Source organism: Blautia sp. AF32-4BH (genome assembly GCF_003460565.1).
In the GTDB taxonomy this organism is placed as follows: Bacteria; Bacillota; Clostridia; order Lachnospirales; family Lachnospiraceae; genus Fusicatenibacter; species Fusicatenibacter saccharivorans.
This window is the reverse complement of the sequence record NZ_QTVL01000001.1, coordinates 56,996-114,666: the sequence shown is the minus strand read 5'-3', so window position 1 is coordinate 114,666 and position 57,671 is coordinate 56,996. Positions and strand designations below refer to the sequence as shown.

Annotated in this window: 50 protein-coding genes, 1 other RNA gene and 1 pseudogene (2 of these 52 running past the window's edge); 3 read left to right on the top strand and 49 right to left on the bottom strand. The window is 48.9% G+C overall.

Features of this window, described 5'->3' with window-relative positions; translation table 11 throughout:
- From DWZ44_RS00580 to DWZ44_RS00475, 22 genes and pseudogenes are all read right to left on the bottom strand, one after another.
- Positions 1 to 446, bottom strand: partial view of an ABC transporter substrate-binding protein gene (locus tag DWZ44_RS00580; RefSeq protein ID WP_117804026.1) — the beginning only. 907 nt of this gene lie to the left of the window's left edge; 446 of the gene's 1,353 nt are visible here — the first part of the coding sequence; its start codon is at positions 444 to 446; its stop codon lies off the left edge, out of view.
- 389 nt (positions 447 to 835) lie between these two features.
- A pseudogene (locus DWZ44_RS19420) lies at positions 836 to 1,142 on the bottom strand (DUF188 domain-containing protein); the annotation flags it as partial.
- 13 nt (positions 1,143 to 1,155) lie between these two features.
- The gene (locus DWZ44_RS00570; RefSeq protein WP_117804025.1) at positions 1,156 to 2,595 is read right to left on the bottom strand and encodes an ATP-binding protein; all 1,440 of its coding nucleotides are present in this window, start codon (positions 2,593 to 2,595) and stop codon (positions 1,156 to 1,158) included.
- A 745-nt stretch (positions 2,596 to 3,340) separates the two neighbouring features.
- Positions 3,341 to 3,698, bottom strand: a transfer-messenger RNA (tmRNA) gene (gene ssrA / locus DWZ44_RS00565).
- A gap of 128 nt (positions 3,699 to 3,826) precedes the next feature.
- On the bottom strand, positions 3,827 to 4,297 hold the full coding sequence (smpB, locus tag DWZ44_RS00560; protein WP_022463315.1) for an SsrA-binding protein SmpB: 471 nt from the start codon (positions 4,295 to 4,297) through the stop codon (positions 3,827 to 3,829).
- A gap of 19 nt (positions 4,298 to 4,316) precedes the next feature.
- On the bottom strand, positions 4,317 to 6,146 hold the full coding sequence (gene rnr / locus DWZ44_RS00555; protein WP_243001829.1) for a ribonuclease R: 1,830 nt from the start codon (positions 6,144 to 6,146) through the stop codon (positions 4,317 to 4,319).
- Between the two features lie 223 nt (positions 6,147 to 6,369).
- On the bottom strand, positions 6,370 to 6,606 hold the full coding sequence (secG, locus tag DWZ44_RS00550) for a preprotein translocase subunit SecG (RefSeq protein WP_055226503.1): 237 nt from the start codon (positions 6,604 to 6,606) through the stop codon (positions 6,370 to 6,372).
- Between the two features lie 86 nt (positions 6,607 to 6,692).
- On the bottom strand, positions 6,693 to 8,036 hold the full coding sequence (gene eno / locus DWZ44_RS00545; protein WP_022463318.1) for a phosphopyruvate hydratase: 1,344 nt from the start codon (positions 8,034 to 8,036) through the stop codon (positions 6,693 to 6,695).
- A 56-nt stretch (positions 8,037 to 8,092) separates the two neighbouring features.
- Entirely contained in the window at positions 8,093 to 8,326 is a 234-nt protein-coding gene (locus tag DWZ44_RS00540; protein ID WP_117509087.1) for a hypothetical protein, read from the bottom strand.
- A 270-nt stretch (positions 8,327 to 8,596) separates the two neighbouring features.
- Positions 8,597 to 10,138: a 2,3-bisphosphoglycerate-independent phosphoglycerate mutase gene (gpmI, locus tag DWZ44_RS00535; RefSeq protein WP_022463319.1), complete on the bottom strand. Its 1,542-nt coding sequence runs from the start codon at positions 10,136 to 10,138 to the stop codon at positions 8,597 to 8,599.
- Positions 10,139 to 10,319: 181 nt separating this feature from the next.
- Positions 10,320 to 11,609: a homoserine dehydrogenase gene (locus DWZ44_RS00530; protein ID WP_117509088.1), complete on the bottom strand. Its 1,290-nt coding sequence runs from the start codon at positions 11,607 to 11,609 to the stop codon at positions 10,320 to 10,322.
- Positions 11,610 to 11,624: 15 nt separating this feature from the next.
- Positions 11,625 to 12,008 carry a RidA family protein gene (locus tag DWZ44_RS00525; protein ID WP_055218381.1) on the bottom strand — a complete coding sequence of 128 codons (384 nt, stop codon included), beginning with the start codon at positions 12,006 to 12,008 and terminating at the stop codon, positions 11,625 to 11,627.
- Positions 12,009 to 12,355: 347 nt separating this feature from the next.
- The gene (locus DWZ44_RS00520; RefSeq protein WP_117509089.1) at positions 12,356 to 13,864 is read right to left on the bottom strand and encodes an ATP-binding protein; all 1,509 of its coding nucleotides are present in this window, start codon (positions 13,862 to 13,864) and stop codon (positions 12,356 to 12,358) included.
- An 84-nt stretch (positions 13,865 to 13,948) separates the two neighbouring features.
- Positions 13,949 to 15,229 (bottom strand): type I restriction endonuclease subunit R, EcoR124 family, encoded by a 1,281-nt coding sequence (locus DWZ44_RS00515; RefSeq protein WP_416822260.1) that lies wholly within the window; start codon positions 15,227 to 15,229, stop codon positions 13,949 to 13,951.
- 247 nt (positions 15,230 to 15,476) lie between these two features.
- Complete coding sequence (tpiA, locus tag DWZ44_RS00510; RefSeq protein ID WP_022463322.1) at positions 15,477 to 16,229, bottom strand: triose-phosphate isomerase; 753 nt, start codon at positions 16,227 to 16,229, stop codon at positions 15,477 to 15,479.
- Positions 16,230 to 16,310: 81 nt separating this feature from the next.
- On the bottom strand, positions 16,311 to 17,504 hold the full coding sequence (locus tag DWZ44_RS00505; RefSeq protein ID WP_022463323.1) for a phosphoglycerate kinase: 1,194 nt from the start codon (positions 17,502 to 17,504) through the stop codon (positions 16,311 to 16,313).
- 214 nt (positions 17,505 to 17,718) lie between these two features.
- The gene (gene gap / locus DWZ44_RS00500) at positions 17,719 to 18,732 is read right to left on the bottom strand and encodes a type I glyceraldehyde-3-phosphate dehydrogenase (RefSeq protein ID WP_022463324.1); all 1,014 of its coding nucleotides are present in this window, start codon (positions 18,730 to 18,732) and stop codon (positions 17,719 to 17,721) included.
- Between the two features lie 264 nt (positions 18,733 to 18,996).
- On the bottom strand, positions 18,997 to 19,797 hold the full coding sequence (locus tag DWZ44_RS00495) for a histidinol-phosphatase HisJ family protein (protein ID WP_117760395.1): 801 nt from the start codon (positions 19,795 to 19,797) through the stop codon (positions 18,997 to 18,999).
- On the bottom strand, positions 19,794 to 20,888 hold the full coding sequence (gene mnmA, locus DWZ44_RS00490; protein ID WP_055218213.1) for a tRNA 2-thiouridine(34) synthase MnmA: 1,095 nt from the start codon (positions 20,886 to 20,888) through the stop codon (positions 19,794 to 19,796). Before mnmA ends, DWZ44_RS00495 begins: the two co-directional genes overlap by 4 nt.
- Before the next feature lie 2 nt (positions 20,889 to 20,890).
- Positions 20,891 to 21,328, bottom strand: coding sequence for a Fe-S cluster assembly scaffold protein NifU (gene nifU / locus DWZ44_RS00485; protein WP_022463327.1), 438 nt, complete (start codon positions 21,326 to 21,328; stop codon positions 20,891 to 20,893).
- A 107-nt stretch (positions 21,329 to 21,435) separates the two neighbouring features.
- Positions 21,436 to 22,617, bottom strand: coding sequence for a cysteine desulfurase NifS (gene nifS / locus DWZ44_RS00480; RefSeq protein WP_022463328.1), 1,182 nt, complete (start codon positions 22,615 to 22,617; stop codon positions 21,436 to 21,438).
- A 6-nt stretch (positions 22,618 to 22,623) separates the two neighbouring features.
- A complete protein-coding gene (locus tag DWZ44_RS00475) occupies positions 22,624 to 23,079 on the bottom strand; it encodes an RrF2 family transcriptional regulator (RefSeq protein ID WP_022463329.1) in 456 nt (151 codons plus the stop codon).
- A 158-nt stretch (positions 23,080 to 23,237) separates the two neighbouring features.
- On the opposite strand from DWZ44_RS00475, the gene DWZ44_RS00470 reads away from it, so the two are divergent.
- Both DWZ44_RS00470 and DWZ44_RS00465 read left to right on the top strand, forming a co-directional pair.
- Positions 23,238 to 24,599, top strand: a complete 1,362-nt coding sequence (locus tag DWZ44_RS00470) for a polysaccharide biosynthesis protein (RefSeq protein WP_055218215.1) — start codon at positions 23,238 to 23,240, stop codon at positions 24,597 to 24,599.
- A 167-nt stretch (positions 24,600 to 24,766) separates the two neighbouring features.
- Positions 24,767 to 25,801 carry a 3-deoxy-7-phosphoheptulonate synthase gene (locus DWZ44_RS00465; RefSeq protein ID WP_117804024.1) on the top strand — a complete coding sequence of 345 codons (1,035 nt, stop codon included), beginning with the start codon at positions 24,767 to 24,769 and terminating at the stop codon, positions 25,799 to 25,801.
- A gap of 98 nt (positions 25,802 to 25,899) precedes the next feature.
- Here the strand turns inward: DWZ44_RS00465 and xerD are convergent, their stop codons facing one another.
- The 3 genes from xerD to DWZ44_RS00450 form a co-directional block, all read right to left on the bottom strand.
- The gene (gene xerD, locus DWZ44_RS00460; protein ID WP_117800857.1) at positions 25,900 to 26,781 is read right to left on the bottom strand and encodes a site-specific tyrosine recombinase XerD; all 882 of its coding nucleotides are present in this window, start codon (positions 26,779 to 26,781) and stop codon (positions 25,900 to 25,902) included.
- A 111-nt stretch (positions 26,782 to 26,892) separates the two neighbouring features.
- Complete coding sequence (locus DWZ44_RS00455) at positions 26,893 to 27,468, bottom strand: stage II sporulation protein M (protein WP_055218220.1); 576 nt, start codon at positions 27,466 to 27,468, stop codon at positions 26,893 to 26,895.
- A 214-nt stretch (positions 27,469 to 27,682) separates the two neighbouring features.
- Positions 27,683 to 30,265: a glycoside hydrolase family 3 protein gene (locus DWZ44_RS00450; protein ID WP_055218222.1), complete on the bottom strand. Its 2,583-nt coding sequence runs from the start codon at positions 30,263 to 30,265 to the stop codon at positions 27,683 to 27,685.
- A 187-nt stretch (positions 30,266 to 30,452) separates the two neighbouring features.
- Here DWZ44_RS00450 and DWZ44_RS00445 point away from each other — a divergent pair, with 187 nt between their 5' ends.
- Positions 30,453 to 31,283 (top strand): helix-turn-helix transcriptional regulator, encoded by an 831-nt coding sequence (locus tag DWZ44_RS00445; RefSeq protein ID WP_117760398.1) that lies wholly within the window; start codon positions 30,453 to 30,455, stop codon positions 31,281 to 31,283.
- Positions 31,284 to 31,395: 112 nt separating this feature from the next.
- Here the strand turns inward: DWZ44_RS00445 and rny are convergent, their stop codons facing one another.
- The 24 genes from rny to DWZ44_RS00325 form a co-directional block, all read right to left on the bottom strand.
- Positions 31,396 to 32,961: a ribonuclease Y gene (gene rny, locus DWZ44_RS00440; protein ID WP_022463336.1), complete on the bottom strand. Its 1,566-nt coding sequence runs from the start codon at positions 32,959 to 32,961 to the stop codon at positions 31,396 to 31,398.
- Positions 32,962 to 33,109: 148 nt separating this feature from the next.
- Entirely contained in the window at positions 33,110 to 33,736 is a 627-nt protein-coding gene (locus DWZ44_RS00435) for a regulatory protein RecX (RefSeq protein ID WP_117760399.1), read from the bottom strand.
- The gene (gene recA / locus DWZ44_RS00430) at positions 33,737 to 34,804 is read right to left on the bottom strand and encodes a recombinase RecA (protein WP_022463338.1); all 1,068 of its coding nucleotides are present in this window, start codon (positions 34,802 to 34,804) and stop codon (positions 33,737 to 33,739) included. It lies immediately after the preceding gene.
- A 273-nt stretch (positions 34,805 to 35,077) separates the two neighbouring features.
- Complete coding sequence (gene glgA / locus DWZ44_RS00425) at positions 35,078 to 36,520, bottom strand: glycogen synthase GlgA (protein ID WP_117760400.1); 1,443 nt, start codon at positions 36,518 to 36,520, stop codon at positions 35,078 to 35,080.
- Positions 36,521 to 36,712: 192 nt separating this feature from the next.
- Positions 36,713 to 37,513 carry a sporulation transcription factor Spo0A gene (spo0A, locus tag DWZ44_RS00420; protein WP_055218233.1) on the bottom strand — a complete coding sequence of 267 codons (801 nt, stop codon included), beginning with the start codon at positions 37,511 to 37,513 and terminating at the stop codon, positions 36,713 to 36,715.
- A gap of 206 nt (positions 37,514 to 37,719) precedes the next feature.
- Positions 37,720 to 38,940: a SpoIVB peptidase gene (spoIVB, locus tag DWZ44_RS00415; RefSeq protein WP_158554956.1), complete on the bottom strand. Its 1,221-nt coding sequence runs from the start codon at positions 38,938 to 38,940 to the stop codon at positions 37,720 to 37,722.
- Positions 38,941 to 39,105: 165 nt separating this feature from the next.
- Entirely contained in the window at positions 39,106 to 40,797 is a 1,692-nt protein-coding gene (recN, locus tag DWZ44_RS00410) for a DNA repair protein RecN (protein ID WP_117804023.1), read from the bottom strand.
- 64 nt (positions 40,798 to 40,861) lie between these two features.
- Positions 40,862 to 41,338 carry an arginine repressor gene (argR, locus tag DWZ44_RS00405; protein ID WP_022463344.1) on the bottom strand — a complete coding sequence of 159 codons (477 nt, stop codon included), beginning with the start codon at positions 41,336 to 41,338 and terminating at the stop codon, positions 40,862 to 40,864.
- Between the two features lie 29 nt (positions 41,339 to 41,367).
- Positions 41,368 to 42,225, bottom strand: a complete 858-nt coding sequence (locus DWZ44_RS00400; RefSeq protein ID WP_117804022.1) for an NAD(+)/NADH kinase — start codon at positions 42,223 to 42,225, stop codon at positions 41,368 to 41,370.
- A gap of 19 nt (positions 42,226 to 42,244) precedes the next feature.
- On the bottom strand, positions 42,245 to 43,054 hold the full coding sequence (locus tag DWZ44_RS00395) for a TlyA family RNA methyltransferase (RefSeq protein WP_117804021.1): 810 nt from the start codon (positions 43,052 to 43,054) through the stop codon (positions 42,245 to 42,247).
- On the bottom strand, positions 43,051 to 44,928 hold the full coding sequence (gene dxs / locus DWZ44_RS00390) for a 1-deoxy-D-xylulose-5-phosphate synthase (protein ID WP_117804020.1): 1,878 nt from the start codon (positions 44,926 to 44,928) through the stop codon (positions 43,051 to 43,053). The genes DWZ44_RS00395 and dxs overlap by 4 nt, the downstream gene beginning before the upstream one ends.
- Before the next feature lie 11 nt (positions 44,929 to 44,939).
- Complete coding sequence (locus DWZ44_RS00385) at positions 44,940 to 45,854, bottom strand: polyprenyl synthetase family protein (RefSeq protein WP_330411313.1); 915 nt, start codon at positions 45,852 to 45,854, stop codon at positions 44,940 to 44,942.
- Positions 45,832 to 46,077, bottom strand: coding sequence for an exodeoxyribonuclease VII small subunit (xseB, locus tag DWZ44_RS00380; RefSeq protein WP_226906307.1), 246 nt, complete (start codon positions 46,075 to 46,077; stop codon positions 45,832 to 45,834). The genes DWZ44_RS00385 and xseB overlap by 23 nt, the downstream gene beginning before the upstream one ends.
- Positions 46,078 to 46,099: 22 nt before the next feature.
- Positions 46,100 to 47,326 carry an exodeoxyribonuclease VII large subunit gene (gene xseA, locus DWZ44_RS00375; RefSeq protein WP_117509110.1) on the bottom strand — a complete coding sequence of 409 codons (1,227 nt, stop codon included), beginning with the start codon at positions 47,324 to 47,326 and terminating at the stop codon, positions 46,100 to 46,102.
- A complete protein-coding gene (nusB, locus tag DWZ44_RS00370; protein WP_022463351.1) occupies positions 47,316 to 47,753 on the bottom strand; it encodes a transcription antitermination factor NusB in 438 nt (145 codons plus the stop codon). The genes xseA and nusB overlap by 11 nt, the downstream gene beginning before the upstream one ends.
- Before the next feature lie 127 nt (positions 47,754 to 47,880).
- Positions 47,881 to 48,273, bottom strand: a complete 393-nt coding sequence (locus DWZ44_RS00365; RefSeq protein WP_022463352.1) for an Asp23/Gls24 family envelope stress response protein — start codon at positions 48,271 to 48,273, stop codon at positions 47,881 to 47,883.
- 70 nt (positions 48,274 to 48,343) lie between these two features.
- Positions 48,344 to 49,216: an L-serine ammonia-lyase, iron-sulfur-dependent, subunit alpha gene (sdaAA, locus tag DWZ44_RS00360; RefSeq protein ID WP_055228454.1), complete on the bottom strand. Its 873-nt coding sequence runs from the start codon at positions 49,214 to 49,216 to the stop codon at positions 48,344 to 48,346.
- Positions 49,206 to 49,889, bottom strand: coding sequence for an L-serine ammonia-lyase, iron-sulfur-dependent subunit beta (sdaAB, locus tag DWZ44_RS00355; protein WP_117804018.1), 684 nt, complete (start codon positions 49,887 to 49,889; stop codon positions 49,206 to 49,208). The genes sdaAA and sdaAB overlap by 11 nt, the downstream gene beginning before the upstream one ends.
- 38 nt (positions 49,890 to 49,927) lie before the next feature.
- Positions 49,928 to 51,520, bottom strand: coding sequence for a peptide chain release factor 3 (locus DWZ44_RS00350; RefSeq protein ID WP_117804017.1), 1,593 nt, complete (start codon positions 51,518 to 51,520; stop codon positions 49,928 to 49,930).
- Between the two features lie 107 nt (positions 51,521 to 51,627).
- A complete protein-coding gene (locus DWZ44_RS00345; RefSeq protein ID WP_022462531.1) occupies positions 51,628 to 52,146 on the bottom strand; it encodes a DUF4364 family protein in 519 nt (172 codons plus the stop codon).
- Positions 52,143 to 53,090, bottom strand: a complete 948-nt coding sequence (locus tag DWZ44_RS00340; protein ID WP_117804016.1) for a TIGR01212 family radical SAM protein — start codon at positions 53,088 to 53,090, stop codon at positions 52,143 to 52,145. The genes DWZ44_RS00345 and DWZ44_RS00340 overlap by 4 nt, the downstream gene beginning before the upstream one ends.
- A gap of 14 nt (positions 53,091 to 53,104) precedes the next feature.
- Positions 53,105 to 54,427 (bottom strand): replication-associated recombination protein A, encoded by a 1,323-nt coding sequence (locus DWZ44_RS00335; protein WP_022462529.1) that lies wholly within the window; start codon positions 54,425 to 54,427, stop codon positions 53,105 to 53,107.
- A 113-nt stretch (positions 54,428 to 54,540) separates the two neighbouring features.
- Positions 54,541 to 55,233: a polysaccharide deacetylase family protein gene (locus DWZ44_RS00330; RefSeq protein ID WP_117804015.1), complete on the bottom strand. Its 693-nt coding sequence runs from the start codon at positions 55,231 to 55,233 to the stop codon at positions 54,541 to 54,543.
- A 98-nt stretch (positions 55,234 to 55,331) separates the two neighbouring features.
- Positions 55,332 to 57,671, bottom strand: the 3' portion of a protein-coding gene (locus DWZ44_RS00325; RefSeq protein WP_117804014.1) for a DUF2298 domain-containing protein. The gene runs 24 nt beyond the window's last position; the window shows 2,340 of its 2,364 coding nt (coding positions 25-2,364); its start codon lies beyond the right edge, outside the window — the gene reads right to left on this strand; it ends in the stop codon at positions 55,332 to 55,334.

Genomic DNA, 57,671 nt, shown 5'->3' with positions numbered 1-57,671 from the left:
AAATTAGGATCTGCATCAATATACTGATTTAAGTCCTCGAAATAGCCGCTGCCTTTCGTCTTAATTTCCGATGGTAAATACGTTGCATCATAAATATCCGCCCGTTGATCCGATGCAAGTTCTGTAAGCAAGGTATTTAAGCCTTCATTATACTGTTCATCCGTAACATCATTGTCAAAAACAACCTTTGTTTCAATTTTTACGCCTGGATGCTCCTTCATAAATAAATCAATCATATGCTGGGTCTGCGGCTCAATAAATAAGGTTCCATATGTAAGCGTTCCTTCCAAATCAGCTCCCTCTTCATAGACAGAAATATCATTTCTCACATCTTTTTCATCTTGGGACCCACTTTGTGTGCTTCCACAGGCGCCAATCGCTGCTGCACATAGCATTCCAATTACCACGCAGGATACCTTTTTACCATATTTTCCGAGTTTTTTCATAGGCACTTTTCCTTTCAATTTTTCTCACCGCTTATATTTCTATATTTTATTATATACCCTCCGTTTCATTTGACAATATGCTTATTTTTACTATATTTTCAGAATTATTTTTATTAGTTTTGCACATAAAAATGCCCTGACACTTTTTCCTTTTTGAAAAATAGCATCCGGGCATATCTCCTAATATTATCAAATCACTTTATTTCACTCTCTGATAATTTTATCTTCTAAACTCTTTTCCTTCTTTCTCCTGTATCATCCCTAACATTTTTTCAAAAGACTGTTCAAATCCCTCAGTATCCGCCTTTTTTTCGCTTCTTTGTCCTTCTGACACGATGATGCGGGTATTTTTTCACTTCGTTGTTTAAATAACGCTCCATGAGCATCTAATCGATATTCTTATTCGTGTACCATTTACCAGAATGATGAATCGCATAAGAACCTCTTCCCAACGCTATCGCCGTCACACCATAATCCTGCGATACGACAATATCGCCTTTATGACAGACACGGATCAGTTCATAATCCACAGCATCTGCTCCATCACCAACCACGACTATTTCGCTATAATCCGATATCAAATATCAAATCATGATTGGTATCGCACAACAGTGTTACCGGAACACAATGCTCTTTTGCAATTTTCTCAACCGTCTCAATTACCGGACAGGCATCTGCATCGACCAATTTTTGCATTCTTCTGTTTCTCCTACTTTGTGATTACCCAATTCGATTTTCTGTTTGTTCCATTTTGTACCAACACACCATTTTGCTGTAAAGAAACAAATATTCGTGAAACAGTTCTTTTGGACACACCGATCTGTTCCGCATAATACGCCTGGGTTGCAAATGGGTTCTTTTCTATAGCCTGTAACAGTTTTTCTATCTGAACCTGTTCCTTCGTTCGTGATATTTTAACGCCATCAATGCCATTTTTTGTTTTCTTGGCGTTGATTCTGGCGTTATTTGTATCGTTTTGTCCTCGATAGATATTGATACGCAAGTCAACTTCTCCACCGATAAACTCCGGTTCCTGTAGTCCAGCAGATTTTACCTTGTCTATAATTCTCGGAATCCCGCTTCCCCAATGTTCAATCAGATTCATATACGAAAAGGCATGTGCAAGGGCTTCATTCCTGATTTTGGAATAGCCTTCTTTCATACGCTCCAACGTTTGTCCCATCGGCAATTTCCCCGGCGATGTGATTTCCAGTCGGTTGTCATACACCGCAACCTGTATTGTACCATGATCCAGATAGCTGCGATGCACCACCGCGTTGATAATCAACTCACGAATTGCATCCGGCGGGATTTCATAAATATCCTGACGGTAAATGCCGACAAGCGTAGCTCCCAGATGAATATTTCGCAGAACAAACTGAAATGCTTCCTCTATTTGTTCCCACAAAGGACCCGTATATTCCCTTCGATCAACAAAAACCGCTTTCGTTGTTCCCTTAAACACACCGCACTGAATGGCAACATGAAGCCCTCCACAGCCCGTTAAGATAGCATAAGCGTTAGAAGGGTAGTCTTTTCCATCACGTTCAATCAAAATACCCCATGATCGAAGCTGCTGCTTTCCAACGTCTTTTACCGATGCTTTCTGCTCCTCATTATGGGCATTTTTGACTGCCTGCTCCTTCATCGCTTTACAAAGCGTATCAATTTCTTCTTCTGTAACACTCAGTCCAGTACATAACGCCTGATCAAAATAACGATTGCTTCCCTCAAGCATCAGCTCTTTGATCATATACTCGTCAGCAAGCCGGGTTGTTCCAGCAACACGGACATATACGCCTCTCTCTCGTCCAAGCGCTTTAATGTAATATGGCCGCTGTCTGCCTTCAGAAATTTCTGCCACAATAACCGTCTTGCCATCAACTGTCTGCAGCGTAATATCTGGAATAATTGCCGGTTCACAGCTATCCGAGACGGCATTGGCAATCGCATCCATCTTTTTGAATACATCTTCCTTGTCAAAGCCAACCACTTCTCGGGTTTTATCCGCAATTCCAAAAATAATTTTTCCTCCGGTTCCATTTGCAAAGGCAACCACAGACTTCATATATTTGATGCTCTTTTCCGGCAGGTTCTCTTTGAATTCTACGTTTTTGGATTCTCCTGCAAGAATTTCTTCTATGGTCATAAATACACCTCGCTATCCGTGTTTATTTTAATAAATCAATGCTTAAAGTTCTCTTTATATCTGTTACCTTAACATATAATTCTCATTCAAGCAATGCAGTACTTTTAAAAATCGTAATTCATTTTTTCAAGTCTGTCAATTCTATTATTTTCCTTTTCTCGCGCATGATCAGATTCAATCATAGGGCGAAAAGTACAGAATCTATTAGTCCCTTACCAACTCAAAACATCCTTAAGCATTTGTTTTACCGCTTCAAAAGTTAACCTGCTGGATATTTTTTTATATTGTGAACAGAAATCTTTGTTATAAGGAGCCACCGTTTTTAAATAGTGCATATGCACTATTTTCTTACCGAAGATGACGATCTTGATGAGGATGAATTCGAAGAAGGCTTTTACATTGACTTCTTTTAATCTATCGTCTGTTTGCCATGCCCGCCTTTGTGCGGGCTCTTTTTATCAAGAGTTCGACGGAAGTCGAACTTTCCTATTGTACAAAAAAGCAGGCACATCAAGTATCTCTACTTCATGTTCCTGCAGCACTTTGAAACGGTCTCTTTTACGTTCTTAACAGTGCGAATAAAGATAAAGTTTGACAAAATTTCGAATTTTTCCTTTCTTTTTTGACCAAAATTCATGCGGTTTTAAACGGTCTGAAACGGTCTAAAGCGGCATTTTTGCCCTGTTTTTTCCATCAAAAATGTACAAAAAAACCGCTAAAACACTGGATTTTAGCGGTTTTTCAGGTATGGACCTGAGGGGAATCGAACCCCTGTCCGAAAGCCTATTCATTCAGGCATCTCCCATTACAGTCATTCTATTAAAGGTTCCCCCGTCGGCACGCCGGATGACAGGCTTGCCGCTTCGGTAGCTTCATAAAATCTTCCATCTCCGCAAAGCTTTGGAAACGAAGTGCCCCGCATCTGTTTGATGCCAGGAGAATAGCCGCGGGAAACTATTCAGCTGACAACGCCGCACTTAGGCAGCGTACGCTACGTAATTATCGTCTGCGTTTAAATTTAGGTTCCAGGTTGATGACGCGGTCCCGGAGTCCACGAATGGCTTCCCAAACTTCAAAACCCCCGTCGAAACCAGTACAAGCCCGTGCTGGCTCTACAGACGCTTTTCTTTGATACGGGGACGCAAACAGATCGTCCCGGTGCAGTGAAAACTCTCTTTCAACTGCCGTATATTGTATTATAGTCTTTCCCCATACTTTTTGTCAAGGATTTTTAATACAGATTTTTAACTTTGAAATCTCTCTCCGCCTCACGTCTCTGATCCTTCTTTGCGATATCCTGCCGTTTATCATACAGTTTTTTACCGCGTGCCAGACCGATCTCGACTTTTACGAGGCTGCCTTTAAAATACACCTGCAGCGGAACGAGCGTGTAGCCTTTTTCCTTGATCTGCGCCTCAAGTTTGCGGATCTCATAGTCGTGCAGCAGCAGTTTCCGGATGCGCAGCGGGTCTTTATTGAATATGTTGCCCTTCTCGTACGGACTGATGTGCATGCCGTAGATGAATACCTCATCACGCTCAATGCGGATGAAGGACTCCTTGATGCTGCATTTTCCCATGCGGAGGGATTTTACCTCGGTACCGGCAAGGGAGATGCCGGCCTCGTATTTATCCTCGATAAAATAGTCATGATATGCCTTTTTATTGTTGGCAATCATTCGATTTCCTTTTTGTTTTGCCATAACTTTTTCCTCCAGGGATTTATTCTGTCTCGGTTTCTTTTTCTACATACGTAAAATCGATTGTCCGGTTGGCAGGCTCGGCGTTTCGTACACGGACACGCACCGGCTCACCAAGGCGGAATACTCTTCCGTGCTGCTCTCCGACCAGACGGTAATTTTCTTCATCAAAATTATAATAATCGTCTTTCAGTGTCATGATGTGAACGAGTCCCTCAACGGTATTTGGCAGCTCCACATAGAAGCCCCATCCGGTCACGCCGGAAATGACGCCGTCGTACTCTTCGCCGACATGCTCCAGCATATATTCGGCTTTCTTCAGCTTCACAGCCTCTCTTTCTGCCTCTGCAGCACGCTGCTCCATCGCACTCGACTGCTCCGCCACATGCTGCAAAATGGACGAATATTTGCCGATTCTGCCGCCCTTGTCGAGACGTCCCCGCAGATCATCCTTGATAATGCGGTGGATCTGCAGATCCGGGTAACGGCGGATTGGTGAGGTAAAATGGCAGTAATATGACGCTGCCAGTCCGAAGTGGCCGCTGCATTCCGGGGTATAAATGGCTCTTGCCATCGACCGGAGCAGCAGGCGGCTGATCAGCGGCTCTTCCGGGGTTCCCTCGATGCTGGTGAGAATCTTCTGCACCTCACCCGGCGTAATCTCATGGGAACGCTTTTCGACTTTGATGCCCTGTTCACGGATCAGCGTCAGCGTTGCCTCCATGCGGTCTCCGTCCGGCTTGTCATGCGTCCGGTATAAGAACGGGATTTCGCGTGTGCAGTATTCCTCTGCCACGGTCTCGTTCGCCATCAGCATGAAGTCCTCGATCATCCGTGTTGCCACGTTCGACGGATACGGGCGGATCTCCACCGGCGTCCCTTCTGCATCAAGAATTACTTTGCTCTCCGGGAATTCAAAATCAATTGCTCCGCGTTCTTTCCGACAGCTCCGGATCAGTGCAGACAGTTCCTGCATCTGGCGGAACATCGGAACCAGCTCATGATATTCCTCCAGCAGCTCCGGATGTGCTTCCGGCTCGGTCAGGATTGCATTGACGGCGGTGTAGGTCATGCGGCGGTCCACGCGGATCACCGTCTCAGCGATCTGATGGCCGATCACACGGCCTTTCTCGTTGATCGTCATAATACAGGAGAGTGCCAGGCGCTCCTGTCCTTCATTCAGGGAACAGATGCCGTTTGACAGACGCTTCGGCAGCATCGGAATGACGCGGTCCGGCAGATAGACACTGGTGCCGCGCTTTAACGCCTCACGGTCGAGGGCGGAATTTTCCTGCACATAGTTGCTGACATCAGCGATATGAACGCCAAGCGTCCACGTATCGCCCGCTTTTGTGACGGATACGGCGTCATCGAGGTCTTTGGCATCCTCGCCGTCGATTGTCACCATCTGCCAGCTTTTCAGATCGAGGCGGCCATTGTAATCGTTTGGAATTACTTCCTCCGGGCATTTTTCTGCCTGTGTGATCACGCGTGCCGGGAACTCCTCCGGGATCTGGTAAACGTCCACGACTGCCTGGATATCGACAGTCTGGATACGCGGCTTCTTCTCTGTGTCGCCGTCCTTTCCATTCTTTCTACGGAATCGGTCATCGCGTCCTCTTCTGCCCTGCTCTCCGGCGCGGCGGTCTCTTTTTTCCCGTTTTTCCGTCGTTGTGGATGCACCGCGGCTCTTCTGGTAACGGCCGTCGGAGATCACATCGATTTTTCCTTCTTTTACCAGGATTTCCATAACCTCCGCAAGCTCCGACCGTTTTGCTTTCGGCACCTGCAGCAGCATGGCAATGTCTTTCAGACGCATCGGCTCATAGTTTTTCGAGCTTACGAGATCCATGAGCAGCGTCTTGCGGTTTTTCAGCAGTTTCGAACTTCTGGAACGCGGATGGCCCGCATGACCGCCATGGTTCCCGCTGTTCTGTCCTGCATGGGACGCCGCACTGCCCTGCGGATATTTCCTCCGATCTTTTTTCTTCTTATTATCTTTCATCTATTATCTCCTCTTTGTAGAAAAAGACACCCTTACGCCTTCTCGTGGGAATAAGGATGTCTTTACTTTGCTAAAAATTCATGTTTAATACAACCGACAGTACAATAAACAGAACTGCCATGATTTTTGTTGCACGGATCAGAGTTCCTTCTGCAGAACGGCTTTTGTTTCTTCCCCAGTAAGTGTCTGAGATACCTGCGATAGCACCGAGACCCTGCTGTTTTCCTTCCTGCATCAATACAACAACGGTTAAAGCAATACAATCAATGACATAAATGACTGTCAAAATCGTTCTTAAAATTTCCACAATTACACCTCCTACGGCCAACTTATATTATTTTACCATAGCGGAAGAACGATTTCAACTGTTATTTGCCTATTTTACGCCGTTTTTCACCATTCTCTTACGCCGGTTCCCTTTTGCGGGAACGGATTCCGGTATTTCGCTTCCTCACCGAGGCGTTCCTCGATGCGGAGAAGCTCATTGTATTTCGCATTCCGCTCCGACCGGCACGGTGCTCCGGTTTTGATCTGGCCGGCGCCTGTCGCGACGGCAAGGTCTGCCAGAAAATCATCCTCTGTCTCTCCGGACCGGTGGGAAATGACGGCGCGGTACCCTGCTCTCTGCGCCATCTCCACCGCATCCAGCGCCTCAGAGAGCGTTCCGATCTGGTTTACCTTGATCAGAACCGCATTTGCCGTGCCAAGTGCAATGCCGCAGGAAAGCCTTCTTACATTCGTCACAAACAGATCATCCCCGACCAGCTGTACTCTGTTCCCGAGCGCTTCCGTCATCTGTTTCCAGCCTTCGAAATCGTCCTCGCACAGCCCGTCTTCGATGGATACGATCGGGTATTTTTCGATCAGTTCCTCATAGTAGGCAACCATTTCTGCGGTATCCCGAAATACTGTCTTTCCGCACTGACGGGATTCCCCGGGAAAGTAGTAGACGTTCCTGCTCTCCTCGTAGAGCTCGCTTGCCGCCGCATCGATCGCGATCATCACGTCGTTTCCGGGCGCATAGCCGGCTTTCTGGACCGCATTGACAATGAGCTGCAGTGCTTCATCGGAATCCTTTAAATCCGGCGCAAAGCCGCCCTCATCGCCGACAGAAGTCGAGTATCCCTTCTCCTTCAGGAGCTGCTTCAGCGTATGGTAAATCTCCGCGCACATGGAAAGACCCTCCCGAAATGAGGGAGCGCCGCACGGCATAATCATAAATTCCTGCAGATCGACGGTGTTGTCGGCATGACGGCCGCCGTTTAAAATATTCATCATCGGCACGGGCATACGGCTTGTGTGGCAGCCGCCCAGGTACTGGTACAGCGGCAGATGAAGCGCATTTGCCGCCGCGCGCGCTACAGCAAGTGAGACACCGAGAATGGCGTTTGCCCCGAGGTTTTCTTTCGTTTCGGTTCCGTCTGCCTGGCACAGGATATGGTCAATCCGCTCCTGCTCGAGCGCATTCTCGCCGACAACGGCATCGGCCAGCACGGTATTGACCGCTTCTACAGCCTTTCTCACGCCCTGCCCCAGATAGCGCACTTCCTGATCTCTTTTTTCCAGTGCCTCAAATTTTCCTGTCGATGCCCCGGACGGCACCTGGGCACGCCCCATATGGCCTTCCAGCCCGAGAATCCCCTCCCCGACGGCCACTTCCACCTCTACGGTCGGATTTCCGCGCGAATCCAGAATTTCTCTTCCTGTCACGCTTCGAATTGGTAAATATCGAAACATAGTTTTCCCTCCTGTTTTGCTGCAAAGTGAACAGTAACCAAGTTTCTTCTCTGCGTTCACAGTATGACCGTGCTATGGGAAAAATATGTTGCTCTCTCTGTCGAAACCTCTTTTTTCCAGTCCTTATTCTTTTCAAACATAAAAAACGCAATATGAAAGCCATCCGATTTTTCCATTTTCGGATGGCTTTCATAAGTTAGAACTGTGCATTGGACTGAATCCTTTCTTTTTTTGTTCTTTTGTTCTTTTGTTTCACTTTGGGGTACTTCGTTACGTTTTCTTGGGTCCATACCTTCGCTTTCTTAGTTTATGGGGTAATTCGTTATGTTCTCGGTGGTCCGTCCTCTCTTTCTGTTTTTTTCTTCCGTTTTCTTTTGTTGACTTTACTATATCAGTTTTCTCACCGTTTGTCAACACTTTATTTTGATTTTTTATCTGTTTTTCATTTTTATTCTGTCTCTTATTGCGTAATTATTTTTATTTTCAGATTATTATGATAAAATATCCCTGCCGCACCCGTTTCAAAACGAATCCGGCAGGGACATTTTCACGATTTCTCTTTATTTCTTAATCAGCAGGGATTTTCCTGTCATTTCTTTTGGCTGCTCCATTCCCATCAGCTCGATCAGGGTCGGTGCGATGTCTGCCAGGCATCCGCCCTCTCTTAACGTGTAGGATGGGTCTGCATTAACCAGAATGAACGGAACCGGATTGGTGGTATGAGCGGTGTATGGCTCGCCGGTCTCATAGTCTACAAGCTGCTCTGCATTTCCGTGGTCCGCACAGATAAACATCTGGCCGTCAACCTCTTTTAATGCATCAACTGCTTTGCCTACGCACTCATCAACAGCCTCAACTGCCTGGATTGCTGCGCTCTCAACGCCGGTATGGCCAACCATATCCGGATTTGCAAAGTTGATGATGATGACATCGTATTTCTGGGAACGGATGGCATCCGTCAGCTTGTCGCATACTTCGTAAGCACTCATCTCCGGCTTCAGGTCATAAGTAGCAACCTTCGGGGATTTCACAAGGATTCTGTCCTCACCTTTATTTGGCTCCTCAACGCCGCCATTGAAGAAGAAGGTTACATGTGCATATTTCTCGGTCTCGGCGATACGAGCCTGCGTCATGTTATGTGCTGCCAGATACTCACCGAAGGTATTGGTGATCTCTTCTTTTTTGAATGCAACGGATTTGTTCGGGATGGTCTCATCGTATTCCGTGAAGCATACGTAGGTCAGATCCAGACGTTTTTCTCTCTCAAATCCGGTGAACTCATCTGCACAGAATGCTCTTGTCAGCTCTCTTGCACGGTCCGGGCGGAAGTTGAAGAAAATCACAGAATCTTTATCCTGAATCGTTGCAACCGGTTTTCCGTCTTTTTTCAGAACGGTCGGCAGAACGAACTCATCGGTTTTTTCAGCATCATAAGAAGCCTGAACAGCCTCTGCCGCATCGGTTCCTTCTACGCCTTCCCCTTTTGTCAGAGCTTTGTAAGCCAGCTCGACACGATCCCAGCGGTTATCACGGTCCATTGCATAGTAACGGCCGGAGATCACGCCGATTTCGCCGACACCGATCTCATCCATTTTTGCCTGCAGCTGCTCAACATAGGATTTTCCGGATGCCGGAGGAGTGTCACGGCCATCCAGGAAGCAGTGTACATAAACTTTCTCGAGACCCTTACGTTTTGCCAGCTCCAGAAGTCCGAATACGTGGGTGATGTGGCTGTGAACACCGCCGTCAGAAAGAAGTCCGAACAGGTGCAGTGCGGAATTATTTGCTTTTGCATTTTCAACAGCCTTTACCAGCTCTTCATTCTCGAAGAAATCACCGTCCTGGATTGCTTTCGTGATTCTGGTCAGCTCCTGATATACAACGCGGCCTGCGCCCATGTTCAGATGGCCTACCTCAGAGTTACCCATCTGTCCGTCCGGAAGACCTACAGCAAGTCCGCTGGCCTGTCCTTTTACGTACGGGCACTGGCTCATCAGCTGGTCCATAATCGGAGTTTTTGCTTCGCAGACAGCGTTATGCTCGCATTTGTCATTCAGTCCATATCCGTCAAGAATCATTAATACGGTTGGTTTTTTACTCATTGTGAATTCCCTTCTTTGATTTAATTTTGGGGTAACAATCCAGATCCCCATCTCGATTCCGCTTACGCTGCATCTCGATGTTGCTTTTCGCCATATGAAACTCCAGAAAAAGCGCTCCTTCATGCAAGCATGATTCGCGATTTTTCTTCCATTTCGCATGGATCTGAATTGTTACATTTTGTTAGTATACCCGGATTGTCGAAGAAATCTCCTGGATCATCGACATTCCGCCTAAAATCTGCATGGCATCCTCAAAATGGCGCTCTTTGACCTCGTCCGTAATGACGACGATCTCGGCGTATTTTCCATTGACACGTTTCTGAAGCATCTGTGCAATCGAAACCTTGTTGTTTCCAAAGACAGAAGCTACCGATGCCAGCGTTCCATACCGATTTTCAATCTGCATGCGTACAAAATATTTCGACTTAATTTCGCCGACACGCTTGATCGGGCATTCCCGGTAGCATGTGCAGCCGATTCTGCCGCAGCAGTTCCATAAAATATTGCGCACGACATCGAAAATATCACCCACAACAGCACTCGCAGTCGGAAGCTCTCCGGCACCTCGTCCGTAAAACATCGTATCCTGTACGGCATCGCCTGTCAGGAATACGGCATTGTAGGAATCATTGACAGTCGCAAGCGGATGATTGCTGTCGATCAGCATCGGATGAACGCGAGCTTCGATTCCTTCCGGGGTATCTTTTGCCACGCCGAGCAGCTTGATCGTGCATCCCATCTCTTTTGCGTACTGGATATCGGTCGCCGTGATTTTGGTAATGCCTTCGGTGTAAACATCTTCAAATGTCACTCTGGAATTGAACGCTGCTGAAGCAAGAATTGCCACTTTCCGGCCGGCATCAAGACCTTCCACATCTGCGGTCGGGTCTGCTTCCGCATAACCCATGTCCTGCGCCAGACGGAGTGCATCGCCAAACTCCATGCCTTCCTGCGACATTTTTGTCAGAATAAAATTTGTGGTACCGTTGAAAATACCCATCAGCTCTGTGATATGATTGGCTGCAAGGCACTGTTTCACCGGACGGATAATCGGAATTCCTCCCGCCACGGATGCCTCGTAGAGAAAATCCTTTCCGTTTCTCTTTGCTGCCGCAAGGATTTTTTTACCCTCAGATGCCACCAGGTCTTTGTTTGCCGTTACAACATTCTTTCCTGCATCCAGGCAGGCAAGAATGTAATTCATAGCCGGCTGTTTTCCACCCATAACCTCAACAACAATCTCAATCTCCGGGTCATTGGCAATGTCCTCAAAGTTCATGGTAACGATCGACGGATCATCAACCTTTGCAGCTGCTTTTTCCACATTGCGCACGAGAATTTTTTTCAGCTCCACACGCGCTCCCAGCTTCGGAAGCATTTCCTCCTGCTGGCTTTTCAGCACTTTGTACACACCGGTACCGACGGTGCCAAGACCCAGCATTCCGATTTTAATTACTCTTTCCTCTGCCATACTCATCTCTCCCTCTTATTTCAGGGATACGATGCATTCAATTTCTACTTTTGCTGCTTTTGGAAGAGCGGCAACTGCTACACAGGAACGAGCCGGTTTGGACTCGCCAAAGAAAGCACCGTATACTTCATTTACCTTGGCAAAATCGTTCATATCGGTCAGGAAAATGGTTGTTTTCATCACTTTCGTGCGGTCAGTTCCTGCTGCTGTCATGATTGCGTCCAGATTCTTTAAAGAGAGGGTTGCCTGCTCTTCTACGGTTTCCGGGATCACGCTGCCATGCTCTACATCAAAGCCAAGCTGTCCGGAAATAAATAAAAGGCCGTTGTCTGCGACTGCCTGTACATAAGGTCCGATTGCTGCCGGTGCTTTTTCTGTATTAATGATTTCTCTTGCCATAATCATATTCTCCTTTATGCTTTCTTTCGCGTCGTCTGATTTGCCGCGTTTTTTCCCTCTATCATGCGGTTTTTCCGACACTTTTGTCGTTCCCATCATATCACATGTGGGAGATGTCCGCAAGTGCGAAAAAGCCGCTCCCGGACACAAGAAAAGTTCAGAATCGTTCATTTCACATATCCAAATTCTATTAATTCATGTATGAACGCACTCCGTCTAGGATATCTTTTGTGATATGTCGACATAACAGCAATCACTTGTTTCTTTGATAACTGTTCTGTAAGTTCGTCTGATTTTCTTAAAAAAGCCGGTAAATTCATTTGCCTTTTCCAATCAAATCATCAATCCTATTTCATTTTATCCGTCAATATCCATTTTCCTTTTCGATTAGACCCCTCACGGATAACTTTACCTTCATGCTGCATTTTTGTAAGCATACGCTTAATCGTTGCCGTAGAAACTGCAAGCGCTTTTGCTAATTCTTTCTGAGTCAGTTCCGGATTTTTATAAATCATTTCTGACAATTGAATTTCAAGGTCATCTTTGGGATCATGATTGGGGTCATTGGGATCTCGATCGAGGTCAACAGGCTCATGATTGAGATTATCGGGCTCACGATTGAGATCATTTGACCCATGATTGAGGTCATGATCTCGATTTTTGACCTCAATGACCTCATTCTGGCCGCGATAAAGATTGATGCGGAAAGCTACTTCCATATCAATAAATTCCGGTTCACGCAATCCGTATTCCTGCATAGCCTGCATAAGTTTCGGAATACCACTTCCCCATGCTTCCACAAGGTTCATATAGGCAAAAGCATTGGCAAGCGAACGATTTCGGATTTTTGAAAATCCTTCCTTCATCAACTCAATCGTTACGCCAGGAAGCAGTCCACCAGGAGATGTGATCTCCAAGCGATCATCATAAATTGCCACCTGAATATTAGAATTCTGAATGTAACTGCAATTCATAACTGCATTAACGATCAACTCACGGATACTATCCGGCGGCAGTTCATAAATATCCTGTCGATATACTCCTTCCAGCCGACATCCCATACGAATATTTCTAAGGACAAACTGCACCGCTTCCTCTACTTGCTTCCAAAGCGGTCCTTCATAATTACGTCGATCCAAAAAGACAGCTCGCGTCGTTCCCTTAAACACAGCGCACTGTATCATGGAACGGAGTCCACCTTGTCCCGTTAAATAAATATACGCATTTGTCGGATAGATTTTTTCATTCTCATCTTTTTTCAAAATTCCCCAACTGAGCAAAACATTTTTCGTTACATCTTTAACTGCTGATCGCTGAAGATTGGATTTGCAGTTGGCAATAGCAACTTCCTTCATTTGTTCACAGAGACTTTTAATATCTTCATCGGTCACTTCTATATCTCTGCGGATTATTGAATCAAAAGAGCGGGCATCGCATTCATAATATAATTCTCTTGACATATCACGGTCAGCAGGGCGTGTTGTTCCAGAAACTCGAATATATACGCCATTCTCCAGCCCCTCTGCCTTAATATAATATGGTTTCCGACGTCCCGTCCTGATTTCTGCAACAATTACAGGTTTATCATTTATATTTTGCAAATAAACATCCGGGATAATTGTAGGTTCACAACTGTCAGAAATAGCATTCGTAATCGCATCAATCTCCCGAAAAACTTTATCCTCCGGAATGCCAACAACTTCTCTTGTTTTATCGTCAATACCAAATATAATCCTCCCACCTTTTCCGTTAGCGAAAGCAACAACCGTTTTCATATATTTCATGCTCTTGTCTGGACGTTGTACTTTGAATTCAACGTTCTTGGATTCTCCAGCAAGGATTTCTTCTATTGTCATCCGATCACCTCCATGATTAAGTTTTGTCCATGATGACTCTATTATTTTGCTTTTTGCTTCCAATGTGGTTCCATTCATTTATGACTATTTTCCGTATGGTGCTTCAGATTCTGCCGCCATCAACACTGTTTCCTGATCGCTCAGATCGTATGTCACGGCTTTATGCTCTGGCTCATTAAAGGAATACGAACCACCGATACCGAAATATTTTTCAAAAAACGTTTTCAGTTTTTCAATGACTCTCTGTTTTTTCTTGGCTCTTCCGCCACCACCAAAACGAGAAATTGGCGGCATGATTTTATCTATATCCGTTCCCGCTGTTTTGATCTCTCCGTCCCGAAACGCATTCTCTATGAACTTTCGTGTGTCTTTCGGCTTCAATTTTTCTTCCACAATAATTACATTAAGATCATAATCACGCTGTTCCACAACAAATTCATGCCACTCATCCATAACATCGTCCACATCATTGATTCCTGCAATAAAGGTTTCAATAAGCTGTTTCTTGCTGCGCAGCTCCGGGCTGGCATCAATCGCTTTATTGATGGTTATCAGCACTTCCTTATCTTCACAGTGGGTATCATGATACTTCTTTACAAGCATCAGAATATAATCAATGTTGATTTCTACCTGCCGGATCAATTCAATTTCAAACACCACATCATCTGTAATATCCGTACTTTCCCGGCGTTTCCGTTTCCACTCGTCACGCAAATCCTGATAACGTCCAATGTAGTCTTGCAAATTGCGCTCAGAAATCAGCTCATTCCCCTTAAATTCGTCAAAGGAAAGCAGAAGGTTTCTCATACGAAGAATAGCACCAAACAAAGCAATAAAATCCTTCTGGTTCTGCTCTCCGACAATCTGCGGTTCTGACAGCGGAAACTTATGATTCAATTCCTCCATCAGATCCACATACCCTGGCATTGGCTTACCATCTACGGATTCATATCCGTAATAGTAATCCTTAAAGCTCTGCAGCAAAACAATGCCCCCGGCATTCTTATCCCCAAACAAGGAAATGGCACTATCTACTCGCTTCTGCAGATTTCTGAAACATACAATATTTCCAAAGGTCTTGATAGAATTCAGAATACGGTTTGTACGGGAAAACGCCTGTATCAGTCCGTGCATTTTCAGATTTTTATCCACCCACAGCGTATTCATAGTCGTCGCATCAAAACCGGTAAGAAACATATTGACTACGATCAGAATGTCCAATTCCTTATTCTTCATGCGAAGCGACACATCTTTATAATAATTCTGGAATTTATCACTTGAGGTATCGTAGTTCGTATGGAACATTTTGTTATAATCCTTGATTACTTCTTCCAGAAACTCTCTGGACGGCTGGTCGACAGATATAAAACAAGCATATCACGAAAACGTGAATTTTTCAATCCGCGCAAAAAATCACTCCGCTTCAAAACACAGAAACGAAGTGATTTCTTTTTGCACAAACTGGCACTCTCTATAGCTAAATCAAGGATTATATGTTGCATAAAAAACAGCAAAGCGCCACCAAACATCTCACTTTCAGCATTTCTGCCAAATTCACCGTGTTTGGTGGCGTCTTAGTCTGTTTTATTTATTGATTTCGTATAAAAATCAATTATTTATTGTAGTTTACGATAGCTCCGAAATCTGGTTTCAGGGATGCTCCGCCTACCAGGCCGCCGTCGATGTTCTCCTGTGCGAACAGTTCCGGTGCGGTTTTTGCGTTTACAGAGCCGCCATACTGGATACGGATAGCTGCTGCTGTTGCATCATCATAGATTTCAGCGATGCACTCGCGGATGCCTTTGCAAACTTCCTCAGCCTGCTCTGTTGTAGCAGTTTTGCCGGTTCCGATTGCCCAGATTGGCTCGTAAGCGATAACGGCTGTTTTTGCCTGATCTGCTGTTACATTCAGGAATCCAACCTTTACCTGCTGACGGATGAAATCCATCGTTACACCCTGCTCTCTCTGCTCCAGAGTTTCTCCGCAGCACATGATCGGGGTGATGCCGTGCTCGAAAGCTTTCAGCATTTTTTTGTTTACGGTCTCGCTGGTCTCTGCGAAGTATTCTCTTCTCTCAGAGTGGCCAAGTACAACGTATTTCACGCCAGCGTCTGTCAGCATAGCCGGGGAGATTTCGCCTGTGAAAGCACCTTTCTCCTCAAAATACATATTTTCAGCACCAATCTGGATGTTGGAGCCTTTTGCAGCCTCTACAACCGGGATGATATCGATGGCCGGTACGCAGAAAACCACGTCAACGTCGTCATTTGCCACCAGTGGTTTTAATGTATTAACTAACTCTACTGCCTCGCTCGGAGTCATGTTCATTTTCCAGTTTCCGGCGATAATTTTCTTTCTTGCCATGATCGTTTGATCTCCTTAGTTTTACTTATTGAAACGGTTCAGAGCCACCTCTCGATTCCGCTTGCGCTCTGAATCGTTGTTTTATTTGTCGTTTGCTGCTGCAACGCCCGGCAGTTCTTTTCCTTCCAGGAATTCCAGGGAAGCGCCGCCGCCAGTGGAGATATGAGTCATCTTATCGCCATATCCAAGCTGATTTACAGCTGCTGCGGAATCTCCGCCGCCGATGATCGTAACTGCATCTGTTTCAGCCAGTGCTGCTGCAACTGCTTTGGTTCCTGCTGCGAAATTCGGCATCTCGAAGCATCCCATCGGTCCGTTCCATACAACGGTTTTAGCAGTTTTAACAGCGTCAGCGAACAGTTTTGCAGTTTCCGGTCCGATATCCAGACCTTCCCAGCCATCCGGAATCTGTCCGGCCGGAACAACCTGTGTATTTGCGTCGTTTGAGAATGCATCTGCAACAACGTTGTCTACCGGAAGAAGCAGTTTCACGCCTTTTGCTGCTGCTTTTTCTTTCATTTTGTTTGCATAATCCAGATAATCCATCTCAAGCAGAGAATCACCAACGGTGCCGCCTGCTGCTTTTGCGAAGGTATAAGCCATACCACCGCCGATGATCAGGACATCAACTTTATCGATCAGGTTGTCGATAACAGAAATCTTGCTGGATACTTTGGATCCACCAAGGATGGCAACAAACGGACGCTCCGGATTGTTGACAGCATTTCCAAGGAATGCGATCTCTTTCTCCATCAGATAACCAACAACTGCAGTGTCAACATATTTAGTAACACCAACATTGGAGCAATGAGCACGATGTGCGGTTCCGAATGCATCGTTTACGAATACGTCGCACAGGGAAGCCAGTTCTTTGCTGAACTCCTCACCGTTTTTGGTCTCTTCCGCACGATAACGGGTGTTCTCCAGAAGGATTACATCTCCGTCTTTCATAGCCTCAACAGCTGCTTTTGCGTTCGGTCCTACAACCTCAGGATCTGCTGCAAATTTAACTTCCTGTCCGAGAAGCTCGGAAAGGCGAACTGCAACCGGTGCAAGAGAAAGCTCTGGTTTTGGTTCTCCTTTCGGTTTTCCAAGATGAGAGCAGAGAATTACTTTTCCGCCGTCAGCGATCAGTTTTTTGATCGTCGGAAGAGCAGCTACCAGACGGTTCTCATCTGTGATTTTTCCATCGATCAGCGGAACGTTGAAGTCGCATCTTACAAGGACTCTTTTTCCTTTTACGTTGATATCATCTACGGTTTTTTTGTTTAACATGGGCGTTTCCCTCCATATATCCAACTGCATCTGCCGCGCCGTTTCTTTGTTTTTGCGGCATCGCGGTCCTTATTTAAAAATGCAGTTTATAATTTTTGCACACGGAAAAGGGCTGTTTTTGTGCCGTATTTTTCCGCCGCATTCGCAAAAAGGGTCCGGTCCTTAACAGACCGGACCCTTTGGGCTCTGAAATTTTGCCGTTCAGTTTGTTAAATTATGCTAACTCGCTGAAGTATTTGATGGTACGAACCATCTGGCTTGTGTAGGAGTTCTCGTTATCATACCAAGAAACAACCTGTACCTCTGTTGTTCCGTTGTCCAGCGGAAGAACCATGGTCTGAGTTGCATCGAACAGAGAACCATATCTCATACCAACGATGTCGCTGGATACGATTTCATCTGTGTTGTATCCGAAGGACTCGGTTGCAGATGCTTTCATTTTTGCGTTGATCTCGTCAACAGTTACAGTTCCTTCTACAACTGCTGTAAGGATTGTGGTAGAACCGGTTGGGGTTGGAACACGCTGTGCAGAACCGATCAGTTTGCCGTTCAGTTCCGGAATAACAAGGCCGATTGCTTTTGCAGCACCTGTGCTGTTTGGAACGATGTTAACTGCAGCTGCACGGGATCTTCTCAGATCGCCTTTTCTCTGCGGTCCGTCCAGAGTCATCTGATCTCCAGTGTAAGCATGGATAGTAACCATGATACCGGATTTAATCGGAGCCAGTTCGTTCAGAGCTTTTGCCATAGGTGCAAGGCAGTTTGTGGTGCAGGATGCAGCGGAGATGATGTTATCGTCTGCTGTCAGGGTCTCATGGTTTACATTGTAAACGATGGTCGGAAGGTCGTTACCAGCCGGAGCGGAGATAACTACTTTACGAGCACCTGCATTGATGTGTGCCTGAGCTTTTGCTTTGGAGGTGTAGAATCCGGAGCACTCCAGAACTACGTCTACGCCAAGCTCTCCCCATGGGCAGTTGTTAGCATCCGGGAAAGCATAGATTTTGATGTTTTTGCCATCTACTGTGATGGAATCTTCATCGGATGTTACGGTATCAGCCAGAGCATATTTTCCCTGAGAAGAGTCATATTTTAACAGATGAGCTAACATCTTCGGGGATGTTAAATCGTTGATTGCTACTACTTCATAACCTTCTGCTCCAAACATCTGTCTGAATGCAAGACGTCCGATACGGCCAAAACCATTGATTGCTACTTTTACTGCCATGATTTTCAATTCCTCCTAAAAAGTGAATTTTAATTTTGAGTCTCTGTACTTTGTTAAAGAAACATCAACCTTATCTGTATAATACCTAATTTCGTCGGAAAATTCAAGTTCTATTTTCAAGAAAATACGAAATTATTTCTAAAATTTGTGAAGAGGCCGGATGCCGATCCGTATTTCTGCAAAATTTCGAAAGATCCGTCTATTGCAGAAAAAGCCGGAATCCAGCCTTTCTGGGGCTTTTTTCCGGCTTTTCCTGCGCGTTTTCTATTGGATCGGCAGATATTCCGGCTTCTTCTCTTTAAACCGCACGTAGTACCGGAATCCGGCTTCCTGCGCGATGGCTGCCGCGTCCGCGAAATGAAACGCTATATGTTCCGGTTTGTGGGCATCGGCACCGAAGGTGATCTTTTCGCCGCCCAGTTCCCAGTATCTTCTGATAACATCCGGCGTCGGATTCGGCACGCCAAGGCCTGCCTTGTAGCCGCCGGTGTTGATTTCCAGCGCGATATCGTACTGAATCAGCTCTTTTAAAATGGTATCGATCTCGTCCGCAAATGCGCGGTAGCTGTAATCTTTTCCCTTTTCTCTGCAGTAGCGTACCACATAATCCAGATGACCAAGCGTCTGGAAATTGTGGAAGAACCGGATATTTTCTGCTGTAGCCCGAAAATACGCCCGGTACAGCTCTTCTGCTGTCCAGTCCGGGAAAGCATCCTCATAATAGGGGTCTTTTCCGTCAATGACATGCATGGATCCGATCACATAGTCGAACGGCCACGCATTTACATACTCTTCCATCCGTTCTTTTAAGTGGAGCTGCAGTCCCAGTTCCACGCCGAATCGGATATCGATTCTGTCGTAGTATTTTTCCTGCAGTTCCCGGATTTTTGCCGCATATGCCGGTGTATCGAGCTGGAACTCGCCGGTACTGTAATCCATATCGTAGTGATCCGTCAGGCAGATTGCCGGAAGTCCCAGCTCGACTGCCCGTTTTACCATCTCTTCTGTTGGTGCTTCGCTGTCACTTGAAAAGAAACTGTGCATATGACAGTCCGCTATTTTCATCTTTCGGCCTCCGTAATCGTTCCGCCTCCGCCGACACAGCCGTCCACGTAGAAGACAACAGCCTGTCCCGGTGTCGGAGCACGCACGCCGTCCGGGAAGGTACAGGTAATCTCATCTTCCCCGGTCCGTTTGATCACGCACGGGGAGCCTTTGTGCCCGTACCGGATTTTTGCGGTGCAGGAGAGCTCTTCTCCAAGTTCCAGCGGCGGAATTGCCATATAGTTTACTTTGTTTGCTTTTACTACTTTTGCGAAAACCTCTTCATTTTCGCCGACCACAACCTCGTTCGTCTCCGGACGGATTTCCAGTACGAACACGCGGTGTCCCATCGGAAGGCCGAGTCCGCGGCGCTGTCCTACGGTGTAATGGGTAATCCCCTCATGGGTACCGAGGATTTCACCCTTTGTATTCACGAAATTGCCTTTCGGTGCCACGATTCCTGTCTCGTTCTGGATAAAGGAAGCGTAATCCTGATCCGGCACGAAGCAGATTTCCTGGGAATCCTTCTTTTTTGCTACCGGAAGACCGATTTTTGCTGCAATCTCACGAATCTGATCTTTTGTGTAGTCTCCGACCGGCATCAGCGTATGCGAAAGCTGCTCCTGGGTCAGATTATACAGTGCATACGTCTGGTCTTTTGCCGCTGTTACCGAATTTGCAATCGCATACCGTCCATTGGCAAGCTGTTCGATTCTTGCATAATGTCCGGTCGCAATGTAGTCCGCTCCAATGGAAAGACTGCGCTGAAGCAACGCTTCCCATTTCACATAGCGGTTGCAGGCGATACACGGGTTCGGTGTTCTGCCGCAGAGATATTCGTTCGTGAAATAGTCCATGACGTTCTCACGGAACTCTTTTTTGAAGTTCATGACATAATACGGAATGTCCAGCACCTGTGCCACGCGCCTTGCATCATCAACAGCAGAGAGGCCGCAACAGCCCCCGTTTTCCTCCTGGACTGTCTCGGCCTCATCCTGCCAGATCTGCATGGTCACCCCGATGACATCGTATCCTGCTTTTTTCAGGAGATACGCTGCCACCGAGGAATCTACGCCGCCGGACATTCCAACGACTACTTTCTTTTTTCCCATACTTAGTATTCTTCCTCTTCCTCGCCCTCGCTGATATCAGACTTCGGTTTTGCAAGACCTTCGATCTTGATGTGGTGTTTCTCTGCGTAATCCCAGAGTGCAGCGTGAATTGCTTCTTCTGCAAGCAGAGAACAGTGAACTTTGACCGGCGGAAGTCCGTCGAGTGCTTCCATAACAGCTTTGTTGGTTACTTCCAGAGCTTCCTGGATGGTTTTTCCTTTTACCAGCTCGGTTGCCATACTGCTGGTTGCAACTGCGGCGCCGCAGCCGAAGGTTTTGAATTTGCAGTCCTGAATGATTCCGTTATCGTCGATGTCAAGATACATTCTCATGATATCGCCGCATTTTGCATTTCCAACGGTACCTACACCGCTTGCGTTCTCAATTTCTCCTACATTTCTCGGATGCTGGAAATGATCCATTACTTTTTCACTGTACATTGTTATTCTTCCTCCTGAACTATTTCAAAGCAGTCCTCCTCCGGCACAGCTTTTACCTGAATTTTTCTGTACCGGCTTTCTGGATGGACTGTCTTATTTTTTTAAACTTATTTACCCTGCTGTTTTTTGATGTAATCCTCATACAGCGGGGACATGCTGCGCAGACGGTCTACGATCGCTTTAATCTGCTCTACAACAAAATCAACGTCCTCTTTTGTGATCTCCTCACTTAAAGTCAGACGTAAGGAACCGTGTGCTTTCTCGTGCGGCAGTCCGATGGCCAGCAGTACATGGGACGGATCCAGGGATCCGGAAGTACATGCAGAACCGCTGGATGCGCAGATACCTTTCATATCCAGCATGATCAGAAGGGACTCTCCCTCGATGAATTCAAAGCTGATGTTGCAGTTGTTCGGCAGACGTTTTACCGGATCGCCGTTCAGACGGCAGTTCGGAATCTCGGTTAAAATACGGTTGATCAGATAATCACGTACTTCGATTTCTTTTGCGGTACGCTCCGCCATAGTTCTTGCCGCACGCTCTGCCGCAACTCCATATCCTACGATGCCCGGTACATTTTCTGTTCCGGCACGGCGTTTTCTTTCCTGCGCACCGCCGTGTACGAAGGAGCGGATTTTCACACCCTTTCGGATGTAAAGGAAGCCGATTCCTTTCGGTCCGTTAATCTTATGACCGCTGGAACTGAGCATATCAATATTGCACTCATCCACATTGATCGGGATCTGGCCAAATGCCTGTACGGCATCTGTGTGGAATAAAATATTGTGTTCTTTTGCAATTCTTCCGATTTCCTTGATCGGCTGAATCGTTCCGATTTCGTTGTTTGCCGCCATAACGGAAATCAGAATGGTCTCAGGTGTGATGGCTGCTTCGAGTTCATCCAGATTGACAACGCCGTTCTCATCGACGCCGATATAGGTGATTTTCGCACCGCGCTCTTTTTCCAGATACTCACAGGTATGAAGAATCGCATGATGCTCGATTTTTGTGGTAATGATGTGGTTTCCTTTATTTTTATATGCTTCAAAGGTAGCTTTTAACGCCCAGTTATCGGACTCGCTGCCGCCGGCTGTAAAATAAATTTCCTCCGGTTTTGCGCCGAGCACGTTTGCGATCTGCTCTCTTCCTTTGGTGATGGCTTCTTTGCTTTTTCCTGCAATTGCATAAATACTGGATGGATTTCCGTAGTATTCGCTGAAATAAGGAAGCATAGCCTCGACAACTTCCGGGGCTGTTTTTGTTGTTGCCGCATTGTCCAGATAAATCATTGTTGTTCACTCCTTGTCATTTCTATCGCTGTTTCTGTTTTTCTCTAATTGCCGGCTCTGCTGAACCAGCTCTCCGAGGCTGATGGAATCCACAGCGTTCGTAATTCCCTCATTGATCCTCTGCCACACAAAACGCGTGACGCAGAAATCGGCCGCATCGCAGCCGCCCAGGCCTTCATTGACCGAGCACGTGACTGCCTCGAGTCCGCCCTCCAGCACACGGAGAACATCTCCTACCGAAATGGAATCTGCCGGTTTTGCAAGTACATATCCACCGCCTGCTCCCCGCACACTCTCAATGAATCCGGCTTTTCGAAGCGGACGCACCAGCTGCTCCAGATAGCTCTCTGAGATATTCTGGCGTTCTGAAATGCTGGCAATGGACACTGCACCCTCTTCTTCGTGACTCGCCAGATCGATCATGGCACGCAGGCCATATCTTCCCTTGGTCGATAATTTCATTCCTGGTTCTCCTTTTTCCTGTGCTGTCGTTTTCCAATTCCGACAGTTTTAATCGGATTTATTTCTCACTCAGAATAGCACCTCTCACGGGGTTCTGTCAAGGAGTTTTTTCGCATATTTTAGACTATCTGCGCAATGCCGTGAAAGGAGTCTATCCCATGCTGAAAATCACAAGAAAGAACACGCTTCTTCTTGGCACACTGATCCTGACCGCGTCCGGGATCATCTGCAGAATTCTTGGATTTCTCTATAGAATATTCCTGTCGCGCCGGATCGGTGCGGAAGCCTTTGGTATCTACCAGCTCGCCACACCACTCTACGCACTGATGCTCTCCCTTGGCGCAGGCGGCATGCAGACGGTGCTCTCGCGCTTTGTCGCATCGTACCTTGCCAAAAAGGATTCCAGACGGGCAAAGATCTGTCTGGCGGCCGGATGCGGCATTGTAGTGATACTTTCCTTCTCCGCCTCCATCTTTCTCTTTTTCAGCGCGGATTTTATCGGAACACGGCTTCTTTTTGAGCCGCGGACGATTCTGCTCCTCCGGATTTTATCACTCGGCATTCTCCCCTCCGGGATCCACAACTGTCTCTCGGCATGGTATCTTGGCCAGAATCAGACGGCACTGCCTTCTTTTTGCCAGCTTTTGGAACAGTTCGTGCGCATGGGCGCTTCCTACCTTGCCTGGCTTTTCTGTCTTTCCACAAGCCTCCCCTCTGCCGCTGTCGCTGCATTCGGTACTGCCGCCGGCGAACTCTTTTCGTGTCTCTTTCTGATGGCCTGCCTGTCCGTCTCGCACAGCAGGTCCCCTCAGAAACACCGCCCGATTTCTGTTTTTTTCAAAGAAAAGACCCTCTGGTACGATACCTTCCGAGAGCTTGCCGTTTTGAATCTTCCGCTTACGCTGAACCGTATTCTTCTGAATGTCCTCCACAGCATTGAAAGTGCTCTGCTCCCCGGCTGTCTGGTCACCTTCGGTCTTTCCCGGAAAGCAGCGCTCTCGCAGTATGGCATTCTCACCGGTATGGCACTTCCTATGATCTTTTTTCCATCTGCCATCACCCACGCGGTGTCCGTCATGCTTCTGCCCGGCGTAGCAAAACAGCAGGCCGACGGTACGCCGGAGCAAATATCAGACACGATCCGTTATACAATTTCTTTCTGTGTGCTGCTTGGCACTTCCGCTGTTTTTGCCTTTTTCTTTTTCGGTCCGTGGCTTGGACGTTTCCTTTTTCAAAACGAAGAAGTCGGCGTTTTTCTGCGTATCCTTTCATTTTTAAGTCCTTTTCTCTATCTGGAAACGACACTTGGAAGCATTTTAAACGGCCTTGGAAAAACTTCTCTCGTTTTTTTCCAGAACCTTGCCGGAGATGTAATTCGTATTCTTGCAATTCTTTTTCTCGTCCCGGTTTTCGGCATCCGTGGCTATCTCTATGGTATTCTTGCAAGTGAACTTACCATTATGACAATGGCACTTTTGTTCCTGCATCGGGAATCTGCAAACGGATTTGCTGTTCATTGATACCTTTTTTCTATCTTTTTTAAGAGAAACAGAATTTTCGCCGAAAAAATATCGACAATTTTCGCGTTATGTATTATAATTTATAGATAGTTTGCGACGGGGCACACAAGAACGCTCCTCTGTCCGCAGCTAGAAAAGAAGTGCATCTAAGATAAAGGAGAACGAAAATGAGCCTTGAATTTGTAAGAAAACTTCCCACCCCAACAGAGATCCGGGAACAATATCCCTTAAGCGCCCGCGCAACCGAAATCAAAAAACAGCGTGACGCTGAAATCGCAAAAGTCTTTACCGGGGATTCCGATAAATTTCTTGTTATCGTAGGACCTTGCTCCGCAGACAACGAAGACGCTGTTCTGGAGTACAATCACCGTCTGGCAAAGGTTGCCGACAAAGTATCCGACAAACTGATCATCATCCCGCGTGTCTATACCAACAAACCGCGTACCACAGGTGAAGGCTACAAAGGTATCGTTCATCAGCCGGACCCGGAAGGAAAGCCGGACCTGCTGCACGGCCTGATCGCCATGCGTAAAATGCATATGCGTGTAGTAGAAGAGACTGATCTGACTTCTGCAGACGAAATGCTGTATCCGTCCAACTGGAGCTATCTGTCCGATATTCTCTCCTATGTTGCGGTCGGCGCACGTTCCGTAGAAAACCAGGAGCACCGTCTGACTGTTTCCGGCATCGACATTCCGGCCGGCATGAAAAACCCGACCAGCGGTGATCTTTCTGTTATGATCAACTCCGTCATTGCCGCACAGGGCTCCCACTCCTTTATTTACCGTACCTGGGAGGTAAAGACAAGCGGAAATCCGCTGGCGCACACCATTCTCCGCGGTGCGACCAACAAGCACGGCAACTCCGTGCCGAACTATCACTACGAGGACATTCAGCTTCTGCTGGAGAAATACAACGAAACACATCTCGTAAACCCGGCTACCATCATCGATGCCAACCATTCCAACTCCGGAAAGAAATACGAGCAGCAGATCCGTATCGTCAAAGACGTTCTGCACACAAGACGATGCAACAAGGATATCGAAAGTCTCGTAAAAGGTGTTATGATCGAAAGCTATCTGGAGCCTGGCAATCAGAAAATCGGATGCGGAACCCATGTTTACGGAAAATCCATTACCGACCCGTGTCTTGGATGGGATCAGACCGAACGACTGATTTACGATATTGCTGAGGAGTGCTAAATTTTCTCAACACCCTAAAAACATCAAAAACCTTCGCTGCAGTTTTTCACCAGTCTGCGGCGGAGGTTTTTCTATCGTTTTACTTTTCTGTTCCACCTTTACTTTCTCGGATGTGCCTTCCGGTACACATCCCGGATCTTATTCACACCAAGGTGGAGATACATCTGCGTTGTCGAGATATCGGCATGTCCCATCATCTCCTGGACACTCTTTAAGTCCGCACCGTTTTGCAGCAGATGGGTTGCAAACGAATGGCGCAGGGTATGCGGCGTAATATCCGCAGTAATGCCTGCGGATTTCGCATAGGATTTCAGAATTTTCCAGAATCCCTGACGACTCATCGAACCTCCGGAGCAGTTGACAAACAATACATCATCATCCCGTCCATGCATCAGGGCTGCGCGCGCACTCCCAAGATACTGCTCCAACGCCTTTTTCGCCGGTCCGCCGAACGGAACGATCCGCTCCTTTTCATCGCGGCAGGTGATGTAGCCCATCATAAGATTGACATCCTGTGTTTTCAAATGGATCAGTTCACTGACACGGATACCGGTCGCATACAGCATTTCCAGCATTGCTTTGTCGCGGATACCCTTTGGCGTGTCGGTTTTGGGCTGGCGAAGCAGCAGATCGACCTCTGCGATGGAAAGGATCTCCGGCATTTTCCGCTCAACCCTCGGTGGCTGCAACGCTTTCGACGGGTCAGATACCATTTTTCCCTCCTGACATGCATATTGGCAAAACATATGAATCGCCGCAATGCTGCGCGAGATCGTTGCCGGGGAGAAGTGTTCCCGCTCCAGATATAATAAATAAGAATTTAAAACCGTTGCATTCATCTGCTCCGGTTTTTCTATTCCGTGCTCCTTCAAAAAAACTGCCAGCTTTCGAAGATCGCGCTGATAGGAGACTTCTGTATTTTTTGACGCTTTCTTTTCCGTCTGTAGATAGTCCGTAAATGACTGTATCGTTTCCTGCATAGCTTTTTTCCTTTTTGCTTTTTTCTCCCTCTCACTGCCCGATAAAGGGTAACAATGCTTTTAATTATATACACGTTTTTTCAAAAATGCAATTCCCTTTTCCGACCGTTTTTACAGGATTTTCGCAAGAAACCACGGATTGACATAACTCTCAAGCAGAATACCCCACAGAAGCAGGATCAGTGCAAAGAAGTAGCGCACGCCGAAGCAAAAATATTCCTTTTTCTGTATGCCGCCGGCAAGGTGATTCGTCTCTGCCATCCGGCTGCACGCAGCAGCCATCAGAAATAACGCGGCAAGGTAGAGGAAAATCTGCGGAAAAAGAGCCAGAAAAAAGAATAAAAGACCTGCCATTCCGTTCTGCAGATAGGCAGCCGAGAGAAAGACGCCACACAGAAAACCATATGCCCAAACGGCAGCAGTGGCAAAATACGCACCGATTGCCGTCAATCCAAAGAGAAGTCCCGCAAATGCCGGTGCTAACCGTACCTTTAGAAGATAGGAAAAGCAGGCCTTTGCGGAAATTTTTCTTCCCAAAAACGCCTCCGCCTGAAAGAGGCGGACGCTATTTCCCTCCTTCATTCCCATGTGGGATGCCGTAAGCAGCAGCAGTACACCGAGGGTCATACCGGCCGCAAACCAGAGGGCAAAAAAACGAATATATGCATTCTCATCCCGTTCTCTCATTTGCTTTTTGCGCCTCCTTATTTTCTGCCTTACTGTCAATGTATTCACGGTTCATAGACGATATACGTAAAAGAAGTGCCTGCTCCGCAGACCCCCATCTGCGAATGGCACTTCTTTCCTCTTTTCAGGGTCCCCCAATGTCTCACGCACCGAAATGTCCGTTCATTTCAAACCCTGCTTTTTGTATATCCCCATAAGATATTTTTCACTTCTTTTATTTCACGACAAGATAGGTATCCAGATCATCGAACTGATCAAGGTAGCTGACTGCGCCCTCGTACATATTGGACTGCAGTACGATATTTACCGTGTTATAGATGCAGCGTTTCAGTTCTGCCATCGTCAGAGTTCCATCTGCAAGTTCTTTTTTGATGTTCTCGTGATCCTCCGGCAGACCCGGCATTACCATGTCATTTCCGGCTCTCATGCAGCCCGCTGCCGTACACTCGCCCTGGATCTGTACGTTGGTGGTTGTCCAGTCGGTCATGATAGCTCCTGCAAATCCCCACTCATCTCTCGCTGCTTTCGTGCAGGTATCGTAGCAGTTTGCAGCGTGCACACCATTGATCAGGTTGTAAGATGTCATAATGGACATCGGCTGTGCATCTTTGACTGCGATTTCAAAGCCTTTCAGATAGATCTCACGCAGTGCACGCTCGGACAGGATGGAATCGGAGCCCATACGGTTATCCTCCTGATTGTTGCATGCGAAGTGTTTGATCGTGGTTCCGCAGCCCGGTACCTTCTGTACACCGAGCGTCATAGCAGCCGCCATCATACCGGCAAGCAGCGGATCCTCGGAATAATATTCAAAGTTTCTTCCGCAGAGCGGATTTCTGTGGATGTTCATGCCAGGTGCCAGCCACAGTGTTACGTTGAACAGCTCCATCTCATGGCCGATCATCTCGCCGACTCTCTTGATCAGTTCTACATCCCAGCTCTGTGCCAGAAGTGTTCCAACCGGAATTGCGGTACAGAACTGATAATAGGTTGTTCCGCGTTTTTCCTGCGGTTTGCTGAAGAATCCGCCTTCCAGTGCCGCCAGGAAATCGCTCGCTACGATCTCTCCGTTGTCTACCTGGTATTCTCTCTTCAGACGAAGACCTGCAGGTCCGTCGACCAGAGCAATCGTGGTTACATTCCACGGCTCCTCCGAAGCACACGGGGATGTCTCCGCTGCTGCTCCCGGAACAGAAATTCCTGCGGAGCCAAGCGCGTTGCCCTGTGCTCTTCCCGGATCACCGGTTGCAAGGAGTGCCAGCTGATCCACAGAAAGGGATTCCACAATCTTTCCTGCTTTTCCAGGAAGCTCTTCCGGTACCGGCTGGTAATCTACTTTCTCAGTTGGGATCTCAGATGCTTTAAGCTCGATCACGCTCATTCTCTTTTCTTTTACTTCCTTCTGCCATGCAGCCTCTCTTGCCTGAACTTTTTCTGCATCAGGAACAATCTCATTCAATTCCTCTTTCAGCGGGCAGATATTTTCACACGCTGTCATGACTGCTTTCTCGTCCAGCTCCAGCGCGCCGGAGAGAACAGATGTATTCAGATCATTTCCAATCCAGATACCATACATGCCCGGCTCCAGAATCCAGGATGCGCTTTCCTCCTCATAGGAAGTCAGCTGATACAGCGGGAAGGTGATGGTCATGGTCTGGGATTCCTTCGGAGCCAGCAGTTTTGTTTTTCCAAAGCCTGCCAGACGGCGGAACTCTTTCACCAGTCTGCCCTGCGGGCAGGAAGCGTAGATCTGTACAACTTCTTTTCCTGCATAAGTATCGCCGGTGTTGGTGACGGTAACAGTCACGCTTACTTTCGGATTCATCATACCGCGGCCGCTTACTTTGATGTCATCGGTTCTGATCTCGAAATCGGTGTAGGACATACCGTAACCGAAGGAGTAACGGACTGGTACTTCAAAGGTATCGAAGTAACGGTATCCAACGAAGATACCCTCTTCGTATTTTTCTTTCATGAGGTCGCCGCTCTTGTAGCTGTAAACCTCTGCACCCGGATAATCATAGTAATCTTTTGCCCAGGTATCTGTCATTTTTCCGGATGGGGTTACATCGCCGCTTACAACATCAGCAAATGCATTTCCGCCTTCCTGGCCTGCCTGTACGTACTGTAAAATAGAGCGGATATTGTCAAATTCTTCTACGAATGCCAGATCCATCAGGCCGCCGGTGTTGATAACAAGAACAACGTTTTTATAGCATCTGGAAACCTGTGCCAGAATAGCTTTCTCTTCTTTGGAGATGAAGTAGTCACCCTCCGTATCAAAACGGTCTTTGTTCTCTCCTGCGATACGTGCCAGAACGAAGAATGCGGTGTCTGCACCGTCGGCTGCTGCTTTCTCTTCATCGATTGGGTTTCCGGATGGCATAAAGAACGGGGTTGCAGAGTACGCATCAAAGAATTTTGTGTCGTCTCCGTTCAATTTTGTGAAAATCTCATTTTTCCAGTCCAGTCTTGCCTGTACGTAGAGTTTATCGTAATCCTCCAGCCATTCACTGCTTGTTACGTCGTAGCCTGCATTTTTCATGCCCTGGAAAATATTAACGCTGTCACGCTCATTGACATCGCCGGAACCGGTGCCTCCTTTGATGGTGCGGATCGCACCTGCTCCGTAAAGACCTACCTTGCTGCCCTTTGCCAGCGGCAGGAAATGATCTTTGTTTTCCAGAAGAACGAATCCCTCTGCTGCTGCCTCGCGGGCAAGTTTGCGGTGATCTGTTTCACGCTGGGTTACTTCCGGAGATGTAGTTCCGTTAAAGGTTCTTACCTTTGCTTTCATGTCTTTGTTCCTCCCAAACTTTGTTTCGTGCTAATGTCTCCATTATCTTCCCTTTTTCGTGTAACTTCTAGTTCCTTTCTTGTCCTTTCTCTGGTTGATATTGATATTTCGCCCAATTTCTGGTACAATATTCTTATCTTTTTTGATTATAATTGACGTATATTTCTATCACATCCTGGAGGTACTTATGGAATCCTGCTTTTACGAAACAATACACGAAACCGATCTGCTGCACGTCCGTTTTGAGCTGCAGGATGCGCCCGCTTTTGTTTTTCCGGCGCACTGGCACGAATATGTGGAAATTCTCTATCTGATCAGGGGACAGTTTTCCGCGATTGTCCAGGCAACGGAGTATCGGTTAAACGAGGGCGATCTGATTATCATCAACTCCGGCGACCTCCATATGACGCGCTCCAACACCTGTACATATCTTCTGCTGCAGATTTCCGCAAGCCAGATGCGCCAATATCTGCCGGACTTTGATACGATGCGTTTCGACACGATCATTCCCTACTCGGAACAGCCGGCTCCGCTCCGCGCACTGCTCTCGGAGATGAACGAGATCCGGCAGAATCCTTCCGATTCATACCAGCTTCTCTTTACCTCACGACTGTACGAATTTCTGTACCATCTCTGCCGGTCGTATTCCCACCAGATCCCTTCGGCATCCCTCACGGGTTCACAGCGCGATCTGCAGCGCGTGACACACGTTATGAACTGGGTGAAAGTGCATTACCCGGAACCGTTAAGCCTCGAAACAGCCGCGGATTCCCTGGCGCTCTCGAAGGAGTATTTCTGCCGGCTCTTTAAAAAGTATACCGGACAGACCTTTCTCGAATATCTGAACGATGTGCGCACGATGCACCTGTACGAAGATTTACAGAATTCCGACGAAACGATCACGGTACTGATGGAGAAAAACGGGCTGTCGAATTACAAAATTTTTATGCGGACCTTCAAAAAGCTGTATGGCTCTACACCTCAGAAAATGCGCTCGAACCGGATACGGCACGTATAAATTCTTTTGAAACTTACTGTTCTTATACACACTGAAAAGGCTGTGGAACATGATTGCTCATGTCCACAGCCTCTTTTTGATTTCGTTATTAAATTGTTTCGTAGAAAGTCTTTTATTTCGCGTAATCCGTTACACGGCTCTCGCGGATAACATTGACCTTGATCTGTCCCGGGTATTCCAGTTCAGCTTCGATCTGTTTCGAGATATCCCTTGCGAGCAGTACCATTTCAGAATCGGATACCTGCTCAGGAACAACCATGATGCGGACTTCTCTACCAGCCTGAATAGCAAAAGATTTTTCGACACCCTTGAACGAATTCGTGATGTCTTCCAACTGTTTTAATCTGTTGGTATATGTTTCGAGTGTTTCTCTTCTTGCACCCGGTCTTGCTGCGGAAATTGCATCCGCTGCCTGAACGATACATGCAATCAGAGACTGGGGCTCTACATCCCCGTGATGTGATTCTACTGTGTTGATCACAATCTGAGATTCTTTGTACTTTTTGCAGAGATCTGCACCGATCTGAATGTGAGATCCTTCTACCTCATGGTCGATGGATTTACCGATATCATGAAGCAGTCCGGCACGTTTTGCCATGCGGACATCGCATCCTACCTCTCCTGCGAGGAGACCGGAAAGCTGTGCTACCTCGATCGAATGCTTTAATGCATTCTGTCCGTAGCTGGAACGGAATTTCATTCTTCCAAGGAGACGGATCAGCTCCGGATGAAGTCCGTGTACACCGACTTCCAGTGCGGCTGCCTCGCCTTCCTCGCGAATATTCTGTTCTACTTCTTTGCGGGCCTTTTCTACCATCTCTTCGATGCGGGCCGGATGGATTCTTCCGTCTACGATCAGTTTTTCCAGAGCAATTCTTGCCACCTCACGGCGAATCGGATCGAATGAGGAAAGAACGACTGCTTCCGGTGTATCGTCGATGATCAGGTCAACGCCTGTCATGGTTTCGAGTGTACGGATGTTTCGTCCTTCACGGCCGATGATGCGGCCTTTCATTTCATCGCTCGGAAGCTGTACCACGGAGATGGTACTCTCGGATACGTGATCGACAGCACATTTCTGAATAGCTGTTACCACATACTCTTTTGCCTTACGGCCTGCTTCCTCTTTTGCTCTGCTCTCCAGCTCTTTGTAGAGCTTTGCTGTGTCGATTTTTACTTCGTCTTCCACAGATTTTAACAGATACTCTTTTGCTTCCTCGGAGGTAAAACCGGAAATTCTTTCCAGTTCCTGTACTCCTTTTTCGTGTAGACCGTCTACTTCCTTTTCTTTCTTTCTGACGCTTGCCTCTTTTGCTGCAATTTCGTTTTCACGACGCTCCAATACGTCCGCTTTTTTATCTACAGATTCTTCTTTCGATAAAACGCGCTTCTCATATTTCTGCAGTTCCGCTCTGCGCTCTCGGGTCTCTTTTTCTACTTCATTCTTCGTACGAAGAGACTCCTCCTTCGCCTCCAGCAGGGCTTCCCGTTTCTTAGTTTCGGCAGTTTTCAGTGCTTCATCTATGATGTTTCTCGCCTTTTCTTCCGCTGTGCCAATTTTCTCAGCATCCTGCTTGATTTTATTGTCCACAGCAATTTTCCTGGTAACAGGAACCGCAATAAGCAGCGTGACTACTACAGCAATGAATACCAGCAGAATTGTAATACCTGTACCCATTACCGGAGCACCTCCTTATTTAGTTTTCATTGCACATTTACAACACTACAATTTTATACTGTTTTCACAAATTTGTCAATGTTTTAAAAATATTCATGTAATTTATTGCACATAATTTCGCGGCATGTGGCGGAATCGCCGGGAATATTCAGGATTCTTCGTCAGCGGAATCTTGGTATTCTTCCAGTGCCCGACGGATTTCGGAACTGCCGAATCCCTTCCGCGTCAGAAAACCGGCGGCACGGCGGTACTCTTTTTCATCCAGCCGGTGCGGCGTGCCGAGCTTTGCGAAGGCGGCACTTTTTGCAAGTTCATACTCATCGCGGGCATCCTCCTGCTCTTCCAGGACGGATTCCACCAGTTCCCGGTCCACGCCTTTCTGTGCCAGCGCATAGAGGACTGCCTTTTTCCCTTTTTTCGCACCGCTGCCCGCAAGATACTGCTCCACGTATGCGCGGTCGTCGATATAGTGAAAGCTCTCCACGTACGAGACAGCCTCTTCAATGGCTCTCTCGGGATAGCCGTCTTTTCGTAACTTATCTTCCAGCTCTTTTTTCGTCCGCATCTGTCTGAGCAGCAGATACATCGCGCGGTGTTTGGCCCTTTTAGTCAGCACTTCCCCTGCCAGCTTTTCGTAAACCTCATCGGGAAGCTCCTCCTGCTCTTTGATGCGGGAAGCGCGGATTTCCCCGTTATAAAGAACCAGATCCTCTCCGTCATCGAAGAGGATCCGTGATTTCTTTTTATTCAGAGGACGAATCTCTGTCACAAACATTTATTCGTCGTCTCCTTCGGTTTCCGGAACTGCTGCTGTTTCTTCTGTGCCTTCCGGCGCTTCTTCCTTGATCAGGCCGTAAGCCACGCGCACTTTGTGCTCGATCTCATCCATGATTTCCGGATGCTCGCGCAGGTATGCTTTCGCATTTTCGCGTCCCTGGCCGATCTTGTCGCCGCCGTATGCGAACCATGCGCCGCTCTTCTGTACGATGCCGACGGAAGCTGCCAGATCCAGAACGTCTCCTTCTTTGGAGATTCCTTTTCCGAACATGATATCAAATTCTGCCTCGCGGAACGGCGGAGCTACTTTGTTTTTCACGACTTTGATTCTGGTACGGTTTCCGACCATCTCTCCGCCCTGCTTTAAGGCTTCAATTCTTCTGACATCAAGACGGATGGAAGAATAGAATTTCAGTGCACGGCCGCCGGTTGTAGTCTCCGGATTTCCGAACATGACACCGACTTTTTCACGCAGCTGGTTGATAAAGATAACAATACAATTGGATTTGCTGATCGCTGCAGTCAGTTTCCGGAGTGCCTGAGACATCAGACGCGCCTGCAGTCCGACGTGGGAATCTCCCATGTCGCCGTCGATCTCGGCTTTTGGAACGAGGGCTGCAACAGAGTCCACGATGATGATGTCTACCGCACCGGAACGAACCATCGTCTCGGTGATCTCAAGTGCCTGCTCGCCGTTGTCCGGCTGTGAGATATAAAGGTTTTCAATATCAACACCGATGTTTTTGGCATAGGCCGGATCGAGCGCATGCTCTGCATCGATGAAGCCGGCGATTCCGCCGCGTTTCTGTACTTCGGCTACCATGTGGAGCGCTACGGTTGTTTTACCGGAAGACTCCGGTCCATATACCTCGATGATTCTTCCCTTCGGCACACCGCCAAGGCCGAGTGCGATATCCAGGCTTAAAGAGCCGGTCGGGATGGTTTCCACGTTCATGTTTGCTGCGGAATCTCCGAGCTTCATGACAGCTCCTTTTCCGTACTGTTTTTCAATCTGTCCAAGTGCGGCATCGAGTGCACGCAGTTTATCTTCGTTATTATTTCCCATACTGAATATTCTCCTTACCATGCGAACGTTCGTTCGCTTCTGTATACATACTATTACAAATCTGCTTTGTTGTCAACTGTTTTTCTTGTGTCTTTTTTCAGCCCCCAAATCCTCTGCACCGGAGCTGCTTCGAATATATCCTTATGCACAAGTGTAGCATATTCCACTCTCCTGCCGCAACCCAAAAATACTGCAAAAAAATCCCGAAACGGCTTTTCTTTCCTCTTCTGCCATTTCGGGATTTTTTTCTTATTTTTCAGAATGCAGACCAGCTTATCCGATCAGCCAGTTGTACATTTCCTCGTACTGTTTTGCGGAATTCGCCCAGGAGAAATCCTGTGCCATTGCGCGGTCGATCATCTTGTTCCACTCGCGTTTTTTGTCGTAATAGATGCGCTCTGCGTACCGCACGGTACCCATCATCTCATGCGCATTGTAGTTTGTGAAGCTGAATCCAGTTCCTGTTCCCTCGTACTCATTGTACGGCTCTACGGTGTCTTTGAGGCCGCCGGTCTCGCGGACGATCGGAAGGGTTCCGTAGCGGAGGCTCATGAGCTGGGAGAGTCCGCATGGCTCAAACAGGGACGGCATCAGGAAGGCATCGCAGGATGCATAGATCTTGTGTGACATTGCATCGGAATAGTAGATGTTTGCCGAAACCTTCTTGTCGTATTTCCATGCGAAGTGGCGGAACATGTTCTCGTAGCGCTCCTCGCCGGTTCCAAGGATCACAAACTGTACGGCATCCTGGCACATCTCATCCATCATATAGCTGATGAGGTCGAAGCCCTTCTGATCGGTCAGCCGGGATACGATACCGATCATCATCGTCTTCGGATTGACCTCGAGTCCTAACTCCTCCTGCAGTGCCAGTTTATTTTTCACTTTCTCTTTACGGAAGTTCTTTACATTGAAATTCTTTGCAATCTGAGCGTCTGTCTCCGGGTTCCACTCATTGTAGTCGAGTCCGTTTACAATACCGCGCAGATCGTTTGCTCTTGCACACATCAGACCGTCGAGTCCTTCGCCATAGAACGGGGTCTGAATCTCCTGCGCGTATGTATTGCTGACGGTGGTGATCGCATCTGCGTAAACCAGACCGCCCTTCAAGTAGCTGGCATCGTGTTTGAACTCCAGCTTATCCGGTGTGAAGTAGTAGTCGGAAAGGCCGGTAATGCTCTGAATCGTCTTGCGGTCCCAGATGCCCTGGAATTTCAGGTTGTGGATCGTCATGACGGTTTTGATTCCCCGATAGAATTCATCTGCCTGGAAACGCTCGTGCAGGTAAACCGGAACGAGACCGGTCTGCCAGTCGTGGCAGTGGATGAGGTCCGGGCGGAAGCCGATGGTCGGTAAAATGGAAAGCGCTGCTTTGCTGAAGTAAGCAAATTTTTCCAGATCCCACGGCATGCCCGCATATGGAGTGCTTCCTCCGAAATGCTCCTCGTTGTCGATAAAGTAGAATTTGATGCCTTCATATTCCATCTCGAAAATGCCGACATACTGCTGTCTCCAGTTCAGATCCATGTAGAAGTTTGTCACATACCGCATCTGATTTTTAAACTGTTCTTTGATTCCTGCGTATTTTGGAATCACCACGCGCACATCAAAATACTCTTTCGGGAAGTACTTCGGCAGAGAACCTACTACATCCGCCAGACCGCCTGTTTTGATGAACGGTACACACTCTGAAGCCACGAACAAAATATTTTTCATGAAAAGAATCCTCCTGTAATTTCATGCTGATTATCGCATCTTTGTTTTTCTGTAATTCCTTCCTTTTTGTCACGATCCTATGAAACGCGAAAGGATAATCAACGTCCTGTCTGTATTATACCGTACTTTGTCCAGAAAAAAAAGTCTAAACTTCTGTAATTTCTCCGTTTGTTCGGATTTTTTTGTTACTTTTTACTGATTTTTCAGTTCAAGACGTATTTTATCTGCAATTAATGCAATAAATTCAGAATTTGTCGGTTTACCCTTGCGGTTGTTCACGGTATAGCCGAACAGCTCGTCGATTGTGTCCATTTTGCCGCGGCTCCAGGCCACTTCAATCGCATGGCGGATGGCACGCTCGACACGACTTGACGTTGTCTGGTGGCGTTTCGCGATGGTCGGATAGAGAATCTTGGTAATGGAATTGAGCATTTCCGTGTCCTCTACGGAAAGCAGAATCGCATCGCGCAGGTACTGGTATCCTTTGATATGGGCAGGAACGCCGATCTCGTGGATCATATTTGTCACATCGATTTCCAGACTGTTTTCCGGCGGACAGATCGGCTCTTTTCCGGGGTTTGTAAAATTTCTTGGATGGTATCTTCTTACTGCTGTCATTCCTTTTGTTGCTTTGATCCGGTTCAGAAGAGTTTCGTTGTCGAACGGTTTTAAGACGTAATAGTAAGCGCCGAGCCGGAACGCATCTTCGGTGATCCTCTCCTCTCCTACGGCGGAGACAACGATAAAGGCAGGTCTTTTTTTCAGATTTTTATCCTCATTGACTTTCTCCATTACAGTCAGACCATCCATCTTCGGCATGAAAATGTCAAGCAGTACGACGTCCGGTTCTTTGTCGCGGATGATACTGTAGATATCATTTCCGTTTCCGGTCTGCCCGATCAGTTCAAGCGTGTCATCCTGTTTTATGACGTTCCCAAGCATTTCCTGCATGCGTTCGTTATCATCCGCGATGGCAATGTTGATCTTTTCCATAAAGCTCTCCTTTGCAAAAACTCATAGTCTTTCCGGAATTTCACTGCATCCGTTTTCTTCTGAACTTTTTCCAATCACACAGACATTATAATTTTATTTTTTCGCATTTTCAATATATTTCCCGTAATTTTTTGAAAATTCGATCGACATTTTCCGTAAAAATTCGGAAGTTTGTAACAATTCCAACCAAATTAACGCATATTTTTTCAGTTCCGTGCAAGCATGTTTTCCGCAAAGACACCGTAGCCTTTTTCTGGATGGTTTACGAAAACATGGGTAATGGCGCCGATCAGCCTTCCGTTCTGGAGCACCGGCGAGCCGGAATTTCCCTGTACGATGCCGCCGGTTTTCTGTAGCAGCCGTTGATCGGTAATTTCGAGCACAAAATTTTTGTTCGTATTCTCGCTTCCAAGATCGATTTCTGTAATCTCCGCCTCATACTCTTCTACCGTATTGTCCACGCACATCCGTACGGTGGCCGGGCCCGTCTCGATCTCCTGCCGATAGGCAATTTCCGTCACGGTAAGCGGCAGTGCACTGCTTTTTTCCCTGTCCAGAACGCCGTGGATACCGTAGATGGTATTCTCCGCCACTGATCCGATACGGTTCTTTTCTTCGTAATGGATCACACCCTGCAGTTCACCCGGTACACCCGCTTTTCCCGGGATCACAGACAGAATCTGTGTCAGATACAGTTCTCCGCCGTTCAATTGGAGCATTTTTCCGGTATCGACATCACTGATTCCATGGCCGAGCGCTGCAAAGGTTCCGTCCGGTTCCACGAAAGTCAGTGTTCCGATTCCCTGCATATTGTCGCGGACCCAGGCCCCGAGGCGGCAGGTGCCGTCCTGGCTTTTCTGCGGTGTCACCTGCACTTCGATCGTTTCCCCGTCCCGAAGCAGGGAAAGACACACCGGGGAACCGTTTGATACTTTTACTGCATCAATCAGCTCCTGCTTGCTGCGGATGCTCTGTCCGTTTACTTTTGTGATATAGTCGCCTTCCCGCAGAATATTTTCTGACGGACGGCTGACGGTTCCGTCGGACGAACGGATTTCGGCTGTACGGATCACCATCACACCGTCGGTCTCCATATAGATACCGACCGGCGCGCCGCAGACGGCAACTTTCGGCCGTTCTTCCTGGATCACACGGATCTTTTTCAGCGGGATCCCGGCGGCGGAACATTCTACAACCGTTTCACCCGTTTCTCCGAATTCGTTTTTTTCTGCTTCCTTCGTATCTTCCGAAATTGTCAGAAGCGGATGTTTCGTGAGCGGCTGAAACGGGCTTTCGCTGTTCTCATCCACATACATCGTATCCGGCAGGGATTCGCGCATGGCATCGTAGCCAAGAAGAACAGCGAGGATCAGAAACAGCGCCGCCAGCGCAAGCAGGACTCTTCGGTATTTTTGTTTTCTCGTCATTTGCATTCCCATCCTTTCCGCCGCAGGGCAGAACTGCGGCATTTCTTTTGTTTTCGCGGCGGTCGTCAAGTTCTCGTGCAGGCACGGACTTTGACTCGCCGCCCGCGAAAAAGAGGGAAACCACGCTTTGTTTCGTGATTTCCCTCTTAGTATGCGGACTTCTCTTTATTTGAGTCTTGCAGATTTTTGTACCTGTGCCAATTCCTTCATCTCGCTGGCATTTGCCAGAACAGAATCCGTAATTTTCGCGCCGCCAAGCATTCTTGCCAGTTCTCTGACAGAATCTTCCTCGGATAATGGATGGATCGATGTGACGGTCTCGTTTTCTTCGACGTTTTTTTCGATTTCAAAATGAGAATCTGCCATCGCTGCGATCTGCGGCAGATGGGTGATGCAGATGACCTGATGGCGCTGCCCGATCTGTGCCATTTTTTCGGAAATCTTCTGCGCCGTCCTTCCGCTGATTCCGGTGTCGATTTCATCGAAAATCAGGGTTTCTGTCTCGTCGCGGTCGGCAAGAATCGTCTTGATTGCAAGCATGATTCGCGACAATTCACCGCCGGAAACAACTTTCGCCAGCGGACGGATCGCTTCGCCCGGGTTTGTGGAGATTAAGAACTCCACAGCATCGGTTCCGTTTTCGGTGTAGCTTTTTGTCTTTTCAAATGAAATTTCAAATGCGACATGCAGGAAATTCAGGTCGCGCAGACCTTCGATAATCTGTGTTTCGAGCCGTTTTGCATAGTTTCTGCGGATTTTGGACAGATTATGTGCGGCCGCATCCAGTTTCTGCTCCGTTTTCTGTAACTGCTCCTGCAGTGCGGCACGGCAGCTCTCAAAGTTTTCCAGTTTTTCCAGTTTTTTCTGCTGTTCTTCGCGATATGCGGTGATCTCTTCCATCGTCTTTCCATACTTTGCTTTCAGGCGGTTGATCTCATCGAGCCGCTTTTCCGTCTCGTAATACTCTTCTTCGGAAAAGGTCAGTTCGGAAAGATATGCGGAAATTTCGCGGTTGAAATCATTCAGCAGTCCGTCAATATCGGAAAGGGTCTGCGACGGACCGGAAAGTGCATCGTCGTACACCGCAGCCTGCTGCAGCTCCCGGATTGCGCGGCCGACCTGCTCCCCAGCGCTGTTCTCTGCACCGTAGCCGGTGATCGCATATACCGTCTGCAGAGATTCCGCGATCTTTTTCGCATGGCCCATTTTCCGGTACGCAGTTTCCAACGCTTCGTCCTCGCCCTCTTTTAGCTCTGCCTGATCAATCTCGTTGATTTCAAACGTAAGAAATGCTGCCTCCCGCTTTCTTGCCTCCTCGTCGAGTTCGTACGCCGAGAGCTCCTTTCGGACATTCTTCCACTCCTGGTACAGCGCCCGGACCTCTCCTTTTGCCGTGGCCGCCTCGGTTCCCGCAAACGCGTCAAGAATCGCGATCTGCCGGTCCGGATAGAGCAGCGACTGGTGCTCATGCTGGCCGTGGATGTCGAGCAGCAGGGACGCAAGAGCTTTTACCTGCGAGATATTGCATGCCTCGCCGTTGATGCGGCAGACGCTGCGGGATCCGGTGATCTTTCTGGAAATAATCACCTGACCCTCCTCCGCCTCGAGATCCATCTCTTTTAACAGCTCCAGCACATGCGGGTTTTCGGTTTCAAAGACCAGTTCCACCAGCGCGCTTGTCTCTCCCGTCCGGATCATCTCGCGGGATATCTTCTTTCCAAGCGCCGCGTTGATCGAACCGATCAGGATGGATTTTCCGGCTCCGGTTTCTCCGGTCAGTATATTCAGGCCCGGACCGAACTCCACTTCCGCTTCGTCGATCAGGGCCAGATTTTTTACGTGTAAGTTTGTGAGCATTCTTTTCCTCCGGTGTCACACCTGCTGTCATCTTTTTGTCTCTTTTTGCAGAGACGTGCGTTCTTTAGAACTCTTCGCCCGTCTCCTCCATGCCGTCCACCATTTTTTTCAGTCGTTCTGCTGCCACAAGCGCCGCATCATCGTCTCTTGCCACGCAGAGAATCGTATCGTCTCCGCCGATGCAGCCGACAATTTCATTCCAGTTCATCTCATCGAAAGCCGCTGCCGCCGCCATCGCCATTCCAGACACGGTTTTGATGACCAGAATATTCTTGGCAAGATCAACGGAAATATACGCGTCTTTTAACACGCGCGCATAGCGGCTCCCAACCTCGGACGGTGCGTTCTGCAGAACCGCATAGCGGCTTCCGCCGTTCTCTTTTGGTACTTTTGTGAGCTTCAGCTGGCGGATATCCCTCGAAATCGTCGCCTGCGTTACGGCAAAGCCGCTCTCCTCCAGCTTCTTTGCCAGCTCCTCCTGTGTTTCAATGTCATATTGGTTAATTAATTTGATAATCTGTGCATGTCTCGCGATTTTCATTTCAAGCATCCTTCCCCAGTAACTATATCTTAAATGTTTGCCATTTTCTTTCTTAATGTCTCCAGAAAACTGATGTTGCTGATCTTCACAATCAGAGTGTCCCGTCTGGCCTTTTTGATCACGATCCGGTCGCCGGTTTTCATCGGAACGCGGGTGTCGCCGTCAAAATATGCCATGCCCTGTTCAATGCCGCCGTCTCTCGAAGGCCCGAGCTCCACCTCGATCACATCCTCTGCCGGAAAGACAATGCTTCTCGTATTCAGGGTGTGCGGGGCAAGCGGTGTCATCAGCATCAGGCTGGCTGACGGTGAGATGATCGGGCCGCCCGCGGAGAGGCTGTAGCCGGTCGAACCGGTCGGCGTTGCGATGATGATGCCATCGGCGCTGTAGGAATTTAAAAACTCCCCGTTAACGTAATTGTCGAACCGGACGACACGCAGGTTTCCCTCACGGGTGATCGTAATGTCGTTGAGTGCCGTGTCCTCCGCAATCAGCTTTCCGTCCCGGTAAATCGATCCGCAGAGCATCATGCGGTGCTCAATCGTATACTCATCCGCCATCAGATGATCCAGCGCCGGATAAAGCGTGTCACGGTCGATTTCCGCAAGATAGCCGAGCGTTCCCAGATTGATGCCGAGCAGTGGAATCTGTAAATCCACCACGTCGCCTGCTGCCTGCAGAAGCGTGCCGTCACCACCGAGCACCAGAATGCCGTCGATATCTGACGGAACCTTCGCCGGATCCGTATAATGGTATTTTTCCCCTTTTTCGCTGTTATCGCAGAGAAGACACGTTTTTCCGCGCTCCTCCAGATATTGCCTGATCTGGTCTGTCACGGTAAGGTCCGGGTCTTTTGCTCTGTTTGTGATCAGGTAAAATCGCTCCATATCATGCTCCTTAACCCTTTTATTTATCCAGTGTATCGTGTGCGCTCTTTACAACGGCGTCTACATCGACATTGGTCTCTTCCTCTGTCACGCCGTCCGGCAGCCGGACAAGGTGAACGAGATACTCGATATTTCCCTCCGGTCCTTTGATCGGAGAAAATTCCAGATGGCGCACGCCGAAGGAAATGCTTTTCGCATAGGAAATGACCATCTCAATGACTTCTTTGTGTACAGCCGGATCACGGACAACACCTTTTTTGCCGACTTTTTCGCGTCCTGCCTCAAACTGCGGCTTGATCAGAGCTGCAATTTCGCCGTTCTCTTCCATCAGATTCCGGACCGGAAGCAGCACCTTGGTCAGGGAGATAAACGATACGTCGATCGATACGAAGGACGGTCTCTCCTCGATATCCTCCGGCACGACGTAACGGATGTTCGTGCGCTCCATACAGACAACGCGCGGATCGTTCCGCAGCTTCCAGTCGAGCTGGCCGTGGCCGACATCCACGGAATATACCTTGACGGCGCCGTTCTGCAGCATACAGTCGGTAAAGCCGCCGGTGGATGCTCCGACATCCATGCAGACCTTTCCATCCAGGGTAAGGTCAAAGTTTTTCATTGCTTTCTCTAACTTTAAGCCGCCGCGGCTCACATACGGCAGTGGTTTTCCTTTTAAGACAATCTCCACTTCTTCCGGGAACATGGAACCGGCTTTGTCCTCCCGCTCATTGTCCACCAGAACTTCTCCTGCCATAATCATGGCTTTCGCTTTTTCCCGCGATGTGGCAAGGCCCCGTTCTACCAGTAATACATCTAATCGTTTTTTCATCTTTCTTCCTGCCCCTGTTTTCTGTAGTATTCCTCAATTCTGCCGCAGATATCTTCCGGCGTAAAGCCGACCTGTTTCATCTGGTATAATACACTTCCGTGCGGAATAAAGCGGTCCGGCAGTGCAATGATCTCCACGCCAAACGGAAGGTCTTCTTCCTCGGCAAAAGCAAGGACGCGCTCTCCAAAGCCGCCGTCTTTTACATTTTCCTCGAGTGTTACGACAAGCTCATACGTATCGGCAAAGCTTCGAAGAAGTTCTTCATCGATTGGTTTGACGAACCGCGCATTCACAAGCGCCGCATCCATATCCATCCGCTCTTTTAACTGTTTCTGCACTTCTTCTGCCATTTTTACCATACTGCCGACGGCAAGAAGTGCAACACGGCTTCCCTCATGGATCACTTCTGATTTTCCGAGGCAGATGGGCGCACGGAACTCTTTTAATCCCGTATACGCTTCCCCTCTCGGGTAGCGCACCGCGATCGGGCCGTCGTAATCGACCGCAAATTTGATCATATCCGAAAGCTCCCAGAGGTTCTTCGGTGCAAGAATTGTCATATTCGGCATCGAACCCAGATAGGAAAGGTCGAAAATGCCGTGGTGTGTCTCCCCGTCGTAGCCCACAAGACCGGCGCGGTCAATCGCAAAGACGACATGGAGATTCTGCATACAAACGTCATGCATGATCTGATCGTACGCCCGCTGCAGGAATGAAGAATAAATCGCAACGACAGGCGTAATGCCGCCGAGTGACAGTGCCGCTGCAAATGTCACCGCGTGCTCTTCTGCGATTCCCACATCGAAACAGCGGTCCGGGAACATGTTGGAGAAGCGTTTCAGTCCGACACCGGTCATCATCGCCGCCGTGACTGCCGCAACATCCTTTCTTCGATCTCCCATTTTCCGCATGACCGTGGAAAAGACATCCGTGTACGTCGGATTGGATTTTCCAACCGGCAATCCTGTTTTCACATCGAACGGACCCGCACCGTGGAATCTTGCCGGGTGGCGCATCGCCGGCTCATAGCCGCGGCCCTTCTGTGTCAGGACATGCACCAGAATCGGTCCTTCAAACCGTTTTGCTTCCTGGAAGGTCTTGATCAGCTGCGGAATGTTGTGGCCGTCCACAGGACCTAAATACGTAAGTCCCATATCCTCAAACAGCATGCCCGGAATGATGATCTGTTTGATGCTGCTTTTCGTCTTCCGCATCGCATCCACCATGCCAGGTCCGATGCCCGGAATGCGGTTCAATGCCTTTGTGACGTCCATCTTGAAATCCGTGTACGCCGATGCCGTCCGAAGGCCGGACAGGTACGATGACATACCGCCGACATTCTCGGTGATCGACATTTCGTTGTCATTTAAAACGATAATAAAATTCGATTTCAGGCTGGCCGCATTGTTCAGCGCCTCGTACGCCATGCCGCCGGTCAGCGCACCATCTCCGATGATCGAAATAACGGAATAATTTTCTTTTTTCAGTTCCCGTGCACGCACATAGCCGACGCCTGCGGAAATCGAGGTCGAGCTGTGGCCGGTGTCGAATACATCGCAGTCACTCTCGCTCCGCTTCGGGAATCCGCTGATGCCGCCTTCCCGGCGCAGCGTTTCAAACCCGTCTTTCCGCCCGGTCAGAATCTTGTGCGTGTAGGACTGGTGTCCCACATCCCAGATCAGCTTGTCTTTTGGAAGATCGAAGACGCGGTGCATCGCAATCGTCAGTTCCACGACACCAAGATTGGACGCCAGATGGCCGCCGGTTTTACTCAAAGACTCGATAATAAATTCCCGGATTTCATCTGCAAGCGCCGGAAGCTGGTCCGCCGGAATCTTCTTAATATCGTTTGGTTTCTGTATTTTTTCTAACATGAAATCATCCCTTACTTTTTTCTGGAAGTCAGAGATTCAAACAGCTCTTCCAGAAATATTTTATCTCCCGGACAGGACAGATTTTTCAGTTCGTCTACGGCCTCTTTCGTGAGCCGTTTTACCTCCTGCTCCGCCCCGTCTGTGCCAAACATCGTCACATACGTTGTTTTTTCATTCTTTTCATCGCTGAAAACCGGCTTTCCAAGCTCCTCCATCGTGGATGTGACATCCAGGATGTCGTCCCGGATCTGGAACGCGATCCCGACTTTGGAGGTAATCCGGCAGAGCGCGTCAAGATCATCGTCGTTTGCTCCTGCAAGTGCCGCACCTGCCATCATGGCAGCCTCTAAAAGCGCCGAAGTCTTGTTCTCGTAAATGTAGTCCAGCATCTCACGGTCGATGGCGAAATGGCCGGCTTTTTCATTCATCACGTCAACACTCTGACCGCCCAACATGCCGGAAATTCCGGTTTTCTGACAGAGAATGCCAAAAGCACGCACTACGCGGTCGGTGTGCTCCTCCAGTGGAAAGGCTTTCCAGGCTGTCTCGTATGCATAGTTTAAAAGGGCGTCTCCTGCCAGCACGCCGACGGCCTCCCCGAAGACGACATGGGTCGTTTTTCTGCCGCGGCGGTAATCATCGTTGTCGATCGCAGGGAGATCATCGTGGATCAGGGAATGGGTGTGAATCATCTCCATGGCTGCCATAAATGGTTTTACAGCCTCCCCGGTTCCGCCGAACAGACGGAAACTCTCCTGCAAAAGCAGCGGACGAAGCCTCTTTCCGCCCGCTGTCATACTGTAATTCATGGCTTTTGCCAGTTTCTTTGCAAAGCCTTCCTCTTTCGGCAGGTAAGCGGCAATGATACTTTCCGCTTCCCGCGTTTTTTCTTCGAGTACCGCTTTAAAATTCTCTGAATGTTCCATCCTCATTCATCTGGAGCATTTTTTTCTCGACGCGGTCAATTTTCTGACTGCATTCGTTCAAAAGCTCCATTCCCTCCTTGTATAAACGAAAGGAGTCTTCCAGGCTGACATCGCTGCTCTCCAGCGTTTCGAGCATCTGATCCAGTTTTCCAAATGCTGCTTCCAGTGTCTCACCGGAAGGGGTTCCTTCTTCTTTTCTCTCTTCTGCTTCCATATTTCCCATGTTTTCTCGATTCTCTGCTTTTTCACGATTGTTCCATCCAGGATACGGCCGATGTCTTCTCTGCGCGCGCTGTGATCTTTCCGTCTGATACACAGATTTCGAGCAGATCACCTTCTTTGACATCCTGCACCGAAGTGATGGCTTTTCCTTCTTTTTCCACGTAGGAATAGCCCTGGTTCAGCTTGTCCAGCGGGGACAGACCCTTCATCGCCTGAATGTAAAGGGCAAGGCGGTGGCGCGCTTCTTTGAGCTTTTCTTCCATCGCATCTGTATACCGACGCTCCAGCTCGGCGTGGCGTGCTCTCTGGTCACGGATCTTATTTTCCGGTCCGAGATACTTCCACTTTGTCTCGTACTGCAGAAGGCGGCTTCTCGCTCTCTGCGTCTGGTTTGCCATCGCATGGTTCATGCGGCTTTTATAATTTTCCAGTGTGTTGAGTACCGCGCGGACATCAGCGACTGCCAGCTCCGCCGCTGCGGACGGGGTCGGGGCGCGCAGATCTGCCACGAAATCGATGATCGTTGTGTCGGTCTCATGGCCGACGGCGGAGATCACCGGCGTATGGCAGGAAAAAACGGCACGCGCTACTTTTTCCTCATTGAACGCCCAAAGATCCTCGATCGAACCGCCTCCGCGGCCCACGATCAGCACATCCAGATTCAGTACGTCCAGACGGCGTATGCCCTCCACGATGCTGTCCGCCGCTCCCTCTCCCTGCACCAGGGCCGGGTAGAGGATGATCTGGACAAAGGGATTCCGGCGGAGTGCAATGTTTTTGATATCCTGCACAGCAGCTCCCGTCGGTGCTGTGACAACGCCGATTTTCTTTACATACGCAGGAATCGGCTGCTTGTACTCCGGGGCAAACATGCCCATCTCTTCCAGTTCTGCTTTTAGGGCCAGATACTTTTCGTATAAAAGGCCGGCGCCCTCTTTTGTGATCTCTTTTGCATAGATCTGATACTTTCCGTCCCGCTCATAGACGCTGATGCTGCCGCCGACAATCACGTTATCGCCGTCCCGCATCGGGAAGGCAAGGCCGCGCCGCGAACCGGCGAACATGACACAGGAAATGGTTCCTTCCGCATCTTTTAAGGAAAAATAGATGTGGCCGGACGGATGGTATTTACAGTTGCTTACTTCTCCGCTGACGTAAATCCGGCGGAGCATATAGTCCTGGTCAAAGATGTTTTTGATGTATGAATTGACCTGGCCTACGGTGTAAACATTCTGATTTTTATTTCTCATCTTCTTCTCTTGCCAGTTTTCCAAGAATACCGTTGATAAAGGACGGAGACTGGTCTCTGCCGAAGCGTTTTGCCAGCTCAACGGCCTCGTTGATGGCTACACCGACCGGAACGTCCTCGTCGAATTTCATCTCGTAAACGGCAAGACGCAGGATCGCCAGGTCTACTTTTCCCATACGGGTCGTTTTCCAGCCCTCGGAAGTACGGTTCAGCATCTCGTCGATTTCCGGGATGTGCTCGGTCACATGATGGTATTTCTCTTCCATATAGGTCTGATCTTTTTCGCTTACGGTTACTTCTTCATCCTCGTCGTTGTCGTCAGAGTACGTAAAGTAAAGAGACATCTGCTGCGGCATCTCCTCTTTCTCCTGGAACTCTGCGGTATAGAGAAGTTTAAAAATATTTTCGCGAAGTTTGCTTCTGTTCATTGTCTGTTTTAATTCCTTCCTGTATAGTTAATTAACTATTTTTCTTCCATTTCATCTGGCTCTGAATAGTTAACAAGAACCGCGGGGTTGTAAGGGGTCGCCTTATTCCCTCGCGGTTCGTTGTTTTTTATTTCGTCTGTTCCATATTCACGCCTGCAATGGCTACATTGACATCGGAAACTTCCAGGCCTGTCATATTCTCGATCGCTGTTTTTACTTTTTCCTGTACGTTTTTGCAGGTTGCCGGAATCTCGTATCCATATTTGAGATTGAGGGCAAGATCCACGCAGACAACGCCGTCGAGTACATCAACTTTGACACCCTTGGAAAGATTTTTCATGCCAAGCTTGCTGACTAATTCGTTGGTAATATTTCCGGCCATGGAGGCTACCCCGTCCACTTCCGTTGCCGCAAGTCCTGCGATAATAGCTACCACCTCGTCTGCAATCTGCACGGTTCCGATTCCTTCGTCATCATATATCGTATAAGTGTTTCTTTTCTGAATTTTTGCCTCTGCCATCTTAAAGAACCTCCTCCTTGGCTGACTTTCCTTTATTATACCAAAAGTTTTCCGAAAATAAAAGTTTTTTTTATTCTTCTTCCTGTGCCGCGCACCACTCGCGTGCTGCCGGCGTGTTGGCAAGGCCGCCCTGGCCGGTTTCGCGCAGACTCGGATGCATCTGGTCGCCGACTTCCCGCATCGCATCGATCACCTGATCCGGCGGAATGCGGCTTATGATTCCCGCAAGTGCCATGTCCGCCGCAGAAAGTGCATTCACGGAACCGATCACATTCCGTTTGACGCACGGGACCTCGACAAGACCGCCGACCGGGTCACACACGAGACCGAGCAGGTTCTTTAATGCCATCGCTGCCGCATGCGTGATCTGGGACGGAGTGCCGCCGCCAAGTGCGGTCAGTGCGCCTGCCGCCATCGCGCTTGCTGTTCCGATTTCGGCCTGGCAGCCGCCGGAAGCGCCCGCAATGTAGGCCCGCGCCGCAACGACCTGGCCGATACCGGCTGCCGTGTAGAGCGCACGCACGATCTGCTCATCCGCTGTCCCCTTCTCTTTCTGGTAATTCACGAGCACAGCCGGAAGCACACCGCACGCTCCTGCGGTCGGTGCTGCAACGATCCGCTTCATGCAGGCGTTTGACTCACCCATCGCAAGTGCAGATGCCATAACTTTTCCGACAAACGGTCCGCAGAGCGTGTTCCCGCTCTCGACATACGCGCGCATCGTCTTTCCGGCGCCGCCCACAAGACCGCTTCTCGACTGCAGCGAACCGTCATAATTCCGTTCAGCGCCTTTCATGGCTTCCCACATGCCGCGCATCGTCTCAATGGACTCTTCGCGGCTTACATTTCTCTCATTCATATCGTCCAGAAGGATGACTTCATCAAACGGCAGGTCTTTTTCCTGGCACTCCCGGACAATTTCTTCCAGTGAATTATAAGACATCGTCCTCTTCTCCTTCCGTTACGTTGATGTATGTTACCTTTACAATGCCCTCAAGATGCTCCAGCCATTCCAGCGACTCTTTGGGAAGCGGCTGATCCATCTCCACGACCATGACGGCCGATCCGCCTCTCTTGTCGCGGTAGAGGGACATATTCGCAATGTTGACTGACTTATGTGCCAGCATCGACGTAACCTCGGCTACGTGGCCCGGCTGGTCCAGATTGTGGACGATCAGGGTCGGAATCTCGCAGCTGCAGTTGACATCCAGCCCGTCGAGGCGGTTGATCATGATACGGCCGCCGCCAAGGGAGCACGCCTGCACCTCGAGCGTCCGGCCGCTCTTTCCCTTTACTTCCAGAACGACGCTGTTCGGATGGGCACTCGTCAGATTGGCGATGCCGAATGAATAGGAAAGACTCATCTTCCGGGCAATTTCAAAGCTGTCCGGAATCCGCTCGTCATCCGGCCGCATGCCGAGAAGACCCGCGACGAGACCGCGGTCCGTTCCATGGCCCTTTCCCGTTGCGGCAAAGGAACCGTACATCAGTATTTTTGCTTCCACCGGCTGTTCCCCGAGAAGTTTCTGCGTCATCCATCCAATCCGCACTGCCCCCGCTGTGTGCGAACTCGACGGACCGACCATCACAGGGCCCAGAATATCGAATAAGTTCATTCCTTCTCCTTTTTAAGCGGCATCCCGCTCTTTTGTTCTTAGTTTTTGCTGAATTCGGTCAGCACAAGGTCTTTGTTTCGATCCTGTACCATGCCGACACTCCACGGATTGACAAAGAGAAGCAGCGGATTTCCCTTGAGGTCCATGACCTTCTTCATATCGGATGTACCCTGAATACGGTCCAGGTTGATCTCCTCTTTGTTTGCGATCCAGCGGATGTGCTCATACGGCAGGTTCTCCAGACGGATATCCACGTTGTACTCATTCTCCAGACGGTATTTTAAAACGTCAAACTGCAGGACGCCGACAACGCCGACGATGATCTCCTCCATGCCGCCTTTGTACTCCTGGAAAATCTGGATCGCACCTTCCTGTGCAATCTGGGAAATTCCCTTGACGAACTGTTTTCTCTTCATCGTATCGAGCTGGCGCACTCTTGCAAAATGCTCCGGCGCGAAGGTCGGAATTCCCTCGTATGCGAATTTTCTGCCCGGCATACAGATCGTATCTCCGATGGAGAAGATACCCGGGTCAAATACACCGATGATATCGCCGGCGTATGCTTCATCAACAATATGACGGTCACTCGCCATCATCTGCTGCGGCTGGGAAAGACGCATTTTCTTTCCTCCCTGCACATGGAAGACTTCCATTCCGGCGTCGAATTTGCCGGAGCAGATGCGCATGAATGCGATACGGTCACGGTGTGCTTTGTTCATGTTTGCCTGGATTTTAAAGACAAACGCAGAGAAATCCTCTTTGACCGGATCGATCACGCCGCAGTCTGCCGTACGCGGAAGCGGCGGCATCGTCATCGTGAGGAAGTGCTGCAGAAAAGTCTCCACACCAAAGTTGGTGAGCGCAGATCCGAAGAATACCGGGGAGAGCTCTCCCTTGCTGACAAGCTCCTGGTCAAACTCTGCACTTGCGCCGTCGAGCAGCTCGATCTCATCCATAAGCTGTTCTTTCTGGTCCTCATCGACCACATCGAGAAGATGCGGATCGTCGATATCAATTTCTTCCTCGATACCTTCCTTCGTTCCCTTCATTGTATCGGAGAAGGTAAGGACTTTCTTTTTGTCACGGTCGTAAACACCGCGGAATTTCTTTCCGGAACCGATCGGCCAGTTGATCGGGCAGGTTGCAATGCCGAGCTCTTTTTCGATCTCGTCGAGCAGCTCGAAGGTATCGTTCGCATCGCGGTCCATCTTGTTGATGAAGGTAAAGATCGGGATGTGGCGCATGACACAGACTTTAAACAGCTTTCTGGTCTGTGCCTCGACACCCTTCGATGCATCAATAACCATGACGGCGGAATCGGCTGCCATCAGGGTACGGTACGTATCCTCCGAGAAGTCCTGGTGTCCCGGGGTATCCAGAATGTTGATGCAGTAGCCGTCGTAATTGAACTGCAGAACGGAAGAGGTAACGGAAATACCACGCTCTTTCTCGATCTCCATCCAGTCGGATACGGCATGGCGCGCAGTCGCTTTTCCTTTTACGGAACCGGCGAGATTGATCGCTCCTCCGTACAGCAGGAATTTCTCAGTCAGTGTGGTTTTACCGGCATCCGGGTGGGAAATGATGGCAAAGGTACGCCGTCTTTCAATTTCTTTTGTATAATCAGGCACGGTTTTATCTCCTTTAGAATATAAAATCTTATTTACTATGTTTTCCATGTTTATGCTTTTTAGACATACTAATTTATTCTATTATATGCCACCATTCCTGTCAATCGTTATCTTGACAGTTCATTCATAATCGAAGCATAAATCTTCTGACTCCGGTTTTCCCAGTTGCTGCAGATCTTTTTGGCCGCCTCCTCGGACGGAACCGTCACGACAATCTCAAAAATAGTCGTCTTCCGCTCTCTTGCCTGACAGCGGACCTCGTAGTCATCTCCCGCGGTCTTGTAGTAATCGGCCACAACGGACGCTTTTTTCCGCAGTTCATAGGAGTGTTCCTTCATATAGCGGTCGATTTCCTCCCGGATTTCCGGAGAGATCTCGTTTTCGAAGAAGGAAAGCGTCTTGCTGCCCTCCTCAGTCATGTGGTAGTACGAGGTGTTGCGCACCTTCTCGATCTCGATCAGCTTTGTATCCTGCAGCTCGCTTAACGCCTCCTGGAGATGAAAGTAGTTCGTGTACTCTTTTTCCAGGATAAAATCCGAAATCTGTGTATTTGACAGCGGAAAATTCACATTCTGCAGCATGTAGAGAATAATCAGTTTGTATAACGTAAAGGATGATTCAATCACGGTGTGTTTCCTCCTTTTTCTTCGTCCAGAAGCTGTCCCTGATACGCATGTTCTTCTTTCATGCGATGATGCAGCTCATTTAAGACGGTGCGTTTTGCCTGGCTCCATGTTGGTGCAATCAGAAGATCCCCGGGGCCGTCTCCCGTCACACGGTGGATCACAAGATCGGGACGGAGGCGCCGCAGGCAGTCGATGACAAGGGTAAGATACGCCTCCTGCTCCAGCACCTCAAATTTTCCGGCCGCGTAGTCCGCCGCAAGATCCGTGTTTTTCAGCACATGAAGCAGCTGAAGCTTGATGCCGGAAATGGAAAGTCCATTCAGGTAATCCATTGTTGCAAAGACTTCTTCCTGTCCCTCCCCCGGCAGACCGAGGATCGTGTGGACAACCACGGGAATCCCCCGCCTGTGCAGCTCGTTTACTGCCTGTTCAAAACAGGAAAGCGGATAGCCCCTTCGGATATACTGTGCCGTTTTTTCATGCATCGTCTGCAGTCCCAGCTCCACCCAGACCGGTTTGATCCGGTTCAGCTCTTCTAACAGAGAAAGAACCTCTTCCCCTAAGCAGTCCGGTCTCGTTCCGATCGAAAGGACCACGACCTCCTCGTCCGAAATTGCCTCCCGGAAAATTTTTTCCAGATATTCCACCGGCGCGTACGTGTTCGTATACGCCTGGAAATAAGCGATGAACTTATGCACCGGCCGCTTTTGCTGCAGGAGGGATTTCTGCTCCCGGATCTGTTCCGGGATGGATTTGTTTCTGTCCCCGGCAAAATCACCGGAGCCGCCCGCACTGCAGAAAATGCAGCCCCGGTCACCGCAGGTGCCGTCCCGGTTCGGACACGTCATCCCGCCGTCGAGCGAGAGCTTGTACACTTTTTCCCCGAACGTCTTTTTCAGATAGGCGTCCAGCGAATAATACGGCTTTCCAAGCCAGTCTGTCATGATTTCTTCCCCTTTTATTCGATGTCTTTTCCAATTTTTTTGAAGTTTTCCCGGATCTTCTGCTCATAGCCGTTCGTTCCAAGATGAAGGAAACGGCTTCCTAAGATCTCGTCCGGCAGATACTGCTGCTCGACGTAGTGATTCGGGTAATCATGTGCATACTGATAGCCTTGACCGTGGCCGAGTTTGGCAGAACCTTTGTAATGGGCGTCCTGCAGATGCGGCGGAACCGACGTCCGCACACTTCCGACCGTCTTCATCGCCGCAAAGACTGCCTCGCACGAAGAATTACTCTTCGGTGCACAGGCAACATACGTGGCTGCCTCCGCCAGAATAATCTGCGCCTCCGGCATGCCGACGCGTTCCACGGCAAGGGACGCGGAAACTGCTACATTTAAGGCATTCGGATCGGCAAGGCCGACATCCTCCGCCGCGCAGATCATGATGCGGCGGGCGATAAACTTGATATCCTCCCCGGCATACAGCATTTTGGCCAGATAAAAGACCGCCGCATCCGGGTCAGAACCACGCATGCTCTTGATAAATGCAGAGATCGTATCGTAATGCTGATCGCCCGTCTTGTCGTACCGCACGACGCGCTTCTGGATGCACTCCGATGCCGTTTCGAGATCGATATGGATTTTTCCGTCCGCCTGACGTTCCGTTGAGAGGACGCCCAGCTCGATTGCATTTAAGGCCGCTCTCGCGTCACCGCCTGCGATGTCGGCAAGGAACTCTTTTGCATCCGCATCGAGCACAACGTTGTACGTCCCGAGCCCCTTTACCGGGTCCGTCACCGCGCGCTCCAGCAGTTTTTCGATGTCCTCTTTTTCGAGCGGCTTTAATTCAAAGATAATGGAACGCGAAATCAGCGCCCCGTTGACCTCGAAATACGGGTTTTCCGTCGTCGCGCCAATCAGAACGAGTGTGCCGTCCTCCACAAACGGAAGCAGATAATCCTGTTGCCCCTTGTTGAAGCGGTGGATCTCGTCGACAAAAAGAATCGTCTTTTTGCCGTACATGCCGATCCGCTGCTGCGCTTCTTTTACGACTTCTTCCATATCCTTTTTGCCGGCTGTCGTGGCATTCAGCTGGGTAAACTCTGCGCTTGTCGTGTTGGCGATGACGCGGGCAAGCGTCGTTTTTCCCGTTCCCGGAGGGCCGTAGAAAATGACGGAGCCGAGTTTATCCGCCTTGATCGCACGGTACAACAGCTTTCCAGGGCCGATGATGTGCTCCTGTCCAACCACCTCGTCCAGCGTTGTCGGGCGCATGCGCGATGCGAGGGGGGACTCTTTTTCCATTGTGGTTTCTTTCATATAATCAAACAAATCCATGTATTTTTCACCCCATTTTTCTTCCTGCCATTTATCTTATCACATTTTGGCGGGTATCCTCAACCCCTTAATCTCGGATTCTCCGCAACTATGTTCGATGGAATCCGCGGAAGCTATTCTTCAATCAGCTCACGCACCGTCACAAACGTGTATCCCTCTTCTTTTAATTCTTTTACGATCCGCCGCAGCGCTTCCACCGTCGCGCGGTAGCCGTCATGCATGAGAATAATGCTGCCATCCTTCACATTCGGAAGCACCGCGCTGCAGATCGACGCGGTGTTCTGGCTCTCCCAGTCGCGGGAATCCACATCCCAGAGTACCGGGATCATCGTCACTGCAAGGTCCAGCCCCTCTCTCCATTCCCCGAACGGCGGACGGATATAGACGGGATATTCCCCTGTGATCTCGTAGATTGCATTGCTTGTTTTCACGACCTCCTCCCTCGCTTCCTCTTCTGATACTTTCGTAAGCTGAACATGATGAAACGTATGATTTCCGATCAGATGGCCTTCCGCATGCATCCGGCGGACGATTTCTTCGTTTCCGGCAAGACACTGCCCCTGCAGAAAAAACGTTGCCGGAATTTCATTTTCTTTTAAAATTTCAAGCACCTCCGGCGTATAGCACGCATTCGGCCCGTCATCAAATGTCAGCGCCGCACGGCGGGGCACACTTTTTTCTGCTTCCGCCGCTGTCTCTTTCGCGCCTTCTCTTTCACACCGTGCCAGCTCTGCAAACAGAATAGCCGCCATCATCACAGCCAGAAGCGGCAGAGGAACGTGCCGCACTTTTCGGAATCTCCGCATGGTCTGCCCTTCGCACTTTCTTCTGCATTCCCTGTATTATATGAAAAACAGGAGAAAAGATGCCGCACCCGGCGGTTCTTTTCTCCTGTTTTTGTTCTTTATGTATCCTGTACCTGAAGAATATACGTACCGGACGCAGTATCCTGGTAAACGATATCTCCGATGGACTGCAGCAGCGATTCGTTCAGCGCATCGCCATATTTCTCCTTTTCTTTGCTTCCCACAAAAATGTAGGTCACATGATACTGCTCCAGCAGGCGCAGCACTTCATTCGTATCGGTCGAGGTGTACATCTGTTTCACATCCTCGGCGCGGACATTTAAGTCTGCGGGATCCCCTCTCCAGAGCCATTCATGGACATACCATCCAAGCACGGTCGGAAGACCGGTCATTGCGGAAACGCGCTCGTAATCGCTATAGCTGTCGCCGTTCGCCTCAAGCACAACCGGCTGTCCTTCTATTGTTTCATCCAGCCAGCGGATGGCACCTGCGTCCTCGGAAAAGACATTTTCCAGATACGCTGTCGCATCGAGTCCGCGGTACTCGGACAGATCGAAAATATTTCCGAACCAGGAGTACACGCTCGTTCCAAAATAGCCGAAGGTCCATAAAAGCAGTACCAGCCCGATTCCGCCGAACACCTGCAGAATCCGCTCTTTTTTCCAGAGCAGGAACCGCGTGATGATGTAGCTCATGCAGATCCCAAACAGGATAAATGCCTGATACGTCAGCTTGAACATCGTGTTGGAGCGCGCATACGATTCTTCGTAGATATCGCGCACATAGACGAGCTCCGGAATGATGATAAGGCCGATGGCACAGAGGCCTAAAATACCGATCACCATATCGCTCACCGCAATCTCTCTCCAGAAATTACAGAAGGCAGAAACTTTTTTTGGCTTTTCCGCCGTTTCTTTTTCGCCCGGCTCCGGTTTTTTCTCTCCCAGAATCAGGGCAACGGCCTGCTCTTCCACCTCTTCCTGCGTCTTTCCATCGGCAAGTACAATCTGTCCCTGCCGCTCCATGCCCGGAAGATGACAGTTTTTCCGCCATGCTAGCAGAACGGCTGCGATAAACAGCACAACGAGCACCGTCGGAAGGCCCCAGAGAATCGTCAGCTGATACAGCATCGAATGGTGCCTGGCAATGCCGACACCGGAAACCATCGTCTCAAACTTCATTGTAAACGGAAGGGCGACAACTGTTCCAATTGCAAAAACTTCTGCAGCCTGCAGGAGAACCGTTCCGATCGTCTCTTTCGCCCGCGCATGATACCGGTACAGCGCACCGTACAGAGAGAAGCCTGCAATCACGACGAAATAGATAACAAAATCCCAGTAGTTGGACCAGTGGAACACACCGATCAGAAAGCCCGCCGCGATGATCTGCGGCTGAAGCAGAACGTCTTTTAACGACCATTTCCACTCTTTTTCCGGATCACGGCAGGTATTTTTCACGTAGGAATATAAAAGGCCCAGCACCAGCAGGACGAACATGACATTCACCACATGGGCATGCAGGTCGCCGAGCACAAAGGAATACGATGGAAACTCATGAATCGTGCGGTCATTTTCCACAAGCGGGTCATACCCGATATAGCGGGTCGAACTCGGGAACCAGTAAGCCGATTCGTTCAGTCCCAGCCACTGGCGGATGCAGCCGTAAATCACATAGTGCATATTTCCGGCAAGGGAAACGGCGCCTCCCGAAAGAAGACCGCCAAGCACCGGTGCAATCTGGCTTTTATTGCCGCCCTCTTTCCGGATGCGGTGGCACGCACGCGACTCTGCCAGATGGTAGGTGATCGAAAACGGCAGAACAAACGCGAACGATGCCACCATCGTACGCATCAGATGGTACGTCTGCTTTACATCCGTGAAGGTAATCTTCGTCAGAAATACGGCATAGAACTGGCCGCCGTAATAGTAGTTAATACCGCTTCCGCTGTACCAGAGATCCTCTGCCGGAACGGCGGTGCTGCGCATCATGGCCTTCATAAAACCATAATCCATGAATTTTTCGGTTCCGTGTGCCTCCGGGTGAAAGCCCGCAAGATAGGTCCAGAGAAGGAAAAAGGCGAAAAACAACACTTCTTCCATCATCAGGAAGTCGATTTCCGGCGCATGGACGCGTACCTTAAAACATCCGAAAATCCAAGAAGCCAGGATCAGTACACCGACTGTGATCAGGCAGACCGGTGCGGTAAACGGAACCAGTCCGAAGCTTCCAAGAGCAAATACAGCAAAACCGGAAACAACGATGCCAAGCACTTTAGAAAACATCCATCCCCGGTCATGAAACCGCGGAAACAGCGCTGCGGCAGCCGGATAAAATCCAATACCGAGCACCAGGGTCATAAGCCACCACTTCAGGAACGAAACGTTGTCCGTTCCAAGAAGCGGCGTTGTGGCCAGCACAAGCAACACCAGCAGAATGCC

What these genes read in the sequence shown, in the direction of transcription:
- spoIVB (WP_158554956.1), bottom strand. Translation starts at nt 38,940, where the DNA reads ATGACGAGAAAACAAAAATACCGAAGAGTCCTGCTTGCGCTGGCGGCG.
- xseA (WP_117509110.1), bottom strand. Translation starts at nt 47,326, where the DNA reads ATGAGAAATAAAAATCAGAATGTTTACACCGTAGGCCAGGTCAATTCA.
- smpB (WP_022463315.1), bottom strand. Translation starts at nt 4,297, where the DNA reads ATGGCAAAACAAAAAGGAAATCGAATGATTGCCAACAATAAAAAGGCA.
- rnr (WP_243001829.1), bottom strand. Translation starts at nt 6,146, where the DNA reads ATGGATCTCGTAAGCTCGAAAAACTATGAGCCGATGCGTCTGAAAGAC.
- DWZ44_RS00335 (WP_022462529.1), bottom strand. Translation starts at nt 54,427, where the DNA reads ATGGATTTGTTTGATTATATGAAAGAAACCACAATGGAAAAAGAGTCC.
- xerD (WP_117800857.1), bottom strand. Translation starts at nt 26,781, where the DNA reads ATGCAGGAAACGATACAGTCATTTACGGACTATCTACAGACGGAAAAG.
- nusB (WP_022463351.1), bottom strand. Translation starts at nt 47,753, where the DNA reads ATGAACAGAAGCAAACTTCGCGAAAATATTTTTAAACTTCTCTATACC.
- DWZ44_RS00495 (WP_117760395.1), bottom strand. Translation starts at nt 19,797, where the DNA reads ATGAAAATAGCGGACTGTCATATGCACAGTTTCTTTTCAAGTGACAGC.
- DWZ44_RS00435 (WP_117760399.1), bottom strand. Translation starts at nt 33,736, where the DNA reads ATGTTTGTGACAGAGATTCGTCCTCTGAATAAAAAGAAATCACGGATC.
- recA (WP_022463338.1), bottom strand. Translation starts at nt 34,804, where the DNA reads ATGGGAAATAATAACGAAGATAAACTGCGTGCACTCGATGCCGCACTT.
- glgA (WP_117760400.1), bottom strand. Translation starts at nt 36,520, where the DNA reads ATGAAAAATATTTTGTTCGTGGCTTCAGAGTGTGTACCGTTCATCAAA.
- DWZ44_RS00525 (WP_055218381.1), bottom strand. Translation starts at nt 12,008, where the DNA reads ATGGCAAGAGAAATCATTAATACAGAAAAAGCACCGGCAGCAATCGGA.
- DWZ44_RS00540 (WP_117509087.1), bottom strand. Translation starts at nt 8,326, where the DNA reads ATGGACCCAAGAAAACGTAACGAAGTACCCCAAAGTGAAACAAAAGAA.
- DWZ44_RS00445 (WP_117760398.1), top strand. Translation starts at nt 30,453, where the DNA reads ATGGAATCCTGCTTTTACGAAACAATACACGAAACCGATCTGCTGCAC.
- tpiA (WP_022463322.1), bottom strand. Translation starts at nt 16,229, where the DNA reads ATGGCAAGAAAGAAAATTATCGCCGGAAACTGGAAAATGAACATGACT.
- DWZ44_RS00400 (WP_117804022.1), bottom strand. Translation starts at nt 42,225, where the DNA reads ATGGAGCGATTTTACCTGATCACAAACAGAGCAAAAGACCCGGACCTT.
- DWZ44_RS00455 (WP_055218220.1), bottom strand. Translation starts at nt 27,468, where the DNA reads ATGAGAGAACGGGATGAGAATGCATATATTCGTTTTTTTGCCCTCTGG.
- gap (WP_022463324.1), bottom strand. Translation starts at nt 18,732, where the DNA reads ATGGCAGTAAAAGTAGCAATCAATGGTTTTGGCCGTATCGGACGTCTT.
- DWZ44_RS00385 (WP_330411313.1), bottom strand. Translation starts at nt 45,854, where the DNA reads ATGGAACATTCAGAGAATTTTAAAGCGGTACTCGAAGAAAAAACGCGG.
- DWZ44_RS00505 (WP_022463323.1), bottom strand. Translation starts at nt 17,504, where the DNA reads ATGTTAAACAAAAAAACCGTAGATGATATCAACGTAAAAGGAAAAAGA.
- gpmI (WP_022463319.1), bottom strand. Translation starts at nt 10,138, where the DNA reads ATGAGTAAAAAACCAACCGTATTAATGATTCTTGACGGATATGGACTG.
- argR (WP_022463344.1), bottom strand. Translation starts at nt 41,338, where the DNA reads ATGAAAATCGCGAGACATGCACAGATTATCAAATTAATTAACCAATAT.
- DWZ44_RS00340 (WP_117804016.1), bottom strand. Translation starts at nt 53,090, where the DNA reads ATGACAGACTGGCTTGGAAAGCCGTATTATTCGCTGGACGCCTATCTG.
- DWZ44_RS00520 (WP_117509089.1), bottom strand. Translation starts at nt 13,864, where the DNA reads ATGACAATAGAAGAAATCCTTGCTGGAGAATCCAAGAACGTTGAATTC.
- rny (WP_022463336.1), bottom strand. Translation starts at nt 32,961, where the DNA reads ATGGGTACAGGTATTACAATTCTGCTGGTATTCATTGCTGTAGTAGTC.
- DWZ44_RS00450 (WP_055218222.1), bottom strand. Translation starts at nt 30,265, where the DNA reads ATGAAAGCAAAGGTAAGAACCTTTAACGGAACTACATCTCCGGAAGTA.
- recN (WP_117804023.1), bottom strand. Translation starts at nt 40,797, where the DNA reads ATGCTCACAAACTTACACGTAAAAAATCTGGCCCTGATCGACGAAGCG.
- DWZ44_RS00330 (WP_117804015.1), bottom strand. Translation starts at nt 55,233, where the DNA reads ATGCGGAGATTCCGAAAAGTGCGGCACGTTCCTCTGCCGCTTCTGGCT.
- mnmA (WP_055218213.1), bottom strand. Translation starts at nt 20,888, where the DNA reads ATGGGAAAAAAGAAAGTAGTCGTTGGAATGTCCGGCGGCGTAGATTCC.
- DWZ44_RS00570 (WP_117804025.1), bottom strand. Translation starts at nt 2,595, where the DNA reads ATGACCATAGAAGAAATTCTTGCAGGAGAATCCAAAAACGTAGAATTC.
- DWZ44_RS00530 (WP_117509088.1), bottom strand. Translation starts at nt 11,609, where the DNA reads ATGGCAGAGGAAAGAGTAATTAAAATCGGAATGCTGGGTCTTGGCACC.
- DWZ44_RS00465 (WP_117804024.1), top strand. Translation starts at nt 24,767, where the DNA reads ATGAGCCTTGAATTTGTAAGAAAACTTCCCACCCCAACAGAGATCCGG.
- DWZ44_RS00470 (WP_055218215.1), top strand. Translation starts at nt 23,238, where the DNA reads ATGCTGAAAATCACAAGAAAGAACACGCTTCTTCTTGGCACACTGATC.
- xseB (WP_226906307.1), bottom strand. Translation starts at nt 46,077, where the DNA reads ATGGGAAATATGGAAGCAGAAGAGAGAAAAGAAGAAGGAACCCCTTCC.
- nifU (WP_022463327.1), bottom strand. Translation starts at nt 21,328, where the DNA reads ATGTACAGTGAAAAAGTAATGGATCATTTCCAGCATCCGAGAAATGTA.
- DWZ44_RS00365 (WP_022463352.1), bottom strand. Translation starts at nt 48,273, where the DNA reads ATGGCAGAGGCAAAAATTCAGAAAAGAAACACTTATACGATATATGAT.
- nifS (WP_022463328.1), bottom strand. Translation starts at nt 22,617, where the DNA reads ATGATTTATCTGGACAATGCGGCAACAACAAAAACAGCCCCGGAAGTT.
- eno (WP_022463318.1), bottom strand. Translation starts at nt 8,036, where the DNA reads ATGTTTCGATATTTACCAATTCGAAGCGTGACAGGAAGAGAAATTCTG.
- spo0A (WP_055218233.1), bottom strand. Translation starts at nt 37,513, where the DNA reads ATGGAAAAGATCAACATTGCCATCGCGGATGATAACGAACGCATGCAG.
- DWZ44_RS00395 (WP_117804021.1), bottom strand. Translation starts at nt 43,054, where the DNA reads ATGAAAAAACGATTAGATGTATTACTGGTAGAACGGGGCCTTGCCACA.
- dxs (WP_117804020.1), bottom strand. Translation starts at nt 44,928, where the DNA reads ATGTTAGAAAAAATACAGAAACCAAACGATATTAAGAAGATTCCGGCG.
- sdaAB (WP_117804018.1), bottom strand. Translation starts at nt 49,889, where the DNA reads ATGAACTTATTCGATATTCTGGGCCCTGTGATGGTCGGTCCGTCGAGT.
- DWZ44_RS00475 (WP_022463329.1), bottom strand. Translation starts at nt 23,079, where the DNA reads ATGAAATTATCGACCAAGGGAAGATATGGCCTGCGTGCCATGATCGAT.
- sdaAA (WP_055228454.1), bottom strand. Translation starts at nt 49,216, where the DNA reads ATGTCTTATAATTCACTGGAAGAAATTGTCCGGGAGTGCCAGGAAAAA.